Annotated in this window: 52 protein-coding genes and 1 other annotated feature (2 of these 53 running past the window's edge); of the genes, 40 read left to right on the top strand and 12 right to left on the bottom strand. The window is 38.0% G+C overall.

Features of this window, described 5'->3' with window-relative positions:
• From recF to HED61_RS02670, 11 genes are all read left to right on the top strand, one after another.
• Positions 1-238: the 3' portion of a DNA replication/repair protein RecF gene (gene recF, locus HED61_RS02720; protein WP_003129248.1), read on the top strand. It extends 875 nt beyond the left edge of the window; 238 of the gene's 1,113 nt are visible here — the last part of the coding sequence; its start codon lies beyond the left edge, outside the window; the stop codon is at positions 236-238.
• A gap of 5 nt (positions 239-243) precedes the next feature.
• Positions 244-2,193: a DNA topoisomerase (ATP-hydrolyzing) subunit B gene (gyrB, locus tag HED61_RS02715; RefSeq protein ID WP_003129249.1), complete on the top strand. Its 1,950-nt coding sequence runs from the start codon at positions 244-246 to the stop codon at positions 2,191-2,193.
• 23 nt (positions 2,194-2,216) lie between these two features.
• Positions 2,217-4,694, top strand: coding sequence for a DNA gyrase subunit A (gyrA, locus tag HED61_RS02710; protein WP_103300723.1), 2,478 nt, complete (start codon positions 2,217-2,219; stop codon positions 4,692-4,694).
• Between the two features lie 223 nt (positions 4,695-4,917).
• Positions 4,918-5,217 carry a 30S ribosomal protein S6 gene (gene rpsF, locus HED61_RS02705; RefSeq protein ID WP_003129251.1) on the top strand — a complete coding sequence of 100 codons (300 nt, stop codon included), beginning with the start codon at positions 4,918-4,920 and terminating at the stop codon, positions 5,215-5,217.
• 42 nt (positions 5,218-5,259) lie between these two features.
• A complete protein-coding gene (ssb, locus tag HED61_RS02700; RefSeq protein WP_003129252.1) occupies positions 5,260-5,778 on the top strand; it encodes a single-stranded DNA-binding protein in 519 nt (172 codons plus the stop codon).
• Positions 5,779-5,801: 23 nt separating this feature from the next.
• Positions 5,802-6,038 carry a 30S ribosomal protein S18 gene (rpsR, locus tag HED61_RS02695; protein WP_003129253.1) on the top strand — a complete coding sequence of 79 codons (237 nt, stop codon included), beginning with the start codon at positions 5,802-5,804 and terminating at the stop codon, positions 6,036-6,038.
• Between the two features lie 259 nt (positions 6,039-6,297).
• Positions 6,298-7,749: a GGDEF domain-containing protein gene (locus HED61_RS02690; protein ID WP_003129254.1), complete on the top strand. Its 1,452-nt coding sequence runs from the start codon at positions 6,298-6,300 to the stop codon at positions 7,747-7,749.
• A gap of 13 nt (positions 7,750-7,762) precedes the next feature.
• Positions 7,763-8,215, top strand: coding sequence for a 50S ribosomal protein L9 (rplI, locus tag HED61_RS02685; protein WP_003129255.1), 453 nt, complete (start codon positions 7,763-7,765; stop codon positions 8,213-8,215).
• A gap of 121 nt (positions 8,216-8,336) precedes the next feature.
• Positions 8,337-9,707, top strand: coding sequence for a replicative DNA helicase (gene dnaB, locus HED61_RS02680; protein ID WP_003129256.1), 1,371 nt, complete (start codon positions 8,337-8,339; stop codon positions 9,705-9,707).
• Between the two features lie 202 nt (positions 9,708-9,909).
• Complete coding sequence (locus tag HED61_RS02675; protein ID WP_021148909.1) at positions 9,910-11,202, top strand: adenylosuccinate synthase; 1,293 nt, start codon at positions 9,910-9,912, stop codon at positions 11,200-11,202.
• A gap of 152 nt (positions 11,203-11,354) precedes the next feature.
• Positions 11,355-12,230 carry a DegV family protein gene (locus HED61_RS02670; protein ID WP_060813749.1) on the top strand — a complete coding sequence of 292 codons (876 nt, stop codon included), beginning with the start codon at positions 11,355-11,357 and terminating at the stop codon, positions 12,228-12,230.
• A gap of 62 nt (positions 12,231-12,292) precedes the next feature.
• On the opposite strand, the gene HED61_RS02665 is transcribed toward HED61_RS02670, so the two are convergent.
• The gene (locus HED61_RS02665) at positions 12,293-13,915 is read right to left on the bottom strand and encodes an ABC-F family ATP-binding cassette domain-containing protein (protein WP_003129260.1); all 1,623 of its coding nucleotides are present in this window, start codon (positions 13,913-13,915) and stop codon (positions 12,293-12,295) included.
• A gap of 197 nt (positions 13,916-14,112) precedes the next feature.
• On the opposite strand from HED61_RS02665, the gene HED61_RS02660 reads away from it, so the two are divergent.
• A complete protein-coding gene (locus HED61_RS02660; RefSeq protein WP_003129261.1) occupies positions 14,113-14,931 on the top strand; it encodes a ZIP family metal transporter in 819 nt (272 codons plus the stop codon).
• 41 nt (positions 14,932-14,972) lie between these two features.
• Here the strand turns inward: HED61_RS02660 and HED61_RS02655 are convergent, their stop codons facing one another.
• Positions 14,973-15,176, bottom strand: coding sequence for a hypothetical protein (locus HED61_RS02655; protein ID WP_003129262.1), 204 nt, complete (start codon positions 15,174-15,176; stop codon positions 14,973-14,975).
• A gap of 144 nt (positions 15,177-15,320) precedes the next feature.
• Here HED61_RS02655 and HED61_RS02650 point away from each other — a divergent pair, with 144 nt between their 5' ends.
• Positions 15,321-15,716 (top strand): DUF4809 family protein, encoded by a 396-nt coding sequence (locus HED61_RS02650; protein ID WP_103300721.1) that lies wholly within the window; start codon positions 15,321-15,323, stop codon positions 15,714-15,716.
• An 88-nt stretch (positions 15,717-15,804) separates the two neighbouring features.
• Here the strand turns inward: HED61_RS02650 and HED61_RS02645 are convergent, their stop codons facing one another.
• The gene (locus HED61_RS02645) at positions 15,805-17,049 is read right to left on the bottom strand and encodes a glutamate-5-semialdehyde dehydrogenase (protein ID WP_103300720.1); all 1,245 of its coding nucleotides are present in this window, start codon (positions 17,047-17,049) and stop codon (positions 15,805-15,807) included.
• Positions 17,046-17,855 carry a glutamate 5-kinase gene (gene proB / locus HED61_RS02640; RefSeq protein ID WP_005473069.1) on the bottom strand — a complete coding sequence of 270 codons (810 nt, stop codon included), beginning with the start codon at positions 17,853-17,855 and terminating at the stop codon, positions 17,046-17,048. Before proB ends, HED61_RS02645 begins: the two co-directional genes overlap by 4 nt.
• 211 nt (positions 17,856-18,066) lie before the next feature.
• Between proB and HED61_RS02635 the strand changes: the two genes are divergently transcribed.
• From HED61_RS02635 to HED61_RS02580, 12 genes are all read left to right on the top strand, one after another.
• Complete coding sequence (locus HED61_RS02635; RefSeq protein WP_005473067.1) at positions 18,067-18,576, top strand: dCTP deaminase/dUTPase family protein; 510 nt, start codon at positions 18,067-18,069, stop codon at positions 18,574-18,576.
• Between the two features lie 52 nt (positions 18,577-18,628).
• On the top strand, positions 18,629-19,999 hold the full coding sequence (gene radA, locus HED61_RS02630; RefSeq protein WP_003129268.1) for a DNA repair protein RadA: 1,371 nt from the start codon (positions 18,629-18,631) through the stop codon (positions 19,997-19,999).
• A 202-nt stretch (positions 20,000-20,201) separates the two neighbouring features.
• Entirely contained in the window at positions 20,202-21,329 is a 1,128-nt protein-coding gene (locus HED61_RS02625) for a PIN/TRAM domain-containing protein (RefSeq protein ID WP_103300719.1), read from the top strand.
• Positions 21,330-21,506: 177 nt separating this feature from the next.
• The gene (gene gltX / locus HED61_RS02620) at positions 21,507-22,964 is read left to right on the top strand and encodes a glutamate--tRNA ligase (RefSeq protein ID WP_103300718.1); all 1,458 of its coding nucleotides are present in this window, start codon (positions 21,507-21,509) and stop codon (positions 22,962-22,964) included.
• Positions 22,961-23,156: a binding site (T-box leader), on the top strand. Its footprint overlaps the gene before it by 4 nt.
• A 67-nt stretch (positions 23,157-23,223) precedes the next feature.
• Entirely contained in the window at positions 23,224-23,769 is a 546-nt protein-coding gene (gene epsC, locus HED61_RS02615) for a serine O-acetyltransferase EpsC (protein WP_003129273.1), read from the top strand.
• Positions 23,753-25,162, top strand: a complete 1,410-nt coding sequence (cysS, locus tag HED61_RS02610) for a cysteine--tRNA ligase (RefSeq protein ID WP_103300717.1) — start codon at positions 23,753-23,755, stop codon at positions 25,160-25,162. The genes epsC and cysS overlap by 17 nt, the downstream gene beginning before the upstream one ends.
• The gene (locus HED61_RS02605) at positions 25,159-25,599 is read left to right on the top strand and encodes a Mini-ribonuclease 3 (RefSeq protein ID WP_003129275.1); all 441 of its coding nucleotides are present in this window, start codon (positions 25,159-25,161) and stop codon (positions 25,597-25,599) included. Before cysS ends, HED61_RS02605 begins: the two co-directional genes overlap by 4 nt.
• The gene (rlmB, locus tag HED61_RS02600) at positions 25,547-26,374 is read left to right on the top strand and encodes a 23S rRNA (guanosine(2251)-2'-O)-methyltransferase RlmB (RefSeq protein WP_003129276.1); all 828 of its coding nucleotides are present in this window, start codon (positions 25,547-25,549) and stop codon (positions 26,372-26,374) included. The genes HED61_RS02605 and rlmB overlap by 53 nt, the downstream gene beginning before the upstream one ends.
• On the top strand, positions 26,371-26,889 hold the full coding sequence (locus tag HED61_RS02595; protein ID WP_005473058.1) for an NYN domain-containing protein: 519 nt from the start codon (positions 26,371-26,373) through the stop codon (positions 26,887-26,889). Before rlmB ends, HED61_RS02595 begins: the two co-directional genes overlap by 4 nt.
• Before the next feature lie 94 nt (positions 26,890-26,983).
• Positions 26,984-27,544 (top strand): sigma-70 family RNA polymerase sigma factor, encoded by a 561-nt coding sequence (locus HED61_RS02590; RefSeq protein WP_003128971.1) that lies wholly within the window; start codon positions 26,984-26,986, stop codon positions 27,542-27,544.
• Between the two features lie 87 nt (positions 27,545-27,631).
• Entirely contained in the window at positions 27,632-27,877 is a 246-nt protein-coding gene (locus HED61_RS02585) for a Veg family protein (RefSeq protein WP_003128972.1), read from the top strand.
• Positions 27,878-27,949: 72 nt separating this feature from the next.
• Complete coding sequence (locus HED61_RS02580; protein WP_003128973.1) at positions 27,950-28,387, top strand: GNAT family N-acetyltransferase; 438 nt, start codon at positions 27,950-27,952, stop codon at positions 28,385-28,387.
• Between the two features lie 128 nt (positions 28,388-28,515).
• Here the strand turns inward: HED61_RS02580 and mscL are convergent, their stop codons facing one another.
• A complete protein-coding gene (gene mscL, locus HED61_RS02575; protein WP_005473052.1) occupies positions 28,516-28,959 on the bottom strand; it encodes a large conductance mechanosensitive channel protein MscL in 444 nt (147 codons plus the stop codon).
• A gap of 149 nt (positions 28,960-29,108) precedes the next feature.
• On the opposite strand from mscL, the gene yfmF reads away from it, so the two are divergent.
• The 7 genes from yfmF (at position 29,109) to rny (ending at position 37,896) form a co-directional block, all read left to right on the top strand.
• A complete protein-coding gene (gene yfmF, locus HED61_RS02570) occupies positions 29,109-30,377 on the top strand; it encodes an EF-P 5-aminopentanol modification-associated protein YfmF (protein WP_003128975.1) in 1,269 nt (422 codons plus the stop codon).
• On the top strand, positions 30,370-31,668 hold the full coding sequence (gene yfmH, locus HED61_RS02565; protein ID WP_103300716.1) for an EF-P 5-aminopentanol modification-associated protein YfmH: 1,299 nt from the start codon (positions 30,370-30,372) through the stop codon (positions 31,666-31,668). The genes yfmF and yfmH overlap by 8 nt, the downstream gene beginning before the upstream one ends.
• Positions 31,669-32,000: 332 nt before the next feature.
• On the top strand, positions 32,001-32,906 hold the full coding sequence (locus HED61_RS02560) for a helix-turn-helix domain-containing protein (RefSeq protein WP_003128979.1): 906 nt from the start codon (positions 32,001-32,003) through the stop codon (positions 32,904-32,906).
• A 111-nt stretch (positions 32,907-33,017) separates the two neighbouring features.
• A complete protein-coding gene (gene pgsA / locus HED61_RS02555; RefSeq protein WP_005473048.1) occupies positions 33,018-33,599 on the top strand; it encodes a CDP-diacylglycerol--glycerol-3-phosphate 3-phosphatidyltransferase in 582 nt (193 codons plus the stop codon).
• Between the two features lie 82 nt (positions 33,600-33,681).
• On the top strand, positions 33,682-34,920 hold the full coding sequence (locus HED61_RS02550; RefSeq protein WP_003128983.1) for a competence/damage-inducible protein A: 1,239 nt from the start codon (positions 33,682-33,684) through the stop codon (positions 34,918-34,920).
• 103 nt (positions 34,921-35,023) lie between these two features.
• Positions 35,024-36,070, top strand: coding sequence for a recombinase RecA (gene recA / locus HED61_RS02545; RefSeq protein ID WP_003128984.1), 1,047 nt, complete (start codon positions 35,024-35,026; stop codon positions 36,068-36,070).
• 251 nt (positions 36,071-36,321) lie between these two features.
• Positions 36,322-37,896: a ribonuclease Y gene (gene rny, locus HED61_RS02540; protein ID WP_029487351.1), complete on the top strand. Its 1,575-nt coding sequence runs from the start codon at positions 36,322-36,324 to the stop codon at positions 37,894-37,896.
• Positions 37,897-38,004: 108 nt separating this feature from the next.
• Here the strand turns inward: rny and treR are convergent, their stop codons facing one another.
• Genes treR through HED61_RS02525 form a run of 3 tightly spaced genes read right to left on the bottom strand, consistent with a single transcriptional unit; the run spans position 38,005 to position 42,067 of the window.
• A complete protein-coding gene (gene treR / locus HED61_RS02535) occupies positions 38,005-38,721 on the bottom strand; it encodes a trehalose operon repressor (protein ID WP_003128986.1) in 717 nt (238 codons plus the stop codon).
• Positions 38,722-38,774: 53 nt separating this feature from the next.
• Positions 38,775-39,425, bottom strand: a complete 651-nt coding sequence (pgmB, locus tag HED61_RS02530) for a beta-phosphoglucomutase (RefSeq protein ID WP_003128987.1) — start codon at positions 39,423-39,425, stop codon at positions 38,775-38,777.
• 14 nt (positions 39,426-39,439) lie between these two features.
• Positions 39,440-42,067 (bottom strand): glycoside hydrolase family 65 protein, encoded by a 2,628-nt coding sequence (locus tag HED61_RS02525; RefSeq protein WP_113848998.1) that lies wholly within the window; start codon positions 42,065-42,067, stop codon positions 39,440-39,442.
• Positions 42,068-42,398: 331 nt separating this feature from the next.
• On the opposite strand from HED61_RS02525, the gene treP reads away from it, so the two are divergent.
• On the top strand, positions 42,399-44,378 hold the full coding sequence (treP, locus tag HED61_RS02520) for a PTS system trehalose-specific EIIBC component (protein ID WP_219645394.1): 1,980 nt from the start codon (positions 42,399-42,401) through the stop codon (positions 44,376-44,378).
• An 80-nt stretch (positions 44,379-44,458) separates the two neighbouring features.
• Here treP and HED61_RS02515 read toward each other — a convergent pair whose 3' ends face one another.
• The gene (locus HED61_RS02515) at positions 44,459-45,829 is read right to left on the bottom strand and encodes an MFS transporter (RefSeq protein WP_029487350.1); all 1,371 of its coding nucleotides are present in this window, start codon (positions 45,827-45,829) and stop codon (positions 44,459-44,461) included.
• Between the two features lie 260 nt (positions 45,830-46,089).
• Here HED61_RS02515 and HED61_RS02510 point away from each other — a divergent pair, with 260 nt between their 5' ends.
• Positions 46,090-46,563: a DUF2798 domain-containing protein gene (locus tag HED61_RS02510; protein WP_005473035.1), complete on the top strand. Its 474-nt coding sequence runs from the start codon at positions 46,090-46,092 to the stop codon at positions 46,561-46,563.
• Between the two features lie 220 nt (positions 46,564-46,783).
• On the opposite strand, the gene HED61_RS02505 is transcribed toward HED61_RS02510, so the two are convergent.
• The 3 genes from HED61_RS02505 to HED61_RS02495 are packed head-to-tail and all read right to left on the bottom strand — an operon-like array spanning position 46,784 to position 47,848.
• Entirely contained in the window at positions 46,784-46,948 is a 165-nt protein-coding gene (locus HED61_RS02505) for a hypothetical protein (RefSeq protein ID WP_005473033.1), read from the bottom strand.
• Complete coding sequence (locus tag HED61_RS02500) at positions 46,945-47,535, bottom strand: DUF1700 domain-containing protein (RefSeq protein ID WP_113848996.1); 591 nt, start codon at positions 47,533-47,535, stop codon at positions 46,945-46,947. Before HED61_RS02500 ends, HED61_RS02505 begins: the two co-directional genes overlap by 4 nt.
• Position 47,536: 1 nt before the next feature.
• Positions 47,537-47,848, bottom strand: coding sequence for a PadR family transcriptional regulator (locus tag HED61_RS02495; protein WP_003128996.1), 312 nt, complete (start codon positions 47,846-47,848; stop codon positions 47,537-47,539).
• 354 nt (positions 47,849-48,202) lie between these two features.
• Between HED61_RS02495 and HED61_RS02490 the strand changes: the two genes are divergently transcribed.
• The 6 genes from HED61_RS02490 to cydD all read left to right on the top strand — a co-directional run.
• A complete protein-coding gene (locus HED61_RS02490; protein WP_219645393.1) occupies positions 48,203-48,802 on the top strand; it encodes a TetR/AcrR family transcriptional regulator in 600 nt (199 codons plus the stop codon).
• Between the two features lie 198 nt (positions 48,803-49,000).
• Positions 49,001-51,010, top strand: coding sequence for a type I pullulanase (pulA, locus tag HED61_RS02485; protein WP_219645392.1), 2,010 nt, complete (start codon positions 49,001-49,003; stop codon positions 51,008-51,010).
• Between the two features lie 409 nt (positions 51,011-51,419).
• Positions 51,420-52,862 carry a glycoside hydrolase family 1 protein gene (locus HED61_RS02480; RefSeq protein ID WP_103300709.1) on the top strand — a complete coding sequence of 481 codons (1,443 nt, stop codon included), beginning with the start codon at positions 51,420-51,422 and terminating at the stop codon, positions 52,860-52,862.
• A gap of 712 nt (positions 52,863-53,574) precedes the next feature.
• Positions 53,575-54,993: a cytochrome ubiquinol oxidase subunit I gene (locus tag HED61_RS02475; RefSeq protein WP_003129000.1), complete on the top strand. Its 1,419-nt coding sequence runs from the start codon at positions 53,575-53,577 to the stop codon at positions 54,991-54,993.
• Positions 54,990-56,006: a cytochrome d ubiquinol oxidase subunit II gene (cydB, locus tag HED61_RS02470; protein WP_003129001.1), complete on the top strand. Its 1,017-nt coding sequence runs from the start codon at positions 54,990-54,992 to the stop codon at positions 56,004-56,006. Before HED61_RS02475 ends, cydB begins: the two co-directional genes overlap by 4 nt.
• Positions 56,006-57,671, top strand: partial view of a thiol reductant ABC exporter subunit CydD gene (gene cydD / locus HED61_RS02465; RefSeq protein ID WP_219645391.1) — the 5' portion only. 56 nt of this gene lie beyond the right edge of the window; the window shows 1,666 of its 1,722 coding nt (coding positions 1-1,666); it begins with the start codon at positions 56,006-56,008; its stop codon lies beyond the right edge, outside the window. The genes cydB and cydD overlap by 1 nt, the downstream gene beginning before the upstream one ends.

Here is a 57,671-nt window from a genome sequence, read left to right as displayed (position 1 = left end):
AAGTGTAAAATTGGCAGAGATTGATTTGATGAAAGAAGAAACGGGAGAATATCCGGTTCTTTTGTTAGATGATGTCATGAGTGAATTAGACGATTCTCGTCAGTTACACTTACTAGAAACAATTGAAGGAAAAGTACAAACATTTATTACTACAACCACACTTGAACATGTAAAAGATAAAATGTCTGTTGAAGCAGAGATTTTTTACGTAGACAAAGGACACATAAAAGGAGAATAGACTGAATGACAGAAGAAGAAAAAAGTTTAGTTGAACGTGCCAAAGAATATGACGCCAGTCAGATTCAAGTCTTAGAAGGTTTAGAAGCGGTACGCAAGCGTCCAGGAATGTATATCGGATCGACCAGTTCAGAAGGGCTCCATCACCTTGTGTGGGAAATCGTAGATAATTCGATTGATGAAGCACTTGCTGGTTTTGCTACAGCGATTCAAGTAATTATCGAAGAAGACAATAGTATTACTGTTGTCGATGACGGTCGGGGAATTCCTGTAGATATTCAAGCAAAAACTGGCAGACCTGCTGTTGAAACCGTATTTACTATTCTTCATGCAGGAGGAAAATTTGGCGGTGGCGGATATAAAGTTTCAGGAGGCTTGCATGGGGTAGGTTCTTCAGTGGTAAACGCATTATCTACCACATTAGATGTTAAAGTATTCAAAGAAGGCAAAGTTTATTATCAAGAATACCATCGGGGAGCTGTTGTCGAAGATCTAAAAGTGATTGGTGAAACAGATCGTCATGGGACCACTGTTCACTTTGTACCGGATCCTGAAATATTTACAGAAACTACTGTTTTTAACTTTGATAAGTTGGCTACACGTGTTCGAGAATTAGCTTTTCTGAATCGCGGCTTAAAAATTTCAATTGAAGATAAACGAGAAGAACATCCTGTTCTGAAGGAATATCATTATGACGGCGGAATTAAAAGCTACGTTGAACACTTAAATGCAAGTAAGACAGTTATTTTTCCTGAACCAATCTATCTTGAAGGGGAACAACAGGGCATCACGGTTGAAGTTTCTCTACAATACACAGATAGCTATCATAACAATTTGCTAAGTTTTGCTAATAATATTCATACGTATGAAGGTGGTACACATGAGTCTGGATTCAAGACAGCTTTGACTCGGGTTATCAATGACTATGCACGTAAATCTAAGCTAATGAAAGAAAATGATGAGAATCTAACAGGTGAAGATGTTCGAGAAGGTCTTACAGCGGTTATTTCCATCAAACATCCAGATCCTCAGTTTGAAGGACAAACAAAAACAAAATTAGGGAACTCAGAAGTGCGGACTGTAACTGATCGTTTATTTTCAGAACATTTCACAAAATTTTTGATGGAGAATCCAGCAGTTGGGCGCCAAGTAGTTGAAAAAGGACTGCTAGCCTCTAAAGCACGTCAAGCAGCTAAGCGTGCGCGTGAGATGACTCGACGTAAAGGTGCTCTTGAAATTAGTAATCTGCCAGGTAAGCTAGCAGATTGTTCAAGTAATGATCCTGAGAAATGCGAATTATTTATTGTCGAAGGAGACTCAGCTGGAGGATCAGCTAAACAAGGACGGAGTCGTGAATTCCAAGCGATTCTGCCTATTCGAGGGAAAATTTTAAATGTCGAAAAAGCAAGCATGGATAAAATTTTGGCAAATGAAGAAATCCGTTCACTATTTACAGCGATGGGCACAGGATTTGGAGCAGACTTTGATGTTTCTAAGGCACGTTATCATAAATTAGTAATTATGACTGATGCCGACGTCGATGGCGCACATATCCGAACATTGCTATTAACTTTATTCTATCGCTATATGCGACCAATTGTTGAAGCTGGGTATGTTTATATTGCTCAACCACCACTTTATGGGGTAAAACAAGGAAAAAATATCCATTATATCCAACCAGGCAAAAACGCAGAACAAGATTTGAAGAATACAATCGAGTCATTGCCTGCCACGCCTAAACCAAGTGTTCAACGATACAAAGGTTTAGGTGAGATGGATGACCATCAGCTTTGGGAAACAACAATGGATCCGGAAAACCGGATGATGCTCCGTGTAAGTGTAGACGATGCAATTGAAGCAGATCAAATTTTTGAAATGCTAATGGGCGATCGTGTAGAACCAAGGCGTGCCTTTATTGAAGAGAATGCACATTATGTTAAAAATCTTGATATCTAGCCAATCGTAAAGGAGGAAATAGCTTGAGTGAAGCAAAACAAAATATTCATGATGTCAATCTGACAAGTGAAATGCGTGAGTCCTTTATCGATTATGCGATGAGTGTTATTGTTGCAAGGGCCTTGCCAGATGTTCGAGATGGACTAAAACCAGTTCATCGTAGAATTTTATATGGAATGAATGAATTAGGGGTTACACCAGACAAACCTCATAAAAAATCAGCCCGTATCGTCGGTGATGTAATGGGTAAATATCACCCTCATGGTGATAGTGCGATTTACGAATCAATGGTGCGGATGGCGCAACCGTTTAGTTATCGTTATATGTTAGTGGATGGTCATGGTAACTTTGGTTCAGTCGATGGTGATGGTGCTGCCGCGATGCGGTATACTGAAGCCCGCATGAGCAAATTAGCAATGGAAATGCTAAGAGACATTAATAAAGATACCGTCGATTTTCAAAGTAATTACGACGATACTGAAAGAGAACCTGCAGTATTGCCTGCTCGTTTTCCTAATCTCTTAGTCAATGGTACAACAGGTATTGCGGTAGGTATGGCAACGAACATTCCACCACATAATTTGAATGAAGTAATTGCGGCTATTGAGCTGCTAATGGAAAATCCTGAAGTAACAACGAATGAATTGATGGAAGTTTTGCCCGGACCTGATTTTCCAACGGGCGGCCTAGTTATGGGTAAATCAGGTATTCGACGGGCCTATGAGACAGGTAAAGGGTCCATTACGGTACGAGGAAAAGTTGAAGTTACTGAGATGCCTAATGGTAAAGAAAGAATTCTAGTCACCGAATTGCCGTACATGGTCAATAAAGCAAAATTAATTGAGCGGATTTCAGAACTTCATCGAGACAAACGAATCGAAGGTATTACGGACTTGCGCGATGAATCTTCTCGAGAAGGTATGCGTATTGTGATCGATGTTCGTCGTGACGTTAGTGCTTCAGTTATTTTGAACAACCTTTATAAAATGACGGCTCTTCAATCATCTTTTGGCTTTAATATGCTGGCGATTGAAAAAGGCGTACCAAAAATTTTAAGTTTGAAACGAATTTTAGAAAATTATATCGAGCATCAACAAGAGGTAGTAACGCGTCGTACTCAATTTGATAAAAACAAAGCAGAAGCACGTGCTCACATCTTGGAAGGATTACGGATTGCTCTTGATCATATTGATGAAATCATTGCATTGATTAGAGCATCTAATTCAGATGATGAAGCAAAAAACACAATGATGGAACGTTTCAGTCTATCAGATCGACAAGCGCAAGCGATTCTAGATATGCGTTTGCGACGTTTAACAGGATTAGAAAGAGACAAGATTGAAAATGAATATCAAAGTTTGTTGGAATTGATTGCTGACTTAAAAGATATTTTAGCTAATCCTCAGCGAGTTTTAGAAATTATCCAAACAGAATTGCAAGAATTAGGTCAACGCTTTGGTGATGAGCGCCGAACAGAATTACTTGTTGGAGAAGTATTGAGTCTTGAAGATGAAGATTTGATTGAAGAAGAAGAAATTGTCATTACGCTGACAAATAATGGGTATATCAAACGAGTAGCAAATTCTGAATTTCGGGCTCAACGTCGTGGAGGTCGTGGTGTTCAAGGCATGGGGATTCACGATGAAGACTTTGTTAAAACGTTGATTTCTTGTTCAACTCATGATACTTTACTTTTCTTTACTAACATGGGGAAAGTTTATAAAGCTAAAGGATACGAAATTCCTGAATACGGACGAGCTGCTAAAGGTATTCCTGTGATCAATCTTTTAGGTATTGATTCAAACGAACGCATCGAAGCGATTATCTCTGCTTCTGGAGGACCTCAAGAAGGACGTTATCTGTTCTTCACGACACGGCTAGGTATAGTAAAACGTACATCAGTTACTGCTTTCTCCAATATTCGGGCCAATGGATTGATTGCTATTGGGTTACGCGAAAATGATGAATTAGTTAATGTAGTAGAAACCAATGGGCAAGATGTGATGATTATTGGTACACACAATGGCTATTCAGTTACATTTAAAGAAGAGCTGGTTCGAGATATGGGACGAACTGCTGCAGGCGTTCGAGGCATCCGTTTAAGAGAAGATGACTATGTTGTCGGCGCTTCTGTGATCAAAGAAGATAGTGAAGTATTAGTTATCACAGAGAATGGCTACGGAAAACGTACAAAAGGTTCAGAATACCCAATAAAAGGGCGTGGTGGTAAAGGAATAAAAACTGCGAATATTACTGCGAAAAATGGACCGTTAGCTGGATTGACTACAGTTTCAGGCAAAGAAGATATCATGCTAATTACAGACAAAGGTGTCATTATCCGATTTAACGTTGAAACAGTATCTCAAACTGGACGTGCAACTTTAGGCGTTCGCTTAATGAAGATGGAAAACGGAGCGAAAGTAGTCACGATGGCCACTGTAGATCCGGAAGTTTCTGAAACAGAAGAAGAAATATCTTCTGAAAGTCAGTATGATGAATAGTAATGTAACTCCAACACGATGTTGTTGGAGTTTTTTTAATAAATGAAAATATTTTGTGCGTACTTATTGATGCAAGCAATTTTACTGTCAAAAGTCAAAAAATTAATCTTGTATTATGGATGAAAAAAATGTATAATTGGTATTTGTGAGTAGTCTAATCAGGCGACTCTCTCTGCTCCTAGAATATACTAGGGGCCTAAGACCACAGGGAGGTGAATAATCAATGGAAAATACGAAATATGAGATCTTATACATCATTCGTCCAAACATTGATGAAGAAGCAAAATCTGCATTGATCGCACGTTTTGACACGATCTTGACAGATAACGGAGCTGAAGTTATCGAGTCTAAAGATTGGCAAAAACGCCGTCTAGCGTATGAAATGGATGGATTCCGTGAGGGTATCTATCACATCGTTAAAGTTTCTTCTCCATCAAATGCAAGTGCAATCAATGAATTTGACCGTCTTGCTAAAATCAATGACGATATTATCCGTCACATGATTGTCAAAGAAGAAGAATAAAATTGTTTCACATGAAACAAAGCGATGAGGAGATGATGAACTTTGATTAATAATGTTGTATTAGTAGGAAGATTAACCAAAGATCCTGATTTACGATACACTGCTAACGGCACTGGCGTCGCGTCTTTTACATTGGCTGTAAATCGTAATTTTACAAACCAAAGTGGAGAACGTGAAGCTGATTTCATCAATTGTGTGATTTGGAGAAAACCTGCAGAAACACTGGCTAATTATGCTCGTAAGGGTACATTACTTGGTGTGACTGGAAGAATCCAAACACGTTCTTATGACAATCAACAAGGACAACGTGTATATGTAACTGAAGTTGTAGCAGACAATTTTCAATTGTTAGAATCTCGTAATGCTTCTGAACAACGACGCACTACCGAAAGCGGTGGAAATACTTCGTATAATACTAGTGGTTCTTCTGGATTCGGAAACAATAGCACAAATCAAAATCAATCCTCTCAACCATCAGGAATGCCTAACTTTGATCGAGATAATTCTGATCCATTCGGAAACTCGTCAATTGACATTTCAGACGATGATTTACCATTCTAATAAATTGATAGGAGGGAAATAGAATGGCACAACAAAGAAGAGGCGGACGTAAACGTCGCAAAGTAGACTATATTGCTGCAAATCATATCGAACACATCGATTATAAAGATACAGAATTGTTAAAACGTTTCATTTCTGAACGTGGAAAAATTTTGCCACGTCGTGTAACAGGTACAGGGGCTAAAAACCAACGTAAACTAACTGTTGCAATTAAACGCGCACGTATCATGGGATTACTTCCATTTGTAGGCGAAGAATAATTTTTACTATTCAAAAGTTGACAACTGTTTTTGACAGTTGTCAACTTTTTTTGTATATACTATTACTAAAAACATTTAGTGTATTTGTTATTTAATTCTGTTTTTAAATAACGAAAAAATCTTTGCCGGTATTTGATTTGTGGTTTCCTAAATAAAGTTTCACGTGAAACTTTATTTAGGAAATCGCTTATTCGTATAAGATGTGGTAAAATATAAAAGTGTTTAATATTTCTATAGCAGTTTATTGAGGAGTTAAATTATGTCAGCAATCGGACTTATTTCAATTGATAACTATGATGATCTAATTGACAAAAAAGATGACAAACAAATATCCTACTTGAACTCTTTGATCACGACGCTGATTTCAGATTGGGCCAGTGAAAATCATATCTTTTATAAGCGGATTAATTCTGAACGCTTTCTTTTTGTTGCCAAGATTGAAGATATTGAGAAGATGAAAAAAGGGAATTTTGAATTTTTGACACGTGTTCGTAATATTGCTGAAAAGAATGACTTAGCCTTAACCATTAGTATGGGAATATCTTACGGAGAAGAATCGCTAGAGACAATAGGCGAAGTAGCTCAAAATAATTTAGATATCGCCTTGGTACGTGGTGGGGATCAAGTGGTACTGAAGAAAGCTGATGAGGAAGCAAAACCACAGTTTTTTGGGGGGAATACAGATGGTACGCCCAAGAGAACTCGTGTTCGCTCTCGGGCTATGAGTACTACATTAAAAAAAATATTTGCTGATAATAAAAAGGTATTTATCATGGGACACAGGTACCCTGATATGGATGCTTTAGGTGCAGCCTTTGGAGTTGCTTATATGGCAATGATGAGTGAACGTGAATGTTACATCATTTTAAATCCTAAAGAAATTACTGCGGATATTGAACGGGTATTAGAAGAATTGAAGAAATATCCTGATTTAGAACGAATTGTTATTTCAGGTGAGGAAGCTGTAACTTTATCCAATGAGGAAAGTGTCTTAGTAATGGTTGATTATCATAAACCGTCTATGTCAATCTCACAAAAAGTTTATGATGTATTTGATAAAATTGCTGTAATTGATCATCACCGTCGCGGAGATGAGTTTCCAGATAAGCCGTTGTTGACTTATATTGAATCAACAGCATCTTCGGCATCAGAGTTAGTCGCTGAGTTGATACAATATCGTTCTACTCGCAAAACACAAATTCCCAAATTTATCACTACTTCTTTATTGGCGGGAATTTATGTCGATACAAAGAATTTCTCTGTTCGAACAACTGGTAGAACTTTTGATATAGCTGGATACCTCAAAAATCAAGGTGCGGATACTTCACTTGTTCAATATATGCTTAGTACGGATTTAGATTCCTATTTAATGATTAGTGAACTAGTTTCTAAAAGCAAACATTACAAAGAAGATATCGTTATCGCAGTAGCTGATGATAAACGAGTATATGACAGTGTGACAGTCGCTAAGGCAGCGGATACGCTTTTATCAATCAATGGGATTCATGCTGCTTTTGTGATCACAAGGCAGCCTAGTAAGTTGATCGGTATTAGTGCTCGAAGCACTGGCAAAATCAACGTGCAAGTTTTAATGGAAGCACTTGGTGGAGGAGGCCACTTCACAAATGCAGCTACTCAAATCAAGGATAAAAGCTTGGATGAAGTCAAAAAAATGTTAATTCAAGAACTTAACAAGTTAGAAAGAGAATGAGGAGTGACCACAGATGAAAGTTATTTTCTTGCAAGATGTTAAAGGAAAAGGAAAAAAAGGAGATATTAAGGATGTACCAAATGGGTATGCACAAAACTTCTTAATTAAAAACAACTTAGCTAAACCAGCTAATAATGAAAGCATGGCCGAATTAAAAGGAAAACAAAAAGCACAAGAAAAACATGAAGCGGAATTACTGGCGGAGGCTGAAGAACTAAAAACAGTCCTTGAAAAGGAAGAAACAGTTGTTAGAATTAAAGCGAAAGCAGGAGAAGATGGTCGATTGTTTGGTTCTATTCCATCAAAACAAATTGCTGATGCTTTGAACAAACAATATAGTATAAAATTGGACAAGCGGAAAATTGAGTTAGAACAACCCATTCGGGCATTAGGTTATACAAAGGTGCCCGTCAAATTACATTCTAAAGTAACTGCTACAATTACCGTCCAAACGGTACAAGAATAAAAAGTTTCCCAACAGTAAAATGTTGGGATTTTTTAAGCGGATATTTTTGTAATCGAGGTTCTCTTGTGCTTTGATTTGATATCCTGTAGAATAAATGAACACTAGATTAGGAGCGAAAGTCATGAATGAAGTATGGCAAAATCAAATTCCGCCTCAAGACATTGAAGCTGAGCAAGCGGTTTTAGGAGCAATCTTTTTAGACGCGGATTCAATTATTGATGCGATGGAAATTATTGAACCACAAGATTTTTATCGGCGCAGCCATCAGATTATCTTTCAAGCGATGATTCAACTCAATGATCGTAATGAATCCATCGACCTAATCACATTGAAAGCAGAAATAGAAAAAAGTAATAGTCTGGAAGATATCGGCGGGCTTACTTATTTAACAGAACTTAGCCAAGCTTCTCCTTCGGCCGCTAGTATTGCTTATTATGCAAAAATCGTGGACGACAAAGCGACTTTACGCAACTTGATTCAAACCGCTAGTCGTATCGTGACAAAGGGGTTTGAACAAGATGAAGATGTTCAATCGATTGTCGATCAAGCAGAGAAAAGCATTTTAGAGGTTTCAGAAAAAAGAAATAGCAACGGATTTCAGTCTATTGCTGATGTGTTAAATCGAACAATTGAAAATATTGATCAGTTAGCGCAAAATAACGAAGAAATTACCGGATTGCCTACTGGCTATGCAGCTTTAGATAAAATGACAGCTGGACTTCAAAAAGAAGAGCTAATTATTTTAGCAGCACGTCCTGCTGTTGGTAAAACAGCTTTTGCACTAAATATAGCACAAAATGTAGGAACAAAAACAGATCGTTCTGTCGCCATCTTCAGCTTAGAGATGGGTGCAGAATCATTAGTCAATCGAATGCTATGTGCGGAAGGATCTATTGAAGCCAGCCATTTACGGACCGGTCAACTGTCAGAAGAAGAGTGGCGCAATTTGATCGTGGCCATGGGAAGTTTGTCGAATGCTAGTATTTATATTGATGATACACCTGGAATCAAAATTTCCGAGATTCGAGCACGTTGTCGTAAATTAGCACAGGAAAAAGGGAATTTGGGTTTGATATTGATTGATTATTTGCAATTGATTGAAGGTACAGGAAGAGAAAACCGTCAACAAGAGGTCTCTGAGATTTCTCGGCAATTGAAGAAATTAGCCAAAGAATTAAAAGTTCCAGTTATTGCGCTTTCTCAATTATCACGAGGGGTGGAACAACGCCAAGATAAACGTCCAGTTTTAAGTGATATTCGTGAATCTGGATCTATTGAGCAAGATGCAGACATTGTTGCATTTCTCTATCGAGACGATTACTATCAACGTGAAGGTGACGAAGAGGATGGCGGTGAAGAGCCGCAAAACAATAATGTCATTGAAGTGATTATTGAAAAGAACAGAAGTGGAGCACGGGGAACAGTTGAATTATTGTTTATCAAGGAATACAATAAGTTTTCCTCTCTATCTCCAAGAGTTGAGTTTGCATAGGATAGGTTGCGACTGGTACTATTGCCGGTCGCTTTTTTTATTCGTATTTAGCTTTGTATAAAAAAAATAAATAAAATATAGTTCGTTTTTTTCTGCTTTTTTTCATTTTAATCGATTCAATCATTCGATTTTAGATTGAATCCATGATCGAATACTGGTACAATACTTATGGAGTGCAATATATAAAGAAAGAGGTCATTAAATGTCATCTGTAGTAGTAGTAGGTACCCAATGGGGCGATGAAGGAAAAGGGAAGATTACCGACTTTTTGAGTGAAAATGCGGAAGTGATTGCACGTTATCAAGGTGGAGACAATGCAGGACATACTATTAAGTTTGATGGAGTAACATATAAATTACACTTGATTCCATCCGGTATTTTTTATAAAGATAAAATTAGCGTGATCGGAAATGGCGTAGTTGTGAATCCAAAATCTCTTGTTAAGGAACTTGCCTATCTAAAAGAGAATAATATAATAACAGATAATTTGAAAATTTCTGACCGTGCCCATGTTATTTTACCGTATCATATCAAATTAGATCAGTTACAAGAAGATGCTAAAGGTGACAATAAAATCGGAACAACGATCAAAGGGATTGGTCCAGCTTATATGGATAAAGCCGCTCGTGTAGGTATTCGAATTGCTGATCTTCTTGATAAAGAAATTTTTGAAGAAAGATTACGTATCAATCTTGAAGAAAAAAATCGTCAATTTGTTAAAATGTTTGATGATGAGCCGATTGCTTTTGAAGATATTTTTGAAGAGTATTATGAATATGGTCAACAAATCAAGAAATATGTAACGGATACTTCAGTTATTCTAAACGATGCGCTAGATCAAGGAAAACGCGTACTGTTTGAAGGTGCTCAAGGAGTTATGCTAGATATTGATCAAGGAACATATCCGTTCGTAACATCCTCAAATCCAGTAGCTGGTGGAGTAACCATTGGTAGTGGAGTGGGTCCTTCTAAAATCAATAAAGTAGTTGGTGTTTGTAAAGCATATACTTCAAGAGTTGGTGATGGCCCATTCCCAACAGAACTTTTTGATGAAACAGGCAATCAAATTCGTGAAGTTGGCCGTGAATATGGTACGACAACTGGTCGTCCACGTCGTGTTGGTTGGTTTGACTCTGTTGTCATGCGTCATTCAAAACGTGTTTCTGGTATCACGAATCTGTCTCTAAATTCAATTGATGTTTTGAGCGGCTTGGAAACTGTAAAAATTTGTACTGCTTATGAATTAGATGGAGAATTGATTTATCATTATCCTGCAAGTCTAAAAGAATTGAATCGTTGTAAACCAGTCTATGAAGAGTTACCAGGCTGGTCAGAAGATATTACTGGATGCAAAACATTAGCTGATCTTCCTGAAAATGCACGTAACTATGTACATCGTATCTCTGAATTAGTTGGGGTTCGTATCTCAACATTTTCAGTAGGGCCAGATCGTAATCAAACGAATATATTAGAGAGTGTTTGGGCACAAATCTAATCAGTGGGTAGAATTAATTAGTAGAATTGAATAGTAGAAAGAACAAGGCAGAGTATTTTAGAAGAAAATCGATGATTTTCCCGTCTTCAAGTATGATTTCTTCTGCCTTGTTCTTTTTTTGCTATAATAAGGTTATCAAAGGGGGTGTACCTATGTATCAAATCATTACAGATTCATGTTGTGATCTACCAGCAAAAAGATTAGCTGAATTGGGTGTTCAATATATATCTATGACAATTGAACTTGAAGGAAAAGAATATATCGATGATATGGGTGAACAATTTGATGCCAAGTGGTTTTTAGAAAAATTAAAAGAAAATGCACAACCGACAACTTCTCAAATCAACGTCGGACGTTATGTTGAATTTTTTCGTCCATATGTAGAATCGCACACGCCGATACTTTATCTAGGTTTTTCGTCTGGAATGAGCGGTTCTTTTCAAAGCGCTGTTCAAGCTGTTGCTATTCTTAAAGAAGAATACCCTCATGCTGAAATCACACTCATTGATACAAAATCTGCTAGTTTGGGAGAGGGTTTTTTAGTAGCGGAAGCAGCAAAAAGACAAAGTGAAGGTTGGTCTCTTCATGAGGTCAGCCAGTGGGTAGAAGAACATAAATTATCTCTAGATTCTTGGGTGACAGTTGATGATCTTCGACATCTTGAAAGAGGCGGTAGAATATCTAAAACAGCAGCGGCCATTGGCGGCCTATTAAATGTTAAACCAATTATTACTGTAGATACAGAAGGAAAGTTGAAAAATGTCGATAAAGTGAGAGGTCGAAATAAATCAATTCAAAAAATTGTTGATAAAACAGTAGCGAATCTGCGTGAATCTCAAATAGAGACGGTTTATCTTGCAAATGCAGGTGATGACGAAGCAGCAGAAAAAGTGTTAAGACTCTTGAAAGAGCAATTTCCAGCATTAATTATTTATCATTATCCTTTAGGACCAACAATTGCCAGCCATACAGGATATGGTTGTTTGGCACTTTTTTCATTCGGAAAAACACGTTTGATCAGTGATTGATTTTCTCTTAAATATAAAAGCCAAATGCAAGAGTTCTTGCATTTGGCTTTTTCATTTGGAGATCAATTATATAATTCTTGAATTCTTTGTTGTACATCTTTGTTGTCTAAGAACTCATCATAGGTAGTCTCTGCACGATCAACAACACCTTTATTTGAAACGGCGATAATTCGATTTGCGAGCGTTTGAATAAATTGATGATCATGAGAGGCAAAAAGTAAAGAGCCAGTAAAAGCCATAAGGCCATCATTCAATGCAGTGATCGATTCTAAATCTAAGTGATTTGTTGGATCGTCTAAGACAAGAACATTAGCTTTTGATAGCATTAGTTTTGATAACATACAACGAACTTTTTCGCCACCCGATAGAACATTGACTGGTTTTAAGACTTCATCACCTGAAAACAGCATCCGACCTAAGAAACTACGCAAGAATGTATTATCATCCTCTTCTTTACTAGCATACTGACGCAACCAATCAACAATTGGTGTATCCGTATCAAATTCACCAGTAGTATCTTTTGGCAAGTAAGCGTGTTGTGTTGTAACACCCCAGCGTACACTACCAGTATCTGGCACGATCTCGCCCATAATAACTTTGAATAGTGTAGTCGTTGTGATGTCGTTGTTGGCAATAAAAGCAACTTTGTCATCTTTATTCAAAGTGAATGAGATATTATCTAAAATCTTTTTACCGTCAATAGTCACACTGACATTATCTACTTGCAACAAGTCATTCCCAATTTCCCGTTCTGGTTTAAATCCTACAAAAGGATAGCGGCGTGAAGAAGGTTGAATATCATCAAGTGTGATTTTATCCAACATTTTCTTTCGAGAAGTGGCTTGCTTTGATTTTGACGCGTTTGCACTAAAGCGGGCAATAAATTCTTGCAGTTCTTTGATTTGTTCTTCTTTTTTCGCATTTGATTGTGATTGCAATTTTGCTGCTAATTGACTTGATTCTAACCAAAAATCATAGTTTCCGACGTACAGTTTGATCTTCCCAAAATCTAGATCTGCCATATGGGTACATACTTTATTTAAGAAGTGACGGTCATGGGAAACTACGATAACGGTATTATCAAAGTTGATTAAAAATTCTTCTAACCAGTTAATAGATTGGATATCCAATCCATTAGTCGGCTCATCCAAGAGCAAGACGTCTGGTTTTCCGAAAAGAGCTTGTGCTAACAACACTTTCACACGTTGACCAGCTGTTAATTCTTTCATTTGGACATGGTGTAATTCATCAGGGATATTCAACCCTTGTAAGAGAACTGCGGCTTCAGGTTCAGCTTCCCAACCATCCAGTTCAGCAAACTCTCCTTCTAGTTCAGCAGCACGGATACCATCTTCGTCACTAAAGTCTTCTTTCATGTAGATCGCATCTTTTTCTTTCATTACATCGTATAATCGTTTGTGACCCATGATAACAGTTTCAATAACTGGGTATTCTTCGAAGTCAAAATGATTTTGTTTCAAAACAGCCATTCGTTCATCGGGTCCTAATGAAACATTTCCTGTAGATGGTTGGATTTCTCCAGATAATATTTTTAAGAAAGTTGATTTACCAGCACCATTTGCACCAATCAAACCATAGCAATTGCCAGGCGTAAACTTAATATTAACATCGTCGAACAGTTTGCGATCTGAAAAATGCAAACTTACATCACTTACTGTAATCAATTCTTTTCCTCACTTTATATATATTGACATTGAGTCTCCTAGCATTATAGCGATGAATGTTGAAAGTTTCAAGTAAACTCAAGGATTTCCCTACAATCAAACAAGGAGCTTAGAATTATTTTGAGTAAAACAAAAGGCTAGAATCAAGCGTTTTCCTATGCTAGAGTAAAGGGAGAAGATAGGAGGAGAGAAATGTTTTGGTTGAATGGTTAATGCAACTGTCCCCGTGGCAGCAGGCTTTGGCTGGTACTTTATTTACATACGCCATGACTGCTCTAGGTGCGGCACTTGTTTATTTTTTTAAGGATATCAATAAAAATGTTCTGAATACGATGTTGGGATTCGCTTCCGGTGTAATGATTGCTGCAAGTTTTTGGTCATTACTAGACCCTGCTATCGCTCGTGCGGAAGAAAATGGGGATATCCCATGGCTTGTGGTTAGTATTGGTTTTGGATTGGGTGGACTATTTTTATATGCTGCAGACAAAACATTACCGCATATGCACTTTGGTCCTAACCATGAAACAGAAGGCTTTCCAAGCCATTTAAAACGAACGATTCTGTTGGTATTCTCCATCACATTACACAATATTCCTGAAGGCTTGGCAGTTGGTGTGGCTTTTGGAGCAGCCGCCAGCTCGGAAGATCCTCGGGCAGCAGTTTTGGCAGCTATTTCAGTAGCTATAGGTATTGGGATCCAAAATTTTCCCGAAGGAGCTGCTGTATCTATTCCTTTAAGACAGGAAGGATTGAGTCGTAATAAGGCCTTTGTCTATGGACAAGCTTCTGGGATCGTTGAACCGATTGCCGGTGTTATAGGCGCTTTGCTGGTAACAAGTATGACAGCCGTTTTGCCATATGCTTTAGCATTTGCAGCGGGAGCGATGATTTATGTAGTGGTAGAGGAACTAATACCTGAAGCACAACAAACAGCTAGTAGTCGACGGCATTTTGCAGTTTTTGGTGTTATGACAGGCTTCATTCTGATGATGGTTTTGGATGTTGCTTTAGGATAATCAAAAAAGACTTGGAACAGATAATGCTCCAAGTCTTTTTGTTAGTTATAGTATTTTTTTGGTCGTTGTCGAACGTTTGTCAGCCACCGAACAATTAGAACAGCTAACAATAAAGGAATACCAAAACGAAAAATTAAACCAATCAATCCGCCAATTAATCCTAAGACGAGAGATAAGAGCAATGAAGCCAGAACTAAAACTGCTACAACAGTTACGATTTTACCTAACAAACTTTGTGTATTCATAATAAATCCTCCTATGCCTTTTTCTTAAATTTATTTTATCAAGAAAGAAGAGGTGGAACATCCATCTTAAGGCGGAATTTTTTCTCCGTCGGTAGTCAAAGAGATGTTAGTGAGGTAAACTGGTAAAAAAAAGCAGGTGAGAACATGAAAGCAATTATCAAAAGTAAACATTTTATTACGGAAGGAGGGTGCAATGCTTGCCAGGCCTTTGAGTTAGAAACGTTTACGATGCACTTAGAGAATGGTAAAGAAGTTTCTGTAGAAAATCTGGACGTAGCATCTTTAGTAATGCCACTTATCCAAAATGAGCATTGGCAGACAGCGCTATTATTAAACGAAGAAGAGGGCTACATTTTTCGAAAAGAGAATCAAGAAGTGAAATTTGTGGATAATGATGCTACACAAGTATTTGTTTCAAAAGAACAAAGAATTGTTTGTCAGAAAAAAGCCTGTGATCAGGAATTGTTTACAGAAGCAAATGCAGTTTTACAGCAACTCTTCGCTATGGAACCAGTTGAATTTGTAATTGAACAAGCATAATCAATCAGAAAAGCAGCTTGAAAAAGAAACTTTCAATCAAAAGTGAAAATCACTTAAAGATTGAAGTCTCCGGAATCAAGCAGCTTTTTTATTTACGTATTTGACCTTCTCCATAGATAATATATTTGGTGGAAGTCAGAGCTTCAAGTCCCATTGGGCCTCTAGCATGCAATTTCTGAGTTGAAATGCCGATTTCTGCTCCAAAACCAAAAACAAACCCATCCGTGAATCGTGTAGATGCATTGACATATACTGCAGCAGCATCTACTTCTTGTAAGAATTTCTGAGAGGCAAAGTAGTTATCCGTGACGATAGCTTCAGAATGCTTAGTGTTGTAATGATTGATGTGGGCAATTGCTTCATCGATGGAATCTACAACTTTGATGGCTACAATATAATCTAGAAATTCGGTTTGCCAATCTTCTTCAGTAGCAGGTTGCGCATTTATTAAATAGTTACGCGCGTTAGTATCAGCACGCAACTCTACTTTATTTTTCAGTTCTTTTTCTAGTAAAGGTAGAAATTCTGCTGCACAACTTTTATGAACGAGTATCGTTTCGATTGCATTGCAAACAGAAGGTCGCTGAGTTTTGGCATTGACAACAATGTCGACAGCCATCGGAAGCTGTGCAGCTTTGTCAATAAAGATATGGTTGTTACCTGTTCCTGTTTCAATGACAGGAACTGTTGCTGTTTCTTTGACACGACGAATGAGGTTAGCACCGCCTCGTGGAATCAGTACATCCAAGTACTTGTTCAAGCGCATCATTTGATCAGCCACTGCATGACTGGTGTCATCAACAAATTGAATAGAATAGGGTGAATATCCATTGGCGCTTAATGTTTCTTGCAAAAGATTTACAAGGATTTGATTTGAGTAGAAGGCTTCTTTACCTCCTCGCAGAATGACAGCATTCCCAGATTTGAAACATAGACCGGCAGCATCTGTTGTAACATTGGGTCTTGCTTCATAAATAATTCCCACAACACCTAATGGTACACGTTGTTTACCAATTAAGAGATTATCACTATTGCGCCACATTTTGTCCACGATTCCAAGTGGATCAGGGAGCTGAACGATTTTTCGAATACCAGTTGCCATCTCCTTGATTCGTTCATCAGTTAATTCTAGGCGATCAATTAAAGTTGAATTTAATGCATTTTTTTTTGCAGCAGCAAGGTCTTTTTTATTTTCTGTTAAAATTCGTGAACGATTTCTTTCAAGTGTATCGGCCATAGCTGATAGTAAGTGATTTTTCTCAGTAGCGGTTAGTAAGCTAAGTGAGGCCGCACTTTTTTTTGCTTGCTTTCCCAATTGCATTAAATCGATCATAATGTTTCCTCCTTGTAAAAGTAAGTGCCAACCTTTTTGCCAGCTAAGATATCAAAAATGATTTTAGGCTGTTTCCCATTCGCCAAGATCATTGTGGCATCTGTTTTGAGAATACGATCCGCAGCTTTTAATTTGCTTGACATGCCACCAGTTCCATACGGACTTCCTTTTCCGGTTGCTTGTTTCATTAAATCAGGTGTAATCTCAGTAATTTCATCATAAAGTTTAGCAGTTTTATGATGTAGCGGATTAGCAGTATAAAACCCATCGATGTCGGATAGCATAATCAGCAGATCCGCATGGACTAACTGCGCTACAATTGCAGATAATTGATCATTATCACCAAATTTAGTAAGATGGTCCAACTCATCTATGGCAACTGTATCATTCTCGTTGATTATTGGGATAATTCCCATCGCTAAGAGCTGCTCCAATGTATTACATACATTTTCTCGACTTTGAGGAAACTCAATAATATCTCGAGTCAACAATAATTGAGCAGTTTTTTGATTGTAAACTTGAAAACGGTGATTGTAAATATTCATTAATTCGGCTTGCCCCACGGCTGCAACAGCTTGTTGCTGGGGGATTTCTACAGGACGTTGTGGAATGTTTAGTTTATTCATCCCTACACCAATAGCACCAGAAGAAACGAGAATAATCTCTTTGTTTTGATTCTTTAGATCGGACAGAACAAAAGCCAGTTCATCAATACTCGAGAAGTTGATATTTCCATTGGGATAGACGAGGGAACTGGTCCCAATTTTGATAACGACTCGATTCGCTTTTTTTAGTTTCTCTCGCATGGATGTAACCACCTCTTCTGAATTCAGTAAATAATATTTTTTCTATTGTACTAGCAAAATAGCCTTTCGTCATGTCCTTTTTCTATTTTCTTCGTTTTTTTGACTGCGGAAGCGAAGAAAATATAAAGAGTTTCTGTTAATTTTGTTTTCATTAAAGAAAACAAGGGTTACTATGCTAAAATGACTATATGTTTATTAATTGGAGGAAAAGATGAAGACACGTGGATTTGAAATTGTTTCAACATATGCAGATAAGGATATAGCTCTTCCGCAACGCGCAACACACCATGCGGCAGGGTATGATTTTGAAGCGGCAGAAGAAGTCGTAATACCTAGTATATGGAAAGCGGGGTTGATGAATGGCATCCAAGCGTTGACAGCTAAAGATGTTCAAAAAGCAATCAAACCGACACTGGTTCCGACTGGAATCAAATCATATATGGGGAAAGAAGAGTATTTACAATTAACGAATCGTTCGAGCAATCCTCTCAAACGTTTTTTGTTACTAACAAATGGTGTCGGAGTAATTGACAGTGATTATTACAATAATTCTGATAATGAAGGGCATATCATGTTTCAATTTACGAATTTTGGTCCCAGTGATTTGACCATCAAAAAAGGTGAACGAATTGGTCAAGGGATCTTCTTGCCGTTTTTAAAAGCGGATCAAGATGTAACCAGTCAATCACGCTCTGGAGGATTTGGTTCCTCAGATCTGTGATTGTTCGATATACGCATGCAGTCAGTCCTAGATAACGAATTGGAGGTTTGCAATGGCTAAGAAAGCAAAGAGTCAGTTTGTCTGCCAAAATTGCGGATATTCTTCACCAAAGTATTTAGGGAAGTGCCCTAATTGTGGTAGTTGGAATTCGATGGTAGAAGAAGTGATTCAAGAAACAACGGATCGACGAGTACGGACCACTCTTACGGGACAACGGATGCAACCAACAAAAATTGCTGATGTCATACCAAAGAAAGAACCACGAGTACAGACCAAGCTAGCAGAGCTAAACCGAGTTTTGGGTGGTGGTGTTGTTCCGGGATCATTGATTTTGATTGGTGGTGATCCAGGGATCGGCAAGTCGACTCTTTTACTGCAAGTCTCACAGCAGCTTGCAGCTATTGGCGGCAAAGTATTGTATGTTTCGGGTGAGGAAAGTGCAGAGCAGATAAAGATGCGTGCCCAGCGTTTAGGAGCCATTGATACGGAATTTTATTTATATCCAGAAACGGATATGTCTGAGATAAGCAAGGCAATCGAAAATCTAACACCGGATTATGTCATCATAGATTCGATACAAACGATGACACAACCAGATATCACTAGTGTGGCAGGAAGCGTGAGTCAGGTTCGAGAAACGACTGCCGAACTTCTAAAACTGGCTAAAACCAACGGGATTGCTATCTTTATTGTGGGACATGTAACCAAAGAAGGTTCAATTGCTGGTCCACGAATGCTAGAGCACATGGTGGACACCGTTTTATATTTTGAAGGTGAAAAGCATCACAGCTTCCGTATTTTGCGTGCCGTCAAAAATCGATTTGGTTCGACAAATGAGATTGGGATTTTTGAAATGGAAGCAGGCGGATTGAAAGAAGTAGCCAACCCCTCTCAAGTCTTTCTTGAGGAGCGATTAGAAGGCGCTACGGGTTCTGCCATCGTTGTTGCAATGGAAGGCAGTCGACCGATTTTAGTAGAGATCCAAGCTTTGGTGACACCAACTATGTTTGGTAACGCTAAACGAACGACTACCGGATTGGATTTTAATCGTGTTTCATTAATCATGGCGGTCCTTGAAAAACGGGCTGGGTTGCTTCTACAGAATCAAGATGCTTATTTAAAAGCAGCTGGTGGTGTAAAATTAAATGAACCTGCAATCGATTTAGCAATTGCAGTCAGCATAGCCTCAAGTTATAAGGAAAAAGGTACGAGTCCTACGGAATGTTTTATCGGTGAAATTGGGTTGACTGGTGAGATTCGACGTGTCAATGCGATCGAACAACGGGTAAAAGAAGTGCAAAAATTAGGATTTACTAAAGTATATTTACCTAAAAATAATCTTACTGGGTGGCAACCGCCCAAAGGTATCGAAGTAGAAGGTGTGTCAACTTTATCGGAAACCCTACGAAAAGTTTTTCGTTAATTCTGATAAGGTGTTAGTTAAAAAAAAGAATAAATTCGAAGATGAGACGAAAATAACGAAATTATCAGAACAAGAATGAATGAAGACTGTTTATTGAGAACTATTTGCATCAGAAGGTGCTATCTTTGTCCAGCTCTTTCAAAAAAAGATTTTTTCGTTTATGAGTCTCAGCTTCGTACTAAATTAGTTTGGAGGAACGTGTATGCAGAAACGAGTCATTACTGCGCTAATGGTTCTTGCTGGAGCAAGTTTAGGTATATCATTGATGCCTGTTGCATGGCAAACCATTGGTCAATCAAAAAATGAATGGCTGAACAATAATATCACTAATAGCTTGCTTGGAGCCCTTATTTTCTTTTTATTATCTTTGCTATTAGCGAAATATATTGCAGCTGGAATTCGTAAAATTGAAGAAAAATTGAGTGAATTGAGTCTAACTTATTTATTATTTGGAGCAATCGGATCAATTATTGGTTTAATGATCGGGGTCATTGTATCGATTCCTTTTTATAATTGGGATATTCCTTTTATTAACGGAATCGCGCCTATTTTAGTAATGGCGTTGTTGGGATATCTTGGCTTTCAAATTGGCACGACTCGAATCGAAGAATGGAAAAAAATCTTTTCTTCTAAAAGCAAGAAAACAGAACCTGTTGAAGAACAACAGATGCTTGATCGTAAAATAGCTGATCATTTTCATAAGTATAAAATTCTCGATACGAGTGTTATCATCGATGGACGTATCTACGACATTGCTAAGACAGGTTTTCTTGAAGGGGTCCTATTAATTCCCAATTTTGTTTTATATGAATTACAATATATTGCAGATTCAGGAGACAGCTTGAAACGTGTACGAGGTCGACGTGGATTAGATATTTTGAATGCTTTGCAAAAAGAAGAAGGTATCGCTGTTGAAATGTATGAGGGTGACTTCGATGATATTTCTGAGGTCGACAGCAAATTGATCAAATTAGCAAAGATCCTTGATGGTATTGTGGTTACAAATGACTATAATTTAAACAAAGTTTCAGAATTTCAAAATGTTCCTGTGTTAAATATCAACGCTCTTGCGAATGCAGTTAAACCAGTAGTGATTCCTGGAGAAACAATGAATGTACTTGTTGTAAAAGCTGGAACGGAAAGACAACAAGGTGTCGCTTATTTGGATGACGGAACGATGGTTGTTGTTGAAGATGGACAGCATTACATGAATGAACATATCCAAGTAGTTGTTACGAGCGCACTGCAGACAGCTGCGGGACGAATGATATTTGCTAAACCGGCTCATTCAAGTCGTGGAATCGATAATCAGGAAGACACAAAAAATTAGCAATAATCAATGGCAATTGGCGGATTTTACGCCGGTTGCCTTTACTATTTTGCTTAATGATTGTACAATTCTAGCTGAGCGAACTATTTTATTATCGGAGATTTTCCCTATAAGCTAGAAGGTAAAAACCGAACAGCAAAGGATTGTTTGCAAATCAGATGAAGGAAGAGGAAAAAGATGACTAAAGTGCGAGTACGTTATGCTCCAAGTCCAACTGGACATCTACACATCGGAAATGCCCGAACAGCATTGTTTAACTATTTATTTGCACGTCATAACGATGGCGAATTTATTATCCGTATTGAGGATACGGATCAAAAAAGAAACATTGAAGATGGTGAGAAGAGCCAGCTAGAGAATCTCGCTTGGTTGGGTATTGATTGGGATGAATCCCCTGCAAACCCTGGAGAGTACGGACCGTACCGCCAATCAGAACGCGGTGAGTTGTACCAACCATTGATTGATCAGTTGCTAGCAAGCAATCGTGCCTATAAGTGTTATTGTACAGAAGAAGAGCTAGAAGCAGAGCGTGAAGAACAACGCGAACGTGGCGAAATGCCTCATTATGGCGGAAAATGCGCTAATCTAACACCAGAGGAGCAAGCGGAAAAAGAAGCACAAGGCATCCAACCAGTTATTCGTTTCCGAGTTCCTAGAAATACAGAGTATAAGTTTCATGATATGGTAAAAGGTGAGATCGTTTTTGAGTCAGATAATGTAGGCGGCGATTTTGTCATTCAAAAGCGCGATGGGATGCCAACATATAACTTTGCAGTGGCAGTTGATGATCATCATATGAAAATCACACATGTATTGCGGGGCGATGACCATATTGCTAATACACCAAAACAATTGATGATCTATGAAGCATTTGGTTGGCAAGCGCCACAATTTGGACACATGACACTGATCATCAACAGCGAAACTGGTAAAAAGCTAAGCAAACGCGATGAATCAATTTTACAATTTATTGAGCAGTATCGTGAATTAGGATACTTACCAGAAGCAATGTTCAATTTTATCGCATTGTTGGGTTGGTCCCCAGTAGGAGAAGATGAGTTATTTTCTCAATCTGAATTGATCCAAATGTTTGATCCAGAACGCTTGAGCAAATCACCAGCGGCTTTTGATGCCAAAAAATTGGAGTGGGTCAACAACCACTATATGCGTCAAATGGACCTGGATCAGTTGACAGAAATGTGTTTGCCATATTTAATCAAAGCAGGTCGAATTGAAGAAGAGCCTTCCGCAGAAAAAAGAGAATGGCTGAAAAAAATCGTCTCACTATATCAACCACAAATGAGTTATGCTGCACAAATTGTGGAAGTTTCTGAGTTATTCTTTAATGAACATCCTGAATTGGATGCTGCTGCGCAAGAAGTCTTGGCGGGTGAAACTGTTCCAACTGTACTCAATGCCTTTAAAGAAAAATTGACTGCAATGACTACCGTTGACGCACCAACAGTAAAAGCTGCAATCAAAGAGATCCAAAAAGAAACAGGGATCAAAGGTAAAAACTTGTTTATGCCAATTCGTGTTGCTGTCTCAGGACAAACGCACGGACCAGAATTACCAGATACAGTAGAATTACTAGGAAAAGAAAAAGCACTTGATCATTTAAATAATGTATTATAAACACGAAGAATAGACGAAGTACTTACCTTTTTTTTGAAGAGAGATCACGGGTGGTGAGAGTGATTAAAAAAAGTAAGGAAATGCACCTAGGAGTGGTTTTGGCGCAAGTCAAAAACGGCAGCAGACGTTACCTGCACCAAGGCAGAAAATTCTGTGAACAAAAGTGGAACCACGTGGTTGAGCGTCTTTTGAATAAGGAAACTTATTTGAAAGATGCTTTTTTGTATGTAAGTAATCAATAGGGGAAGCAGGTGAGAAGATGACTTGGACCCAAAAAGCAATTGCAGCAGCGAAAAAAAATGACCCTTCAGCTCGATCAACGCTGGAAATCGTATTGTCTTATCCGGGCTTTCACGCATTGTTTTGGCATCGCTGGTCGCATTTTTTATTTCAAAAAAAACTCTTTCTTCTAGCTAGACTCACATCCCAGTTTTGGCGTTTTCTGACAGGCATCGAGATTCATCCTGGTGCTCAGATTGGCGAAGGGGTTTTTATCGATCACGGGATGGGTGTTGTAATTGGAGAAACAGCTATTATTGAAGATGACGTCGTATTATTTCACGGTGTAACACTAGGCGGGACAGGTAAAGAAAAAGGGAAGCGCCACCCGACCATAAAAAAAGGGGCATTCATTTCAGCTCATGCACAAATTCTTGGCCCTGTCACAATAGGGGAAAGCGCCAGAATCGGTGCTAGTGCAGTGGTTCTTAGTGATATCCCAAATGAAGCGACTGCTGTAGGAATACCAGCCAAAGTCGTAAGAATCAAAGGAAAGAAGGTTAGCCAAGATGATCAAAATTTATAATACGTTAACACGTAAAAAAGAAGTTTTCCAACCTCTCGAACAAGGTAGGGTGAAAATGTATGTTTGCGGGCCAACAGTTTACAATTATATCCACGTCGGCAACGGACGTAGTGTAGTATCTTTTGACACGATTCGCAGATACTTAGAATATAGAGGGTATGAAGTCGATTACGTAATGAACTTCACCGATGTTGACGACAAAATTATTCGGACCGCCAAAGAATTGAAAACTTCTGCCCCAGAAATAGCAGATCGTTTTATCGAAGCATTCAATAAAGATACTGCGGCTTTAAATGTTCAACCAGCTACATTAAATCCGCGAGTAATGGATCACATCGAAGACATTATTGCGTTTATTCAAGTATTAGTAGATAAAGGATACGCCTATATGGCAAATAATGATGTGTATTACCGTACACGTAAATTCAAGCACTATGGTCAGTTAAGTGATCAATCAATTGATGAATTAGAAGTTGGGGCCAGTCAACGAACGGGTGAAGAACAAAAGATCAAAGAAGATCCGTTAGATTTTGCTTTGTGGAAAGCGGCTAAGGAAAACGAAATCGCTTGGGATTCACCATGGGGACTAGGACGTCCCGGTTGGCACATCGAGTGCTCCGTTATGGCAACCAAACATTTAGGAGAAACAATAGATATTCATGGAGGTGGACAGGACCTGACTTTCCCTCATCATGAAAATGAAATTGCACAGAGTGAAGCGAAAACGGGTAAGACGTTTGCTAATTATTGGATGCACAATGGTTATGTCACGATTGGTGAAGAAGAAGAAAAAATGAGTAAATCTTTGGGCAATTTCGTTACTGTCCATGAAATGGTTCAAAAAATTGATCCTCAAGTTTTGCGCTTCTTTTTGGCTACTACCCAATATCGGCGTCCAATCAAATACAGTGAAACGACATTGAAAGAGGCAGAAACAAATCTGCAAAAATTGAGAACAGCCTTAGAAAATGCACAATTTCGTTTGCAAAATAGTAAAGAAGGATCCCCAGAAGGAACCGACCATGCCATCTTAGCAGAATTTGAACAGCGTTTTGTACAAGAAATGGATGACGATTTTAATGCAGCAAATGGTATCACAGTAGTATATGAACTTGCAAAATGGTTGAACACTTACAGCGAAAGTGCTTCAATCGATATAGAATTATTGACTGCTGCAGTTGAAAAATTCAAGGAATGGCTAGCCATCTTTGGGATTTACTTTGTGGGTGAGGAACTTTTAGATGAAGAGATCGAACAACTAATCGAAGAACGTATCCAAGCAAGACAAGCAAGAGATTTTGCCCGAAGCGATGAAATCCGGGATGTGCTAAAAGAAAAAGGGATTATCTTGGAAGACACAGCGCAAGGTACCCGGTGGAGAAGAGACGCATGAGAGATTACAAACAGTTGAACGGACTAGCGTTAGCCTATATTGGGGACGCGGTCTATGAAGTATACATTCGGGACTATTTGATTGAACAAGGACAAACAAGACCTAATCAGCTTCATCATATGGCGACACACTATGTATCAGCAAAAGCTCAGGCGGCATTGATCCAAAAGATGCTTGATGAAGAAATAATGACTGAAGAAGAATATGATTTTTACCGTCGTGGACGAAATAGTAAAAGCCATACCAGTGCAAAAAATGCTGATGTAACCACCTATCGCATTGCTACAGGCTTTGAATCCTTAATTGGGTATCTACACTTAACAAAGCAACAGGATCGTTTAGACACGCTCGTAGCTTGGTGTATCAAGAAAGTAGGGGAAGAAGATGAGGGAAAAGAAACAAAGAAAACCGTCGCGTCAAAACACGGTAAAAAATAAACAGCACACTAGAAAGAATTTTCGTGAAGAAACAACTGAATTGATAGATGAGAATTTTGTATTCGGTTATCATGCGGTAATTGAAGCGTTGAAAGAAGGACGCGGGAATAAATTATTTATGGCAGAGGATGCCAGAGGGGAAAAAATCGATGGGTTAAAAGAAGCTGCTCGTGCACAGTCTGTCCCAGTCAAGTGGGTGCCAAAACAAAAGCTCGATCAAATGAGCAATCAAGGCGTCCATCAAAGTGTGATTTTAGCGATCACCCCTTATGAATACCTATCTCTGGATGAATTATTGGCACAAACAAAAGAGCAGTCATTCTATTTGATTTTAGACAATTTAGAGGATCCACATAATTTTGGTTCAATCCTGAGAACAGCGGATGCTAGTGGGGTAGACGGAATCATTATTCCGAAACACCGTGCAGTAGGAATCACTCCTGTAGTCGTGAAGACTTCTACTGGTGCTGTAGAACATATTCCGATTGCTCGTGTCACCAATTTAAGCCAAGCGATTCAACAACTAAAACAAGCTGGTTTTTGGATTTTTGGAACGGATATGAAAGGAACTGATTACCGTTTGTGGAATGCTCAAGGGGCAGCGGGATTGATTATCGGCAATGAAGGTCGAGGAATGAGTGAAGGATTGAAAAAAGATGTTGATGAGATGTTGACTATTCCGATGACTGGTCATGTACAAAGTTTGAATGCTAGTGTGGCAGCTGGGTTATTAATGTATCAAGCTTTTACTAGTCGAAATGGGGCGCCGCAATGAAAACGCCCCTGCTAATCGTCGATGGCTATAATATGATTGGTGCTTGGCCTGAATTAGTCTTATTAAAAAACCAAGATCGTTTAGAAGATGCAAGAGAGGCGTTATTGCATCGATTATCCAATTATTCAAAATACGAAGGATTAAAGATTATTGTTGTATTTGATGCGCAATTGGTTCCCGGTGTTACTCAAAGCTATAGTAAATATCAGTTACAAGTCATCTTTACTGAAGAAGGTGAAACTGCTGACAGCTATATCGAACGCATCGCTGGAGAATTGAATGACCGTTTGACTCAAGTAACAGTTGCAACGAGTGACTTAGCAGAACAATGGGTTGTGTTTTCTCAAGGTGCGTTGCGAACTTCTGCTCGAGAGCTTTATAAAAGTATTGAAAAAACAGAAGAAGCAATCCATCAGCATCAAACAGACATCAAATTTGAAAATTTTCGCAGAAACTCTCCTTGGACGCCTGAACAATTAGCTGAATTAGAAAAAAAACTGCATGATTTGAGTTAGGGACAAAGATGGTTCGTTAAATGAGAAACTAATGAACAAGAATATGTTACGCTCTTTTTGTACCAAAAATTAAGCATAAAAGGAGCGTAACAAAATGAAATCAAACGAATCAATCAGTAGGAGTTCAGAAGAATTTGAAGCAATGTTTTTCAAGTATCGCCCTATCGTCGAGATTATGTACAAAAAATATTATCTCAAAGATTATGATTTAGATGATTGGATGCAAGAAGGCCGTATTGTTTTTAACAAATGTCTGCAAGCTTATGATGAAAACCGTGGAACAACACTAGGAGTTTTGTTCAAACGCTCGTTTGAAAATCGCGTCTGCAGTTTATTACGGTTGCAACAAGCACAAAAAAGAAAAGCACAATTAAATTCTTCTTCTCTTGAAGAAAAAATTTCTCATGAAGGACCAAATTTTCTCTCCGATCAAAATGAACAAACTGAAAAAGCGGAGAAGTATTTAATGCTTCAAGAAACTATGAATAAATACGATTCGCCATTTTCGAAGTTAGAGCAAATCGTTATAATGAATTACTTGAAAGGATTAGAACTTGAACAAATCGCAGAACAAACAGAACTTCCACTGCAACAAATTAAAAGCGCTTACAACCGCGGTAAAAAGAAATTGAGAGCGCTTCTTATGAACCCTTAGAGAAAATCTTATTGAAAGAATAATTATTTTATGGTAAACTTGAAATTTTCTGTAAATTATAGTATACTGTTGCTTGAGGTGAATGCGATGCCAACAACTTTAGCAACAATCAAAAAAGATTTAGAAGGTCGTATAGGCAGTGAAATCATGCTAGTTGCTCAAACTGGGCGTAAACGTCAAACGGAACGCCGTGGTGTTTTGACAGAAACATACCCTTCTGTGTTTGTCGTGGATTTAGATCCAAACGAAAATTCGTTCGAACGTGTTTCCTATAGTTATTCGGATATTCTTACTCGAACGGTTGAGATTGAATTTTTAACAAAAGCTGTTTGATCAGAAAAGGGCTGACAAAATGTTAGCTCTTTTTTTGTATTTTTTATTATTGATTAGTTAGGAGATAGTAGAATGATTGTTATGATAAAAGAGTTGCATGAGATGACCGGATTAGAATTTCACCAAATCGCTGCTTTACGTACTCAAGTGTTTGTCGTAGAACAAAATTGTCCCTATCAAGAAGTAGATGCAATTGATTTGATTGCTAAACATCTTTGTATTTTTGATGAACAGCAACAACTTGTTTCTTATGCAAGGATATATTTTATCGAAGGTACGGTTCATTTTGGTCGAGTTTTAGTAAATCCTCTGTTCCGTGGACAAGGGCATGGGGATCAATTGCTACAAGAAATCATCAAACAACTAAATCGTTTCTATCCAAATGCTCCGATTGAAATCGAAGCTCAAGCGCATTTGCAGAAATTTTACGGGAAATATAATTTTGTCACTGTTTCCGATCCTTTTGATGAAGATGGAATTTTACATGTGGTTATGAGAAAAGAGAAATAAAAGCAGTCATTACTTATAAAAAAAAGATGAACAAATCATGAATAACTCTCTGCTCTGACATGTATTTGCCAGAGCTTTTCTGATTTCAAGAGCTATCCATTATTGTTCGAATCATTCTAAAAAACTATCTAGTTAAAAGGATCACGGTTTATATCATTAGTTGTGATATTGGTGCGGGATTCTGTTTGTACTTTCAATAAGTCACGAATTTCTTGAAGATAGTCTTCGGCAGTAACTTCTGGTTCTTCTTCTTCAACTGGTTTTTGATGAAGATTGCGCAATTTATTCACAGCTTTAACGATTAAGAATAGAACAAAAGCAGTAATCAAGAATGTAATAATTGCAGTAATCACTTGACCGAAATTAAAGACGACATTTTTTTTAGGCTCCCAAACAAGCCCTGAAAATGCATCTTCGCTGCCGAAAAATGAAAATACCAGCGAAACTAATGGTGTTAAAAGACCTTCTACCAAACTGGTGACAATCGCTGTGAAGGCACTCCCGATGACAACCCCAACAGCTAAGTCAATCACATTTCCGCGCAAAATAAATTCTTTAAATTCCTTGATCATAAACAAACCTCCTTTAAATTTATTCTTAGTATAACGAATAAACGATGATTTATAAAAATATACGCCCGTAAAATGAGTAATTTTTCTGGAAAAATTCTGCATTATGCTATAATTGAAGAGATGATTTTTGAGAGGATAAGAGGTGCATTATGGCAATTGAACTAAAAAAAAACGTTCGACTTACGGTTTTGCCGACTAAAAAATATAAAACAATCCGTGTTTTTATTCGATTTACTTCGCAATTAGCGGCTGAAACGGCTGCGAAACGCACATTATTGACGAGTTTATTAGAGACAACTAGTTTGCGTTATCCCACTCAAACAGCCTTTAGTACGCAACTGGCAGAATTGTATGGAGCAAGCTTTGGCATGAATGTTAATAAAAAAGGGGATCTTCATCAAGTCAATGCAGCGATGTCGTTCGTCAACGGAAAATATGTTGCTGATGAAGAACTATTTACCCAAGCCGTTTCTTTTTTGAAAGAAGTGCTTTTTTTCCCAAATATTGTTCAAGACGAATTTGAATCAAAAAATTTTACGATCGAAAAAAGCAATTTGATTGCTTATATGAGAAGTATTGCTGAGGATAAACAGGCGTTTGCTTCATTAAGCTTACAAGAATTATTTTTTTCAAAAAGTGACAATCAAAAATTTCCAAGTTTTGGTCGTCCTGAAGATTTGGAAGATGTGACGGCAAAAGAACTAACAGAAACATATAGTTCTATGATTAAAGAAGATGCTGTAGATATTTTTGTGATTGGGGATGTCGAAGAAGATCAAGTAATTGAAGTTATGAAGGATCTCCCCTTTGAAAATCGTCCTGAAAAAGATCTTTCTGTTTTTTATCGTCAAGATTTGGAAAATATTATCCGCGAGAAAATCGTCAGAGAGCCTGTGACTCAGGCAAAACTGAACTTAGGTTATCGTACGGGTGTTTATTATAATCAACCGGAACGTTTCTCTCTCATGGTTTTTAATGGATTATTTGGCGGATTTCCTCATTCAAAACTATTTATGAATGTTAGAGAAAAAGAGAGCTTAGCTTACTATGCATCAAGTAATGTGGATACATTTCGAGGTTATTTATCTGTTCAAACAGGAATTGATGGCAGTAACCGGGATCAAGTCTTTACTTTGATTGAACAACAACTTCAAAGTTTACAAAGAGGAGAAATTACAGAGGCTGAATTGGCACAGACAAAAGCTATGCTTAAAAATCAGTTTTTGTTATCGTTGGATAGTCCACAGTCTTTGATTGAAACAGAATATCTTAATCAGTGGGTACCGAATACTAAAATGAGTGAAGAGCAATTTATACAGCGTTTGGAAGAGGTATCGGTCACAGATGTTCAAAAAATTGCTCAAAAGATCGAACTTCAAGCCGTATTCTTTTTAGATAAGGAGCTTGATCATGAATAAAAAACATTATAATCAAATAAATGAAGTCTTGTATAAAGAGATATTACCCAATGGATTAACAGTTTATTTATTACCTAAAGAAGGGTTTCATAAAACATACGGTCTTTTTAGTACAGATTATGGTTCTATCGATAATCATTTTGGTTATGCGAATGAAACGATGCATACTGTACCAGATGGTATTGCCCATTTCTTAGAGCATAAACTTTTTGAAAAAGAAGACGGTGATGTCTTTCAAAAATTTGGGCAACAAGGAGCATCAGCCAATGCATTTACTAGCTTCACAAAAACGAGTTATCTTTTTTCGGCTACCAATCAAATTCAAAAAAATTTAGAAACCCTTTTAGATTTTGTACAGATGCCTTATTTTACGAAAGAAACGGTTGAGAAAGAGAAAGGGATCATTGGGCAAGAAATTCAGATGTATGATGATGATCCTAACTGGCAACAATTTTTTGGTGTCATTAAGAATCTATATCCAAAGCATCCGCTTCACATTGATATTGCTGGGACTGTTGAAAGTATAGCAGCCATCACAGCAGAAGATCTTTATCTGTGCTACCATACATTCTACCACCCAAGCAATATGACTTTGTTCATAGTTGGAAACATCGATCCAGAAGAGACAATGAACTGGATCAGAGAAAACCAGGCAGAAAAAACTTTTTCTGCAGCAAAAGAAATTAAGCGTCAATTTCCGGAAGAAACCGTTCAAGAAATTATTCCAGAAAGTATTATGAGGATGCCCGTTACGCGACCAAAAGGTGTTTTGGGTATCAAAGGGAATATGGAGAAACGTCCGACGGAAGGTCGGGAGTTGCTACGATATAAACAATCTTTGAATTTATTGTTCCAATTACTTTTAGGTAATACTTCAGCTAATTACTTAAGGTTGTATGATCAAGGAATTATTGATGATACGTTTGGTTTCGAAGTAAGTTTGGATCGAAGTTTTTACTTTGCTGATTTTTCTGGAGATGCAGAATACCCTGAAGAGATGCTTCAAGCGGTTGAAGAAATTTTATTGAATTATGAAAATGATCCTGAAATGAACGAGAAGAATCTTGAGTTACTTAAGAAAAAAATGCTGGGTAAATATTTTCAATCTCTCAATTCATTAGAATTTATTGCTAATCAATTTACACAAAGCTTATTTGGCGAAACAACACTCTTTGATTTGCCAGATGTTATACGTTCAATCACGCTCAATGATGTTCGATCTGCTGCTAAAGTATTCATTGATCAAAAAGCATTCAGTCGGTTTTACTTGCTACCAACTAAAACTAACTGATTAATCGTCATTGTGTAAGATGCCGTCTATGCATTTTCTGATAGATGGCTCTTGTTTTTGTAGAAGAATGAGTAATGAGATCAAAAAGTATTAAATTTTGTTTGCGACTTGTTTGAATGTTATCCTCAGTCAATTTTTTTTATGGTATTCTTTAAATGATACTGATTGAACAATTTTCATTTATGATGAAAAATCAAGAGTAAAAATGTTATATTTAATAAACAACCTATCAATTAAGCAATCCAAGGATGACAAGGAGAAACGAAGTGGATTTCCGATCCAAGTGTTTGCCTTCCATAAAATGAATAGTAAAGACTGGAGTAGATGATCGAGTGGCCAACGAAACTACGATTGGAGCAAAATTACGGCAAGCCCGTTTAGATAAACATATTTCATTAGATGAATTACAGCAAATGACAAAAGTTCAAAAAAGGTATTTGGAGGCAATCGAAGCCGATCGTTTTGAACAATTACCAGGAACTTTTTATGTTCGTGCATTTATTCGTCAATATGCCGCCGCTGTAGGTGAGGACGGAGATAAGTTAGTTTCTGTATTTGATGGAAAAGATACATTGGCAGAACCACTGCCTAAAAGACCTCAACCTGAGACCGTAAGCGGATCGAGAAAAGCTTTGCATGTAGAGGAAAAAGGCGGAACGTTTTTATCCCGCTACTTACCAATGATTTTATTAGGATTAGTAGCAGTCACTATTATCTGTATTGTTGGGTATATGGCTTGGCAAGACAGACATTCAACCCCTATGATTCAAGGTAGTTCGGCACCGGTGGTTGAGAATTCAGCCTATACATCAACCTCAAGCACGGTGGAATCGACAGCAAGCAAAGAAACGAGCGAGTCAGAGACTCAATCTTCTAGCAGCACAGAATCTAGTGAGAAAGAAATGACTATGACCAAAGGGGAATCTTCCCAATCAGATATCAGCATTTCAATTAAAGATGCGACGAATCCAATTAAATTAGAGTTAACCGGATTAGATGCCTCGTGTTGGGTAGGCATTCTTGTAGACAATGCGTATGTCTACCAATATACTTTACAAGCGGGCGAAGTCCAATCGACGACATTGCCAGAAAATGCAACCAATGCAACCATTGTACTTGGTGCAAGTCAAAATATCCAGATTGCGGCAAACGGGCAAAAAATTGATTTCGATGATCCTCAGTATAAATTGCTCCAAAAAAATGTGCATTTAGCGATTGAGTATCAAGAAACAAACTGATCAGAAGAACGATTAATTAGTTAGAAAGATAACATTGTTCCTATGGCAAGTGCTGTAGTAGCATGATTTCCGTTTTTTTCGTACAATATTTGTCAGAGAGGAGCAAATTTTTTGAATTTACCTAATCAATTAACTGTATTACGCATCATAATGATTCCTATATTTATTTTAGTTTTGGCGTTGCCAATCGATTTAGGAACATTGGACGTTGGAGGTGTCGATTTACTCACAACACATCTGATAGCAGCCATTCTATTTGCTGTTGCAAGCATTACGGATTGGCTGGATGGTAAGATTGCTCGTTCCAGAGGATTGGTTACCAATTTTGGGAAATTTGCCGATCCCTTAGCGGACAAAATGCTGGTAATGACTGCATTTATTATGTTAGTCGAATTGGATAAGGCTCCAGCTTGGGTAGTCTCTATCATCATTTGTCGAGAGTTAGCAGTCACCGGTTTAAGGCTCTTGTTAGTAGAGCATCATGGTGAAGTTCTTGCTGCTGCTTGGCCTGGTAAAATCAAAACAGCAACACAAATGGTTGCCATTATTTTCTTATTTATTAACAATCTTCCTTTTTCACTCATAGGCATTCCATTGGATCAAATCATGTTGTATGTATGTTTGATCTTTACAATTTATTCTGGAATCGATTATTTCATTAAAAATGCCAGTGTTTTTAAAGGTTCAATGTAATTTCTAAAAGTTCAGAAGAATTCTGAACTTTTTTTGTAAAAAAAATCAATTACAACGTAGTTGATAATGAAGGAGTAATGAAATGAAGGCAGAGATTATTGCAGTAGGGACCGAATTGCTTTTGGGACAGGTGGTGAATACCAATGCAACTTTCTTATCAGAAGAATTAGCTAGTTTAGGAATCGAAGTTTACTATCATAGTGTTGTAGGGGACAATCCAAAGCGTTTGGAAGAGCTAGTAACACTTGCCGAGAATCGCAGTGACTTGATCGTATTTTGCGGCGGTCTCGGACCTACAGAAGATGATTTAACCAAACAAATCGTTGCACAGCATGTCGGTCAAGAGCTCGTTCGTGACGAAGCAGGGTATGAGCAAATGCTGACCTTTTTCAAAAATGGTCAGCGTTTTATGACAGAAAATAATTTGAGACAGACGTTGGTATTCAAAGATGGTACAGCGTTACCTAATGCAACTGGGTTAGCAATCGGTATCTTCTACCGAACAGCTACAGCGGCATATCTCCTGTTGCCTGGACCACCAAGTGAACTGAAACCTATGTTTATCCAACAAGCCCGTCCAATTTTGCAGACAGAGTTTTCATCAGAAGAACAGTTGATTTCTCGAGTATTGCGATTTTATGGAATTGGAGAATCCGCACTAGTAACTGAACTTGCCGATCTAATTGATTCTCAGAAGAACCCAACGGTCGCACCGTACGCTAAACCCAATGAAGTAACCTTGCGTTTGACGGTGAAAACTACGGATGAATCGGCAGGACAAGCCAAACTAGATGAATTAGAACAACAAATCCAAGCAAGAGTGGGCGAATATTTTTATGGATATGGAGAGCATACATCATTAGCTGAAGTAGTTGTTGATATGCTGAAAGAAAAGAAAAAAACTGTGACGGCTGCGGAGAGTTTGACAGCGGGACTCTTTCAAGCGACGCTGGGAGACATCTCAGGCGTGTCCCGTGTATTTTCTGGTGGTTATGTGACTTATGCTAAAGAGACAAAAAGTAAGATGCTAGGAATCAATGAAGACTTGCTAACAGCTTATGGAACTGTCAGCAAGGAATGTGCAGAAGCGATGGCGCTTGCTGCCCAAGCCAAAGAAAAAGCGGATTATGCCCTTTCTTTTACCGGGGTAGCTGGACCAGATGAGCTTGAGAATCAACGCCCAGGAACGGTCTGGATTGCTTTAGCAACCAATGAAGGTGTGAAAAGCAAGTGCTATCATTTTTCCAGAGATCGTGCATACGTTCGTCATAGTGCAGTAATGGCAGGATTAGATCTATTACGTAAGGAATTGTTAAGATAATGCGAATGTTTGTTCGTTTTTTCTTGCATTTTTTTAAAAGAAGGACTATTATTAACATAGTAATTGACACACGAAAGTGAAGAAAATAAGGGGGATTATCCGTTTGGCAGATGATCGTAAAGCAGCTTTAGATGCTGCACTGAAAAAGATTGAAAAGAACTATGGTAAAGGTGCCATTATGAAACTTGGTGAGAAAGTCGATCAACAAATTTCGACGATTCCAAGTGGTTCATTGGCTTTGGATGTTGCTTTAGGTGTGGGTGGTTATCCACGTGGACGTATTGTTGAAGTATATGGACCAGAAAGTTCTGGTAAAACGACAGTTGCTTTACACGCAATCGCTGAAGTTCAAAAAGGTGGCGGAACAGCAGCCTTTATTGATGCAGAACATGCATTAGATCCTCAATATGCACAAAAATTGGGTGTAAATATCGATGATTTGCTGCTATCTCAGCCCGATACAGGTGAGCAAGGTCTTGAGATCGCTGATGCTTTAGTATCAAGTGGAGCTGTCGATATTGTTGTTATCGACTCGGTTGCCGCTTTGGTACCAAGAGCTGAGATCGATGGTGAGATGGGTGATACCCACGTTGGTCTTCAAGCCCGGTTGATGTCTCAAGCATTGCGTAAATTATCTGGATCAATCAATAAGACCAAAACAATTGCGATTTTTATCAATCAAATTCGTGAAAAAGTTGGGATCATGTTCGGTAATCCTGAAACAACTCCTGGTGGACGTGCGCTTAAATTCTATTCGACGATTCGATTAGAGGTACGACGTGCAGAACAATTAAAATCCGGGACAGACATTATCGGAAACCGGACAAAAATCAAAGTTGTCAAAAATAAAGTAGCGCCACCTTTTAAAGTTGCTGAAGTAGACATGATGTATGGACAAGGAATCTCTCAAGAGGGAGAGTTGCTTGATATGGCAGTAGAGCAAGACATTGTTGATAAGAGCGGTGCTTGGTATGCTTATAAAGGAGATCGCATTGGTCAGGGGCGGGAAAACGCGAAAAACTATATGCGTGAACATCAAGAAATGATGATGGAAGTTTCTGCTCGTGTTCGCGATGCGTACGGCATTGGTACCGGAGAAACGGTCATTGAAACAGAAGATGCGCAAGAAGAACTACCATTAGACGAATAAGATCGTTTAACGATAAAGAAGAAGCCAAACATTCAAGTGTTTGGCTTTTTTTGTACAGTAATAACAGATCTGCTCATAAAAACTGCACGTTAAAATGAAACCTACAGGAGGTGATATACATAGGATTTAAAGTTGACACTCTTGTGTACAAACATTAGAATAAACTTATGTGGGTTTCCACATAGCAGTAGGCAACTTGATAATTTATTTTAATTTGTTTATCAAAACTACAAAATATTGTAAAAGATAGTATGGAGGTGGATTCATTGGAACTACTTTACATTCTCCTCGCTATCATCGGTTTAATTGTCGGTCTTGGATTAGGAGTTTTTGTGACCAAATCTCGTCACGAAAAAGAGATCAATGGCGCGCAAAATTCTGCAACTGGAATTATCGAAAGCGCTAAAAAAGAAGCAGAAACTCTAAAAAAAGAAGCATTGTTAGAAGCTAAGGAAGAAAATCAGCGTTATCGGTCAGAGATTGAAAGTGAGTTGAAAGAAAGCAAACTTGATTTAAAATCACAAGAAAATCGCTTGCTCCAAAGAGAACAAGTACTTGATCGCAAAGATGATTCTTTGGAAAAACGAGAGCACTCACTGGAAGAAAAAGAAAACAGACTTAGTGAGAAACAACAATTAATTGACGAGCGAGAAAAAGAAGTAGAAAAACTAATCGATGGGCAACAGCAAGAATTAGAGCGTATTGCGGCTTTGTCTAGAGAGGAAGCCAAAGAGTTGATCATGAAATCAACGGAAGAAGAGTTGAATCATGAATTAACGATTATGGTAAAAGAATCAGAGCAACGTGCAAAAGAAGAAGCAGATCGTAAAGCGAAAAACTTATTGTCACTAGCAATTCAACGTTGTGCTGCAGATCAAGTATCAGAAACAACAGTATCTGTCGTATCATTACCAAATGACGAGATGAAAGGTCGAATCATTGGACGAGAAGGACGCAATATTCGGACATTGGAAACATTGACCGGTATTGATCTGATTATCGATGACACACCAGAAGCAGTTGTACTATCAGGATTCGATCCAATCCGTCGAGAGATTGCACGAATGACATTAGAGAAACTGATCCAAGATGGACGGATCCATCCTGCACGTATTGAAGAGATGGTTGAGAAATCCCGCAAAGAAATGGATGAACACATCCGTGAATATGGGGAACAAGCAGCCTTTGAAGTCGGTGCACATACCCTACATCCTGATTTGATCAAGATATTGGGACGTTTACGCTTTAGAACCAGTTATGGACAAAACGTATTGAATCACTCAATTGAAGTGGCAAAACTTTCGGGTGTTCTAGCTGCTGAATTAGGTGAAGACATTCAGTTAGCAAAACGTGCTGGACTGCTGCATGATATTGGAAAAGCACTTGATCATGAAATTGAAGGCTCACACGTTGAGATTGGTGCTGAACTTGCTGCCAAATATAAAGAAAATCCTGTAGTCATTAACGCAATTGCATCCCACCATGGAGACGTAGAAGCTACTTCAGTTATCTCTGTGCTGGTAGCTGCAGCAGATGCTTTATCCGCTGCTAGACCAGGTGCACGTAGCGAATCGTTGGAAAACTATATCCGTCGTTTACAAAACTTAGAAAATATTGCGAATGGCTTCAAAGGTGTAGATTCAAGTTTTGCTGTACAAGCAGGTCGAGAAGTACGAGTTATGGTTAAGCCAGAAGAGATTTCCGATTTAGATGCGGTTCGTCTAGTACGTGATATCCGTAAAAAAATTGAAGATGATCTTGATTATCCAGGACATATTAAAGTAACGGTTATTCGTGAAACGCGAGCAACTGATTACGCTAAATAGCATAAAAAAGAACCTTGGCTTTTAAAGCCAAGGTTCTTTTTTATCAAATAGTTTAGCCCTCGTTAGCAGGATTAAAATTAATCAAAGCCGCCTAGTACTTAAGAGAGGTTAGATTTTTCTTCTGCGCGCAAAGTCTACAAATCGAAACTTATCTAAGCGATGTATCGATTCAGTGTATTCAAAACAGCGTGTGTCTTCAAGATAAACCAAACTACGTACAGTAACAACATGTTGATCATCAGGATGAAGGTCCATTAAATCTCTTAATTCTTTATTGACTGGATCCACGGTAATTTCTTTTTGTGCATAGGCAATTTCAAGTCCAAGATCATTTTCAAAGTAATCATAGATCGAGTCTTGTGCTCGACGTTCAGGCAATTCTTCAATAATCGAAGCATCTAAATAATCTTTATCTAGAATGACAACTTCACCATCAATCTTTCTTTGACGTACCAATTTCCAAGCTTCAGAAGCAACTGGCCAATCAGTAATACCATGTAATTTTGGTGAAACGGCGATCTTACGAATTTCAACTACTTTTGTTTCACTAGGAATACGTTGAGTATCTTGTAATTCTTTAAAACTAGTTAGACCAGAAATAGGAAAGTCAAAACGATTCAGATCTAAAACGATTGAACCTTTTCCTTGTTTTTTTTGAATGTAGCCAGCATTTTTTAAAAGATTCAAGGCTTTTCGAACCGTTTCACGAGAAACACTGTACATTTTGATTAATTGGTTCTCACTAGGTAAAAGAGAGTGTGGCGGGTATTCGTTTGACAGTATCTTTTGTTCAAGATCCAAAAATATCTCTTTGAATTTATTCATGGGATTGCCTCCTCTTGCCTATTATAGCGAGGGCATTTTTGAAAAGCAATCGGCTATTTGGCCAATAATTCATCAATTGAAAGATCCGTCAGTTTTTCGACGATTGTGTCAGCTCCATGCAGTTCTTCACCAGAATAGACACCAACTGCATACATGCCAGCTGCCTTAATGCCATCAATACCTGCTTGGGCATCTTCAAAACCAACTGCATCACTAGGTTTAATGTTCAGCCCTTTTGCAGCTTGGATAAAGATTTCTGGATCTGGTTTACCTTTAGAAAGTGTGGCTGGGTCAACGATTACATCAAAATCCTGCATGACACCCAATTTATCTAAAATAAATGGCGCATTTTTAGATGCCGATGCGATAGCACAAGGAATCCCCTTGTGTTTTGCTTCTTCTAGAAAAGTTTTGACACCCGGAAGAAGGTCATCCGGAGTCAGACTTTGAAGTAATTGAACATAGTGAGTGTTTTTTTTGCTTGCTAAAGCATCTTTTTCTTCTGAACTATAAGCATCATTTTTATTTCCTAATGTTAAAATACGCTCTAAGGAATCCATACGACTAATCCCTTTTAGTTGTTCGTTGAATTTTAAGTCGATTTCAATACCGATTTCAGCGGCTAGTTCTTTCCATGCGATATAGTGATATTTGGCTGTGTCTGTAATCACACCATCTAAATCAAAAACAAACCCTTTTTTCATTATGTTACTCTCCTTTAATAGTTGATAGATTGTTCTTTATTGGCTTTTAATTCATGAGTAGCGCCAGAAAGAATGATCGTTGTATTTTGGTCAGCTACAACTGTCAATGTTTCATGTGTAACATTAAAGTGATAATTAATACCTCTGACTTGAATATTAAATTGAATATTTTGCCATTGCTTAGGCAGATTTGGATCAATACGCATCACATCTTCCCGAAAATCGATTCCCGCAAATGTCGTTAGCGGAATATAGAGAGTTGCCGCCATTACACCCGCATGAATTCCTTCGGCGGTGGTTCCTCCTTGAATATCGCGGTAATCTGAATAGAGAGCCTCTTGATATAAAGACCAAGCGAGATCTTGCTGATCAACCATTGCTGCCAATTGAGCATGTACAACTCGAGAGAGTGTAGAGCCATGAGAAGTTCTGGCCAAATAATAATGCAAGTTTTTTTCTACATAATCTTCGGGTAAGCGGTAAGTAAGATCATCTAAGATTTGATGCACTTGCGCTGTTGAAAAATTGTAAAAAATCATTAGGCTGTCAGCTTGTTTGGCAACTTTGTATGCATCGGCGCTTTTTCCTTCAGCATTTAAAATACGATCCATACGATAAATGTTCCCATATTTTTCTCTATAATGATCCCAGTCTAAGTCTTTTAAATCAAAATAGCCTTCAAATTGTGCAATAATTCCTTCGGGATTAATTTCTAAACTTAAATTTTTACGAATATCGGTCATTTGTGAGAAATTGTCCTCTGAAAGCTGCACTTTAGCTGCTACACTTTGAAAGATTTCTGGTGAAAGTTGGTTGCGTAATTTTTCCACTTCTTCAAACAACCACACTACCATCATATTGGTATATGCATTATTTTTCAACCCACCTTTTTGACTGTTGGGATAGCTTTCATGAAATTCATCCGGTCCCATGACACCTTCGATTGAGTAACGGCCTGTGACAGAATTCAAAGTAGCAGCACTCTGCCAAAAATGAGCAATTTCTAAAATTAATTCTAAACCGTATTGCTCCATAAAAGATCGGTCACGAACGTTATGCCAGTACTGCCATACATTATAGGCAATCGCTAAAGAAACGTGACGTTGCAATCGGCTATGGTCTTCTTTCCACTCACCACTGATAGGATTCAAATGAAGTTCTTGTGACTGTTCTGTTCCATCTAAACCAGATTGCCATGGAAACATTGCGCCTTGGTATCCGGCTTCTTTGGCTGCTTTCTTGGCTGCCGTTAAGCGCTGATAGCGGTAAAGTAAGATCTCTCTGGCGGTTTTAGGAAAATGAAGAATATAAAAAGGTATGATGAATAATTCATCCCAAAAAATATGACCACGGTAAGCCTCGCCATGGAGACCACGGGCTGTGATACTAGCATCAAGAGATTGCTCATAGGCGTTGGGTGCTGCTGACACTAATAGATGGTATGTGTGAAGATTCAGCATTTTTTGTGACATGAGATCCCCATCAATGGTAATGGCTGCATTCTCCCATAGTTTGCGCCAAGCTTCTTTGGATTCAGCATACATTTCTTTAAACCGTGGTAGTGAAAGAAGTGCCAGCTTGCTAGTAGTTGTTTGTTCTCCCATTTGATATTTAGCAACAGTAACTGATTTTTCTAAAGTATAAGTTCTATTTTTCTCCGCAGAAATTGTTAATTTTTGAATTACTTTTTCTGCCGTTTTTTCTGATTTTAATGTTTCAAGAGAAAAGTCATCAGAAAATAATTGTGATGCTTGGCAAACCGTAATGTCAGACTGATTTGTACGGGCAATGAGCAGAGCTTTGCTCTTAAAATACTCCGTTGTTTGAATGGTCAAGTGCTTGTTTGTCAAGCTTCGATAGCGTGCGACATTATAATTGTAGACCGAACCATCTGCTTCACTTATCACGTCGATTTCTCCGGTAAAATTAAGTGGAGTAAAGCGGTAAAGGATGGAGTAGTGATGACTATTTTCCATATTAGCAATTTTTTGTGTTTCAATTCGTAATTGCTTTTTAGTTTGTGTTTCGATTTCAGCGAAGGAGGTAAATAATCCAGTTTTTAAATTTAATTGACGCTTAAAAGATAAAAGTGTATTTTGTGCGATATCGATTTTTTCGTTGTCAATGACTAAATAAATTTTTTGCAGATTTGGTGCATTGACGAAGTCCTCATTTGTAATGGTACGATCAGACACCTCTGACTCCGCCGTATTATAGAGACTTGCTAAATAAAGCCCAGGATAATTGGCATCGGAAATCTCCATTTCTGGTGTGGTACCACGCAACCCTATAAAGCCATTTCCTACTGTCAATAGTGATTCAACGGAGTACTCATCTTTGCCAGGAGTATAGCCATAATATTCTAATTGCCAAGGAATCTCCAAACGCTTCTCTTCAAAGCTTTCTTCAGTTCCACATACAAACGCTCGATTTAATTTTTCGGTTAACCATTGATCTAATGAAAAGGTTCCTTCTTCGTTAGTAAAGACGAATGAGTCGGAAAGGATTCCTCCCTCTTGATTCTTTTCCAATTGTTTCTTTAATGCTGCTATTCGTTCATTGGTGGTCCCTGTAAACGTGAATATAGCACCCATGTGGTCGGCCAATAGCCATTGATCATTAGTGATCTCAATTTTGTTCACAGTATTCTCTCCTTTCTACTTGTCTATACATGCAAAATGATTATAACCGATATTGTAAGCTTTTTCAATTTAATAAGGCTGTTTTTTTAAATTATTGTGTAAAGTTAAATGAAAGTGATTTGTTTTTTTTATTTGCTCAAAGTTTATCTTTTTGAATGAAAATCCTTTTGTACCAACAAAAATAAAGCGTGTTCTGAATGATTATTTTTCACAAATGTCTTTAGTGAAAAAAATATAGAATGAAACGCTTGCAATATTGTAAATATAAAGTTATGATTAGCATGAAATAAAAACATATATATACAAGTTTAAATGGAAGGGGTTTATTATTATGGGGAAGTATCGGTATGATGCTGAAAAATTGCTGGAGTATGTAGGCGGTAAAGAAAATATTGCAGCTGTGACTCACTGTGCGACGCGGATGCGATTTGTACTGAATGATCAGTCGAAAGCAAACGAGAAAGCCATTGAAGATATTCCAAGTGTTAAAGGGATGTTTACAAATGCTGGGCAGTTTCAAGTGATTATCGGAAATGATGTTCCAACGTTTTACAATGATTTTACAGCGGTATCTGGGATTGAAGGAGTTTCTAAAGAACAAAGTAAAGCGATTGCAAAAAATAACCAAAATATTGTTCAACGCGCCATTGGCACATTAGCAGAAATTTTTACGCCATTATTACCAGCAATTATTGTCGGTGGTTTAATGTTGGGTTTAAGAAATTTTCTAGAAGGTGTACCTCTTGAGGCTTTAGGTGGACAAACAATTACGCAATCCTCTACTTTTTGGAATGGGGTCAATGGATTTTTATGGTTACCCTGTGAAGCAATCTTTCACTTTTTACCTGTAGGTATTACTTGGAGTATTGCTCGTAAAATGGGAGCTACACAAATTTTGGGGATCGTTTTGGGGATTACTTTAGTATCACCGCAATTATTAAATGCTTATTCTGTAAGTTCAACCAGTGCTGCGGAGATCGCTCAAAATTATACATGGGATTTTGGTTTTTTCACAATTGACAAAATTGGCTATCAAGCTCAAGTTATCCCAGCTATGTTAGCCGGGTTCCTATTGGTTTATTTGGAAAGATTCTTTAGAAAATGGATTCCAGAAGCAGTCTCTATGATTTTTGTTCCTCTATTTTCATTGTTACCAACTATTTTAGCAGCTCATATGATTTTAGGTCCGATCGGCTGGCAAATTGGTTCAGGAATCTCCTGGGTAGTAAATGCTGGTTTAACATCATCATTAAACTGGTTATTTGGTTTTATTTTTGGTGGTCTTTATGCGCCGCTCGTTATCACAGGCTTACATCATACTACGCTAGCAATTGATTCACAATTAGTAGCAGATTATGGCACAACGAATCTTTGGCCAATGATTATGCTATCAAATATTGCCCAAGGTACAGCAGTATTAGCTATTTGGTTCCTTCATCGTGGGAATAAAAAAGAAGAACAAGTATCCGTACCTGCAACAATCTCTGCATATATGGGTGTAACAGAACCTGCTATGTTCGGGATTAATTTGAAATATGTCTATCCATTTCTTGCAGCTATGGTTGGCTCTGCATTTGGCGGAATGTTGATCACTGCTACAAATACAAGAGCACTAGGTATTGGTGTCGGGGGACTTCCAGGATTCTTATCTTTCCAAATTAAAGATTACCCAATGGTTTTCCTTTCGATGGGTGTGACTATTGTAGTAACGTTCATCTTTACTTTTATATTTAGAAAAGTTAGTGTCTTAAATAAGTTGGAACCAGAACTGGCTCTTGCAGACACAGGTGTTACTGATACAGCGACAACAGTAGACCCAATGACTTCTTCTGCGAATGCAGCAACTACTGTAACTGAGGAAATGCTTTATGCACCGGCAGATGGTCAAATCATTGCAATCGGTGAAGTGGAAGACCCTGTTTTTTCACAAAAAATGATGGGTGATGGCTATGCAGTTCGTCCAAGTAACGGAAAAATCTATGCTCCTGTTGCAGGGACGGTTTCAAGTATTTTTGAAACAAAACATGCAATTGGAATTTTGACTCCTGGTGGGGCAGAGGTTTTAGTTCATATGGGATTAGATACCGTTGAATTAAAAGGCGCACCATTCACTGTCAAAGTGTCGGAAGGTGATGCTGTCACAGTAGATACATTGATTGCTGAGATGGATCTAGAAGCTGTTACCAAAGCTGGAAAGAAAACAGATGTTGTTACGGTTCTTACGAACGCTGAAAAGATCAATCAGCTGACAATCAACAAAACCGGCAGTGTACACGCGCATGATCGAGTAGGAGCTGCTGAAGTCCGCTAAATAAAAAAGAGTAGGCTCATGAAAGGAAGCTATCATTCCATTCATGAGCCGTATTTTTTTGTTTTATTTTTCTTAAAGGGTTATTTTGTTTGGCGTACACGTTCTTTATAAAAGTAGCGCAAAGTTAGAAATACGACTAGCAATACTAGCACCCATAGGAAGAATAAAGCGATTTGTGACCCTAAAATTGTTCCGGAAATATAATCGGGACTTACTTTTTGAGCAAGGTCGATCATTGTCGCAACTAAAGCTGTTGCGACAGCGCCAGAAAATTGTTGCAGTGTGTTGAAGACGGCATTTCCATCGGCGGCCAAATGTTGGTCAATTTTACTTAACCCCATAGTCATCATATTGCTATACGAACAACCGATTCCGATCATATAAAAGACATGGGCAGCAATAAACGCCCACAAAAACGTCAGGTGCAATAGCAAGGCCAACGCTAACCAGCCAAAAGTAATCAATACAAGACCAATCATAATCGGTTTTTTAGGTCCGATGCTATCCAACATACGGCCTGAAAGAGGAGCTAGAACAGCACCTACAATCGCACCAGGCAACATAACCAATCCAGCAGTGAATGCGTCCTGACCAAGGACTATTTGAACAAAGTTTGGCAAGACAAATGAGATTCCAAGTAAAAGAAACTGACAGACAAGAAATCCGAATAAGAATAATCGGAAAGAACGATTTTTGAATACAGATAAGCGAATCAAAGGCTCAGATTGCAAGGAACGTTTATAGAAAAGAGCTGCACCTAAAATACCAAGTGCTAATGGAAATATGCTCGTAAGAGAACCAATTTGGTTTAAGAAAAGCAAAAAGCCACTAAACATAAAAGTGATACCCAAAACACTCCACAAATCCAGACGACCAGTTTTTTCAATTGCAATTTTAGGTATTGAATAAAGACCTAAAACCAATGAGACCAATAAGACGGGTATTAAGAAGAGGAAAATGTAGTTCCAGTTCAAGAGAGAAGTCAATAAACCTCCGTAAGTAGGACCAATCGCCGGTGCAATTGAAGTAGTTAAATTTCCGATTCCAATCATAGTTCCTCTTTTTTCCAAAGGAGAGTACGTAAGGATGATATGAAACATCAACGGTAAAGCAATTCCTGTACTTGCCCCTTGAAGTAAACGGCCAAGTAATAGGATAGCAAAGGAAGGGGAGAGGAAATCAATCAGTAATCCTGCTAAAAACAACCCGTTGGCAGCCAAAAATAATGTTCGAATTTGAAATTGTTTCAAAAGAAAAGTAGAAATTGGTACGATGATCGATATCACCAGCAAATAGATTGTTGTAACCCATTGCACATTTGAAGTAGAAAGATTGAATTGATTAATCAAAGTCGGAAATGTTACATTCATAGCTGTTTCGATCAATACCCCAGCAAATGACATAATACCGGTTGCTATAATAGCGCCTAACAATTTTATTTTTTTCTCCATATTATCACCTCTAAAAAAATTCATAAAAAAAGAGCCAGTTTCTAAATAAATAGAAACCGCCTCTCTCTCGACAAGCATTACTGCTTGTTATCTGTACGATTTAATCTAAAAGCTATTGTACTGACTTCTTTTTGAAGAGTCAATAGAAATGTTTGAAAAATAAAACTGAATTTTATTTGAAACTTTTCAAAAAAATTCTTACACCAAAATTTTTATTTTGTTAGAATAATCAAGTATGTAAAAAAGAAAGGAAGTTCTAAATGCCGATTAACAAAAAAGAAAGTTTGATCTATACGACATTTATGTGTTTTTTTATGGTGTACTTCATGAGTGTCTACAATTTAATGTATGAGGTGGGAATTACTGCAATAGCTTTTCAATTGGCTTGGAATGAACTGCCATTTGCTATATGTATTGCGTTTATTTTAGATTGGTTTATTGTCTCAGGTCCTGCGAAAGCATTTGCTTTCCGTTTTATTGAAAAAGATACCCCAGCTTGGAAAAAGATTGGTCTAATCTCATCAATGATGATTGCCGGCATGGTTTTCTTTATGTCACTTTTTGGTGCTGTAATGCATCCGAATGTAAATCAAGGACTATTAATGACATGGTTATCTAATATTGGTAAGAATGTAGTTGTTGCTTTGCCGTTACAATTATTGATTGCCGGACCAATTGTACGACGATTATTTAGAAAATTATTTCCCATAGGTACGGTACAAGAAATTCAATAGAATTTATACAAAGGGCCACTTCTGAGGTTGAACTCAGAAGTGGCTTTTTATCTAAATATATTTGTTAAATAACAAACAAAAAACACCATAGGATGGTATGGCGTTTCTTGTTTACCCTATAAAATAGGATACAGGATGTACTTACATAATAGTATGCATAGGAAGAAAAGTATAGTTCAACAATTTCATTGCTCGGTGAAATCATTGCTTTGAACATATTTTAATCTGTAAAAAAATTGAAAAGTTGGTACCAAGGACGGTCAGATACGATGTATGCTTCAGGAGAAAAACCTGATGATGCATACCCTAAAAAACAAATGAATAGCCCTAGAAAAATGAATGCCCCGCCTATCATTAGTAGCAAACGTTTATTTATTTTGATCATCTTACCACCTGCTTTTGAAAGTTTTTGTATATCGCTTTAGGCAAATGAATAAACTGTTGCGTCCAACCTAAGATGGGTTTACTAAGCATATAAGTAAAAATCATACATACTAACCCTATTCCGAACATCGTGACGCCTAGACCTAGCTGGGTGATAGAAAAGTGAAGACCTTGAGATAGTAGTAAAGGGCTTAAAACAACACTTGCAATGCCGCCAATCAGTGAAGTTATGCCAATAACACTTGTACTGAATGGAAGGCACCAAATAACTATCAAACCACTAAGCATCAACAATAGAACGGTTAACAGTAAGCTTCCCCATAGAGGAAATCCTAGAAAAATTATCACTAATAAGAATGGATGAAAACGCCGAGGAACTTTTACGACAATTTCTTCGGCACCTAAAGCACTTTGAGCAATACTTTGAGGAGTCCCTAATCTGGCTACAGCTTCAACTTCAGAGAGTCCCTCTTCCATCAAATCTTGGATCATTTCATCATAATAATCAATAAGATGATGAATCTCACTTGGTTTGGTCTTATAGGCTAATTCAGCTGCTAAACTTTTAATAAATGTTATGCGATCCATGTCAATTGTCTCCTTTAATATAATGATGAATTTTTTCTAAATGAGGCCAATCAATAGTCAAAAATTCATGGATACTATTTTGACCATGAGCAGTGATTTGATAATATTTTCTCAGCCGGCCATTATGTTCTTTTGAATAAGTCGAAACTTTTTTATTTGCCTCTAAGCGTTTCAAGATAGGGTATAAAGTTGATTCAGAGATTGGCAATAGAGGAGAAATATTTTTAACGATTTCATATCCATAAGAGTCTCCTCTTTGTAAAAAAGCTAACACACAGAATTCGATAATCCCTTTTTTCAGTTGACTATCCAATGACTACACCACCTTATACATAATACTATATAAAACATAGTATAGTTTTGCAAGTCGATTTGTGGAAATCAGTCTCAAGACGTAGTAACTTCCAGGTTATGCCTATTTTTTTTGCTTCCAGTCATTTTTCCTTACTTAAAATTCATCGTACGGTGAAAATATTGATTATTTTATATTAGATTCTTTTGGTAAAGTATTACTAATAAAAAGTTGTTAGGATTTTAGACAATCGTATAGTTGTTGTGTTAGGTAATTGCTGTTGGAAAAGTTGCTTGATAAAAAACACACGATACTCAGTCCAGCTACGAAAGAAGTTAGTAAGAGAGTGTGTGTTTATCAGGAAAGGAGTTAATAATGAGAAAACAAACAATCACAAAGAAATATTTAATCAATAGGTTACGCAGTCATTTAGAAGAATATTTGTATACTCCCATCACTGTTAGAAAAATTGCGAAATATGCAAAGATTTCTACACAACCGATCTATTTGCAATTTTCGAATATGCAAAATTATAAACAGGCAATGATTGATGATGTTTTGGCAGAGATTCACGAGCTTTCTTTGAAAAAGGAGATAGAGGATGATCCATTGTATACGTTTTGGCTTAACTATTATTTGTTTGCCAGCCAAAATAGGAACTTATATTTTGCGTTATTTTTGAATGATATAGGGTGTGGTTCCTATTTAAGAGATCAATCATTGTCATTGTTTATAGAGACAATGGCTGAATCCGAAGTATATCAAAAAGCAAATTGCGAAGACATTGAAAAATTGCATAATGAAAGTTTGATTTTCTTTTCTGGTCTCGTTCTTACTTATGTACGGGGAGAGAATATGCAAGCAATAGAAGAATTTTTACAAGATATTAAAGACTATTTTTATCGTACACTGATTGATCCTATGTATATTTATCGAGAAATATTACCACAATCAGTCATCGAAGCTGGTTTTTAAAATAACAATAAACTGTTTTTTAATTTTTTCATTACTTGATAGGCTTCTTGCTTTATAAAAATTCTTGGCTCATTCATTTTCTTGTAAACGAATAGTATGGGTTTATTGTTGGCAATTTTCAAGAAATATGAGAAGGTAGAATTAGCAAAAAGTAAGGTGTTTTATGACTAAAAAGAAACAAGTGATGGAGGAATCTTGATGGGTCAAACAGATAATTATTCAGATAAAAAAGCTCAAATCGATCAGCGAATCTGTTTTTTGGAAGAGCATACTTACCAAGGAAACGACCTTGGCGTAACCTTTCAAGAGCATGCGATAACCTTTAAATGCTGGACGCCAGAGGCTGATGCAGTTTCAGTCATTATTTATCAAAGCGGAGAGGTTAAAGACAAGGATCGTGTGATGACAGTTCCAATGAAGCAAGAAAATAATTGTTGGAAGGTCACAGTTACGGATGAAGTCAAAGAAATGTTCTATACGTTTGAAATTCAGCGAGGACAAGAGAAGGTTGAAGTGGTTGATCTTTATGCGAAAGCTGTCGGTCTCAATGGGGATCGTGGGGCTATCGTTGATTTAAAAGAAACGGATCCTGAGGGATGGTCGCAGACAGAATGTGTTGGCCAAGATACGATTACAGACGCTTACATTTGGGAATTACATGTGGAAGATTTCAGTAGTTCTAAAACTAGCGGCATCTCAGAAAAAAATCGTGGAAAATATCTAGCGTTTACTGAAAAGAATACGCATCTTGAAGGAGATGAAAGGCAGCCAACAGGGCTCGCCTATTTGAAAGAACAGGGGATTAACTATGTTCATCTGTTGCCAATCTTTGATTTTGATAATGACGAGCTGTCTACAGCCTACAACTGGGGATATGATCCTAAGAATTATAACGTTCCAGAAGGAAAGTATTCTTCAGACCCGAAGGATCCCAAAGCCCGCATTCGGGAATGCAAACAAATGATTCAGTCTCTCCATGAGGAATCAATTGGTGTAGTAATGGATGTCGTTTTTAATCACACTGCAGTCACAGAATCTTCTTGGTTTAATAAGACTGTGCCAAACTATTACTACCGTCAGGATGAAGAAGGAAATTTCGCTGATGGCTCTGCCTGTGGCAATGAAATTGCCTCAGAACGTAAAATGATGCGCAAGTTTATTATTGATTCAATCCTTTATTGGGCTAAGGAGTACAAAATTGATGGATTTCGTTTTGATTTGATGGGACTGATCGATGTGGAGACGATGAATCAACTGCGTGCAAGCCTGGATTCGGAAGGTTTCTCTCATGTTATTCTATACGGAGAACCATGGGATGCCGGCAGCAATCGTATCATCCAGCCAAACATCCCAGCGAATAAAAGTAATGTCTGGGCACTGTCAGAAGGCGTTGCGGTTTTTAGCAATGATTTAAGAGACAGTATCAAAGGTGATGTCTTTGAAGAAACAGACGGAGCGTTTATTCAAGGAATGAATGGTCAACCGCAAGTCAAGCAAACCTTTTATGCGGCAAATTTGGCAACGGCGATTCAAGGAAATACGAAACAAAACGGACAGGCTGCTGGTGACCGATGGGCAAAATCTCCCCGCCAAGTGATCGCCTATGCTTCAGTCCATGATAATTTGACCTTATGGGACAAACTGGTGGCAACCATGCAGGCTTCAGCGAAGGAAAGAAATTATGATTTTGATCTTGAGCTTTTAGCCCGCAACAAACTAGCAGCAGCCATTTTGTTTACTAGCCAAGGAGCAGTATTGACCCAAGCAGGCGAAGAGTTTGGCCGTACCAAACAAGGAGACGAAAATTCTTTCCGTTCACCGATAGAAATTAATCAGCTAGACTGGAAACGCGCACAAACTTTTAATGAGTTGCGGTCATTTTATCAAGGTATGTGGCAGATCCGTAAATTCTATCCGCCATTAAGAGATGCCACGATTCGGACAGCTGAAAGTATTCAGTTTATTGAGACTAACAATGAAAATTTCCTTGCATATATTATTCCGAATAATGGTTACAATGATACATGGCAATCATTAGCTGTTTTGGTGAACAGCAGCAATAAAGACATTTTGGTAAATAGGGAAGAATTCAAGCAAGAGAAATGGTGGATCGTTGCAGATAATTTTGGAGCAGGTATAGAGCCACGTGGAGAGATCGTGGGTGAAATCAACATCGCTGCCAAAAGTCTTTTACTTTTAGCTAAATAGTTATTTTATTTTTAAAATTTTTAAATTAAGAAGAAAGTTAAATTGTATTAAAATCCATTAAATATGGATTTTAATACAACTATTACGAATGTTTATAAAGCGATAGGAATAATTTTCTGTTATGAGAGAAGTACAGGTGGACCATAACATGAACGGTTTAAAAGAAACCGATTTTATGATGACAATCTGACTGCTTAATGCTATAGTAAAAACAGAAAAACCCAAGTTGGATTGTTACTGACTCGATCAGGCAAAACCTAAATGAGAAAACGCTCTTTGTAGCGGCTCTTATTTAGGTTTTTTATTTTTTTCGGGTATTTCTTAGAATGTTAAGCAGCAAAGTTATTGTTTCAGTTACTTGCAAACATATGACTTTGTTAAAATAAATTAGGCAAAGGAGAACGAGCAAATGGCAAAATTTCCAGAAAATTTCTTATGGGGCGGCGCGACCGCAGCGAATCAATTAGAAGGGGCGTTCGATCGCGATGGCAAAGGCTTGTCAGTGGCGGATGCAATGCCTGGCGGCAAACAGCGTTTAGCGATTTTAGGCAGTGATACGTTTGATTGGACGATCGATGAGGACAAATACACCTACCCAAATCATCGCGGGATCGACCATTATGACCGTTTCAAAGAAGACATTGCGTTGTTTGCGGAAATGGGCTTCAAGAGCTATCGTTTTTCAATCGCTTGGACACGTATTTTTCCAAAAGGTGATGAAACGACACCGAACGAAGCTGGGTTAGCATTTTACGATGCGTTGATTGATGAATGTTTGAAATACGGGATCGAGCCAGTGGTTACGATCTCCCACTATGAAATGCCCTTGCATTTAGCCAAAGAATACGGTGGCTGGAAAAATCGAGCATTGATCGATTTCTATGAGCGTTTTGCAAAAGTCGTCTTGGAACGTTTCCATAGTAAAGTCAAATACTGGATGACTTTCAATGAAATCAATTCAGCTTTTCATTTCTCCGCATTGAGCCAAGGAATGGTCAACAGTACGGGTGCTAGCGACTTTACAAACGTGATCCAAGCGTGGCACAACCAATTTGTTGCCAGCAGTAAAGCAGTCAAAATTGGGCATGAATTGAATCCTGAGTTACAAATTGGTTGCATGATCATTTATGCAACGACCTATAGCATTGATGCAAACCCAGTCAACCAAGTAGCAACAATGATCCATAACCAAGCCTTCAACTACTACTGTGCCGACGTGCAAGTACGTGGGAAATATCCAGCATTTACTGATCGCTTGTATAAAGAGCATGGGGTCAAGAAGGAAGATCTTGATATTACCGAAGAAGATTTAGCATTGATTGCTAAGTATACCGTCGATTATATTGGATTTAGCTATTACATGTCTTCTGCAGTGGATATCACAACAGAAGAAGCTGATGAAGTACAAGGTAACTTGTTGGGTGGTGTCCGCAATCCATTCTTGGAAGCAAGTGAATGGGGCTGGCAAATCGATCCAGAAGGACTGCGCATTGCGTTGAATGAATTGTATGATCGGTACCAGAAACCATTATTTATCGTGGAAAATGGTTTAGGAGCTATCGATACTATTAGTGAAGATGGCAAAATCGAAGACGATTACCGCATTGATTACTTACGTCGTCATATCGAAGCAATGGGTGAAGCGATTGAAGATGGTGTTGACCTGATGGGATATACACCATGGGGATGTATTGACCTCGTTAGCGCGTCAACCGGAGAAATGAGCAAACGCTATGGCTTTATCTACGTGGACTTTGATGATGAAGGCAATGGCACAATGGATCGATCAAAGAAAAAATCCTTCGATTGGTATAAACAAGTGATTGCTTCAAATGGAGAAGATTTAGCGTAAGATTAATACTCGTTTTTTTATAGCCGCACAACACGGATTATCGTTGTGCGGTTATTTTGCTGAAAAAATAGATTGTCTGAATAGAGTAAAAAATCTAAAAATAATAGATAACACATCATAAAAATTTTAATCAGAAAAACTTTAATAATTGCACTTGGTAAGCGGAATAAAACTAAATTTTCAAATAAATTTTTCAAGAATGGCTGACTCTTTCTTTCCAACTAAAAGGGGACCAACATATTTTTGATGATATGGAAAATTTTGCAAATTTAGAAGGGCGTTGTGGTTTTCTTCTGAAATGTTTCACGTGAAGCATTTTTACAGAAGATAGTTACATCAAATGCAATATTTTCGAAAATAGCGACTCTATTTTGTGAAGCGGATGAGTTTCTCTTAGAACGTTTGGATTAATAAAAATTATTTCGAGCCGATTAAAGAAGTAAGAGAACGGAGTATGAAAAATTGTTTCCCCTCATCTATTCGAATAATTGGTCTTTACCATATGATGGTGATAAGATTAAAACATAGAAATGTAGAGCATTTTGTTTGTGAAAACGTTTCAATTTTAAAGAATGGAGAGTAAGCGATTAAAAAATAAAAATAGTAGGCAAGTTGCTTCTTTTTTACTTAAGAGAGGAGTATATTCGTATTTGGAATTTTTCTTTATTTAGAATGATTTTAATGTATTTTTTTAGAAATAGGGGGATGTAAAATGGATATTGTAACATTAGCACGAATCCAGTTCGCGATGACGACGATTTTTCACTTTTTCTTTGTACCGTTTTCGATCGGAACTGGTGTCGTTGTTGCAATCATGGAGACACTTTATGTGATCAAAAAAGATGAAAAATATCGCCGAATGACAAAGTTCTGGGGAAATATTTTTCTATTAAGTTTTGTGGTAGGAGTGGTAACTGGGATCATTCAAGAATTTCAATTTGGAATGAACTGGTCTGATTATTCTCGTTTTGTTGGGGATATTTTTGGTGCTCCTTTGGCGTTAGAAGCATTGCTAGCCTTCTTTTTGGAATCAACTTTCTTAGGATTGTGGATTTTCACATGGGATAAAGTCAGCCCTAAACTGCATATGACGTTCTTTTGGTTAGTTACTATTGGCTCGATGCTCTCTGCTTTCTGGATTTTAGCTGCCAATAGTTTTATGCAACATCCAGTTGGATACACATTGAACAATGGTCGTGCTGAGATGACTGACTTCGGAGCCCTGTTAGCTAACCCACAAGTCTGGTATGAGTTCCTTCATGTTATTACTGCAGCAATTGCCATGGGAGGAATTCTGATTGCAGGAATGTCAGCTTTCCAATTGTTGAAAAAAGACAAGAAAGTTGACCGTGATTTTTTCAAAAAATCAATGCGGATCGGTTTTGCAGTAGCTTTGTTTGGTTCAATTACGGTGTTGATCGCAGGTGACGAACAAATGAAGTATTTGGTTGAAGAACAACCAATGAAATTTGCAGCAATGGAAGGTACGTATGAAGATACCGGAGATCCTGCGGCATGGACTGTAGTTGCATGGGCAAATGAACGAGAACACAAACGGGTTTTTGGTGTTGAGATTCCTTATATGTTGAGTATCCTTGCATTTAACGAACCATCTGGTTCGATTGATGGAATGAACACAGTGAATCAAGATTTGATCGAACGTTACGGAGATCGGAACTATTTTCCTCCGGTCAACACATTGTTTTGGAGCTTCCGGATCATGGCAGGTTTCGGTGCATTGATGTTGTTGGTTTCTTCATTGGGGTTATTCTTTACGCGTAAGAAGAAGCCTTCGCTATTTGAGAAACGTTGGATGCTTTGGGTAGTGGCTATAACATTATTTACCCCATTCATTGCAAATACAGCAGGGTGGCTGATTACGGAATTGGGTCGCTACCCATGGACAGTCTATGGTCTATTTACGATTGAAGATAGTGTTTCGCCAAATGTATCGGCAACTTCGCTTGTTATCTCAAATATTGTTTACTTTGTTCTTTTCTCTGGTTTGGCATTAACAATGGTTTATTTGATTCGGCGAGAGTTAGGACATGGTCCTGAAAACAACCAGATGGAAGGAACGCTGCACGAAGCAGAAGAAGATCCATTTGATAAGGAGGCGTTTGAAGGATGACCGGATTGCAACTAATGTGGTATGTATTGATTGGCATTTTGTTTGCCGGCTTCTTCTTTTTAGAAGGATTTGACTTTGGTGTGGGGATGTCTGTCCAGACATTGACCCATAATGAACAGGAAAAAGATCAGATCGTGCATACGATCGGACCAGTGTGGGACGGGAATGAAGTTTGGTTGATTACCGCAGGTGGCGCGATGTTTGCTTCTTTCCCTTACTGGTATGCCTCTTTGTTCAGTGGTTATTATTTGATTTTGTTATTGATACTAGTCGGATTGATTATACGCGGTGTTTCCTTTGAGTTTCGGGCAAAAATGCCTGAAGACCGTAAAAATATGTGGAATTGGACATTAACCATTGGCAGTACATTGGTGCCTTTTATGTTCGGACTCTTGTTTACAAGTATGGTCCAAGGCATGCCAATTGATGCAGAGGGAAATATGTCCGCGCACTTCGGTGACTACGTCAATCTCTTCTCTGTAGTTGGCGGGATTGCCCTAACTTTGCTTTGCTACTTACATGGATTGAATTATATTGCACTAAAAACTACTGGTCCGATTCGTGACCGTGCCCGAAATTATGCGAGTGCCTTTTATGGTGTGCTATATTTTGGTTTGGTGGCGTTTGCCGCGCTACTTTATTTCAAAACAGATTTCTTTGAAAAACATTTTGCTTCGACGCTTCTTTTGCTGATTGTGATTGTGGCTTTGACGCTGATAGCGAATATCTCTGTATTTAAAGGGAAAGAAATGGTGGCATTTATTGCTAGTGGTTTGACCATGGTGGCGCTAGTCGGATTGTTGTTCTCTGGTTTGTTCCCACGAGTATTGATTAGCTCAATCGACCCTAGTTATGATTTGTTGATTGCAGAAGCTTCCTCTAGTCACTACACATTGAAGATCATGAGTTATTTATCACTGACAATCTTGCCGTTTGTTTTGGCTTATACAGCATGGACCTACTATATTTTCCGTAAACGAATTAGTCATACTGAGCTGACGGAGGGTTATTAATGATCGACAAACAAATCATAGAGCTTCCCGGAATGAAACGGTTAATGGGATTGCTTGCAGGACTTTCTTTCCTGCAAGCTCTCTTCATCATTGGACAAGCCTATGGTCTTGCTAGTGGGATCACTGGATTATGGGAAGGACAATCGTTAGAAGAGCAGTGGGGCTGGATTCTACTGTTCTTTTGTTCGTTTTTAGGTCGCCAGGCCATTGTTTATTTTCGGACAAAGAAATTAGACAGCTATAGTTACCAGCAAGCTACTGAATTACGTAATCAACTGCTAGAAAAGATTTTTCGTGTAGGACCACAAATCGTTCAGCAACAAGGTACCGGAAACATTACAACGATGGTATTGGAAGGCATTAGTCAGGTAGAAAACTATTTACAACTAATATTGGCAAAAATTATGAACATGTCGATCATTCCTTGGGTGATTTTGGCTTTAGTATTTTACTTGGATTGGATCTCAGGTCTGGTTTTATTGCTGGTTTTTCCACTGATCATTATTTTTATGATCATCCTAGGCTATGCCGCCCAAAGTAAAGCTGAAAAACAATACCGCACATTTCAATTATTGTCCAACCACTTTATTGATTCATTACGTGGAATCGACACCTTGAAACTTTTTGGGATCAGCAAAAAATATGGAAAAAGTATCTTCGCTTCTAGCGAACGTTTTCGTAAAGCAACGATGGGATCGTTGAGAGTCGGAATTCTTTCCACTTTTGCATTGGATTTTTTCACAACATTGTCCATCGCTGTGGTTGCGGTTTTACTGGGGCTGCGTTTGATCAATGAAGAAATCTTGTTATTTCCAGCACTAACGATTTTGATTTTATCTCCGGAGTATTTTTTACCAATTCGCGATTTTTCAAGTGATTACCATGCGACTTTAGATGGGAAAAATGCAATGACCGCTGTATCTACGATTTTATCTGAGCCAGAAGCAGCCATTGATCCAGTAAGTTTACCTCAATGGCAAGCTGATTCGGAACTATCGATTCATTCGTTATCTTTTGATTATGGAGAAAAGTCTGTTTTGAAAGATATTGCATTGGAGGTCCAAGGATTTCAAAAAATTGGGATCATTGGGATGAGTGGCTCTGGAAAATCAACGCTGATCAATAACTTAAGCGGCTTTTTGATTCCGAAAGAAGGCGAAATTACTTTTGATGGCCAAAAAATGACTGCATTAAGACAGTCGGATTGGCAGCAGCAACTAGTTTATATTCCCCAAAACCCCTATATCTATCGGCTGACTTTGCGAGAAAATGTGGCTTTCTATCAGCCAAATGCTACTGAAGAACAAGTGTGGCAAGCAATCGAAGTTGCAGGTTTAACGAAATTAGTTCAAGAATTGCCGCAAGGAATCGATACAATGCTAGGTGAAGGGGAACGCCATCTAAGCGGTGGACAGGCGCAACGAATTGCGTTGGCTCGTGCTTTCTTAGACCAGCATCGAAAAATTTTATTATTTGATGAGCCAACTGCCCATTTAGATATTGAAACAGAAGTAGAATTGAAAGAACGGATGCTTCCGTTGATGGAGAACCATCTAGTCTTCTTTGCGACACATCGCTTGCACTGGATGGAAGAGATGGATCAAATCCTAGTAATGGATCAAGGCAGAATTGTTGAGCGAGGGACATTGGCAGAACTGCAAGCAA

The organism is Enterococcus gallinarum, from assembly GCF_021496385.1.
Lineage (GTDB): Bacteria > Bacillota > Bacilli > Lactobacillales > Enterococcaceae > Enterococcus_D > Enterococcus_D gallinarum.
The sequence above is the reverse complement of the archived record's forward strand: the minus strand, read 5'-3'. Positions and strand labels throughout refer to the sequence as shown.

Bases quoted from the DNA above. Each gene is read 5' to 3' on its own strand.
- HED61_RS02590 (WP_003128971.1), top strand. From the start codon at position 26,984: ATGAAATCAAACGAATCAATCAGTAGGAGTTCAGAAGAATTTGAAGCA.
- HED61_RS02645 (WP_103300720.1), bottom strand. From the start codon at position 17,049: ATGATCGATTTAATGCAATTGGGAAAGCAAGCAAAAAAAAGTGCGGCC.
- yfmF (WP_003128975.1), top strand. From the start codon at position 29,109: ATGGCAATTGAACTAAAAAAAAACGTTCGACTTACGGTTTTGCCGACT.
- HED61_RS02625 (WP_103300719.1), top strand. From the start codon at position 20,202: ATGCAGAAACGAGTCATTACTGCGCTAATGGTTCTTGCTGGAGCAAGT.
- dnaB (WP_003129256.1), top strand. From the start codon at position 8,337: ATGAATGAAGTATGGCAAAATCAAATTCCGCCTCAAGACATTGAAGCT.
- HED61_RS02510 (WP_005473035.1), top strand. From the start codon at position 46,090: ATGCCGATTAACAAAAAAGAAAGTTTGATCTATACGACATTTATGTGT.
- rny (WP_029487351.1), top strand. From the start codon at position 36,322: ATGGAGGTGGATTCATTGGAACTACTTTACATTCTCCTCGCTATCATC.
- HED61_RS02505 (WP_005473033.1), bottom strand. From the start codon at position 46,948: ATGATCAAAATAAATAAACGTTTGCTACTAATGATAGGCGGGGCATTC.
- pgmB (WP_003128987.1), bottom strand. From the start codon at position 39,425: ATGAAAAAAGGGTTTGTTTTTGATTTAGATGGTGTGATTACAGACACA.
- cysS (WP_103300717.1), top strand. From the start codon at position 23,753: ATGATCAAAATTTATAATACGTTAACACGTAAAAAAGAAGTTTTCCAA.
- radA (WP_003129268.1), top strand. From the start codon at position 18,629: ATGGCTAAGAAAGCAAAGAGTCAGTTTGTCTGCCAAAATTGCGGATAT.
- treP (WP_219645394.1), top strand. From the start codon at position 42,399: ATGGGGAAGTATCGGTATGATGCTGAAAAATTGCTGGAGTATGTAGGC.
- HED61_RS02690 (WP_003129254.1), top strand. From the start codon at position 6,298: ATGTCAGCAATCGGACTTATTTCAATTGATAACTATGATGATCTAATT.
- HED61_RS02515 (WP_029487350.1), bottom strand. From the start codon at position 45,829: ATGGAGAAAAAAATAAAATTGTTAGGCGCTATTATAGCAACCGGTATT.
- HED61_RS02635 (WP_005473067.1), top strand. From the start codon at position 18,067: ATGAAGACACGTGGATTTGAAATTGTTTCAACATATGCAGATAAGGAT.
- HED61_RS02675 (WP_021148909.1), top strand. From the start codon at position 9,910: ATGTCATCTGTAGTAGTAGTAGGTACCCAATGGGGCGATGAAGGAAAA.
- HED61_RS02585 (WP_003128972.1), top strand. From the start codon at position 27,632: ATGCCAACAACTTTAGCAACAATCAAAAAAGATTTAGAAGGTCGTATA.
- HED61_RS02580 (WP_003128973.1), top strand. From the start codon at position 27,950: ATGATTGTTATGATAAAAGAGTTGCATGAGATGACCGGATTAGAATTT.
- epsC (WP_003129273.1), top strand. From the start codon at position 23,224: ATGACTTGGACCCAAAAAGCAATTGCAGCAGCGAAAAAAAATGACCCT.
- HED61_RS02655 (WP_003129262.1), bottom strand. From the start codon at position 15,176: ATGAATACACAAAGTTTGTTAGGTAAAATCGTAACTGTTGTAGCAGTT.
- HED61_RS02595 (WP_005473058.1), top strand. From the start codon at position 26,371: ATGAAAACGCCCCTGCTAATCGTCGATGGCTATAATATGATTGGTGCT.
- proB (WP_005473069.1), bottom strand. From the start codon at position 17,855: ATGCGAGAGAAACTAAAAAAAGCGAATCGAGTCGTTATCAAAATTGGG.
- treR (WP_003128986.1), bottom strand. From the start codon at position 38,721: ATGAATAAATTCAAAGAGATATTTTTGGATCTTGAACAAAAGATACTG.
- HED61_RS02550 (WP_003128983.1), top strand. From the start codon at position 33,682: ATGAAGGCAGAGATTATTGCAGTAGGGACCGAATTGCTTTTGGGACAG.
- HED61_RS02650 (WP_103300721.1), top strand. From the start codon at position 15,321: ATGAAAGCAATTATCAAAAGTAAACATTTTATTACGGAAGGAGGGTGC.
- HED61_RS02480 (WP_103300709.1), top strand. From the start codon at position 51,420: ATGGCAAAATTTCCAGAAAATTTCTTATGGGGCGGCGCGACCGCAGCG.
- gyrB (WP_003129249.1), top strand. From the start codon at position 244: ATGACAGAAGAAGAAAAAAGTTTAGTTGAACGTGCCAAAGAATATGAC.
- pulA (WP_219645392.1), top strand. From the start codon at position 49,001: ATGGGTCAAACAGATAATTATTCAGATAAAAAAGCTCAAATCGATCAG.
- mscL (WP_005473052.1), bottom strand. From the start codon at position 28,959: ATGATCAAGGAATTTAAAGAATTTATTTTGCGCGGAAATGTGATTGAC.
- yfmH (WP_103300716.1), top strand. From the start codon at position 30,370: ATGAATAAAAAACATTATAATCAAATAAATGAAGTCTTGTATAAAGAG.
- rpsF (WP_003129251.1), top strand. From the start codon at position 4,918: ATGGAAAATACGAAATATGAGATCTTATACATCATTCGTCCAAACATT.
- HED61_RS02500 (WP_113848996.1), bottom strand. From the start codon at position 47,535: ATGGATCGCATAACATTTATTAAAAGTTTAGCAGCTGAATTAGCCTAT.
- cydB (WP_003129001.1), top strand. From the start codon at position 54,990: ATGACCGGATTGCAACTAATGTGGTATGTATTGATTGGCATTTTGTTT.
- rpsR (WP_003129253.1), top strand. From the start codon at position 5,802: ATGGCACAACAAAGAAGAGGCGGACGTAAACGTCGCAAAGTAGACTAT.
- HED61_RS02670 (WP_060813749.1), top strand. From the start codon at position 11,355: ATGTATCAAATCATTACAGATTCATGTTGTGATCTACCAGCAAAAAGA.
- HED61_RS02475 (WP_003129000.1), top strand. From the start codon at position 53,575: ATGGATATTGTAACATTAGCACGAATCCAGTTCGCGATGACGACGATT.
- gltX (WP_103300718.1), top strand. From the start codon at position 21,507: ATGACTAAAGTGCGAGTACGTTATGCTCCAAGTCCAACTGGACATCTA.
- HED61_RS02605 (WP_003129275.1), top strand. From the start codon at position 25,159: ATGAGAGATTACAAACAGTTGAACGGACTAGCGTTAGCCTATATTGGG.
- rplI (WP_003129255.1), top strand. From the start codon at position 7,763: ATGAAAGTTATTTTCTTGCAAGATGTTAAAGGAAAAGGAAAAAAAGGA.
- rlmB (WP_003129276.1), top strand. From the start codon at position 25,547: ATGAGGGAAAAGAAACAAAGAAAACCGTCGCGTCAAAACACGGTAAAA.
- HED61_RS02490 (WP_219645393.1), top strand. From the start codon at position 48,203: ATGAGAAAACAAACAATCACAAAGAAATATTTAATCAATAGGTTACGC.